This is a genomic window from Actinoplanes sp. TFC3 (assembly GCF_001553785.1).
In the GTDB taxonomy this organism is placed as follows: Bacteria; Actinomycetota; Actinomycetes; order Mycobacteriales; family Micromonosporaceae; genus Actinoplanes.
Genome location: NZ_LOJP01000001.1, coordinates 629,038 through 686,026, shown reverse-complemented (window position 1 = coordinate 686,026; position 56,989 = coordinate 629,038). Strand labels below are relative to the sequence as shown.

General features: G+C 69.3%; 53 protein-coding genes and 1 pseudogene (2 of these 54 running past the window's edge). 18 read left to right on the top strand and 36 right to left on the bottom strand.

Annotated elements, in window-relative coordinates; all coding sequences use genetic code 11:
• The 6 genes from TFC3_RS02960 to TFC3_RS02935 form a co-directional block, all read left to right on the top strand.
• Positions 1–1,225, top strand: the end of a protein-coding gene (locus tag TFC3_RS02960; protein ID WP_067495241.1) for a GH92 family glycosyl hydrolase. It extends 1,640 nt beyond the left edge of the window; the window shows 1,225 of its 2,865 coding nt (coding positions 1,641–2,865); the start codon falls outside the window, past its left edge; its stop codon occupies positions 1,223–1,225.
• A 129-nt stretch (positions 1,226–1,354) separates the two neighbouring features.
• Positions 1,355–2,023, top strand: a complete 669-nt coding sequence (locus TFC3_RS02955; protein ID WP_067495238.1) for a DedA family protein — start codon at positions 1,355–1,357, stop codon at positions 2,021–2,023.
• 32 nt (positions 2,024–2,055) lie between these two features.
• On the top strand, positions 2,056–2,793 hold the full coding sequence (locus tag TFC3_RS02950; protein WP_067495235.1) for a hypothetical protein: 738 nt from the start codon (positions 2,056–2,058) through the stop codon (positions 2,791–2,793).
• Positions 2,794–2,885: 92 nt separating this feature from the next.
• Complete coding sequence (locus tag TFC3_RS02945; RefSeq protein ID WP_067495232.1) at positions 2,886–3,716, top strand: SDR family oxidoreductase; 831 nt, start codon at positions 2,886–2,888, stop codon at positions 3,714–3,716.
• Positions 3,717–3,786: 70 nt separating this feature from the next.
• Positions 3,787–4,746, top strand: a complete 960-nt coding sequence (locus TFC3_RS02940) for an ATP-binding cassette domain-containing protein (RefSeq protein ID WP_067495229.1) — start codon at positions 3,787–3,789, stop codon at positions 4,744–4,746.
• Entirely contained in the window at positions 4,746–5,552 is an 807-nt protein-coding gene (locus tag TFC3_RS02935) for an ABC transporter permease (RefSeq protein ID WP_067495226.1), read from the top strand. The genes TFC3_RS02940 and TFC3_RS02935 overlap by 1 nt, the downstream gene beginning before the upstream one ends.
• Here the strand turns inward: TFC3_RS02935 and TFC3_RS02930 are convergent.
• Positions 5,549–8,593: a BTAD domain-containing putative transcriptional regulator gene (locus TFC3_RS02930; RefSeq protein ID WP_067495223.1), complete on the bottom strand. Its 3,045-nt coding sequence runs from the start codon at positions 8,591–8,593 to the stop codon at positions 5,549–5,551. The genes TFC3_RS02935 and TFC3_RS02930 overlap by 4 nt on opposite strands.
• A gap of 9 nt (positions 8,594–8,602) precedes the next feature.
• A complete protein-coding gene (locus TFC3_RS02925; RefSeq protein WP_067495220.1) occupies positions 8,603–9,376 on the bottom strand; it encodes a TetR/AcrR family transcriptional regulator in 774 nt (257 codons plus the stop codon).
• Between the two features lie 22 nt (positions 9,377–9,398).
• Between TFC3_RS02925 and TFC3_RS02920 the strand changes: the two genes are divergently transcribed.
• Positions 9,399–9,797, top strand: a complete 399-nt coding sequence (locus tag TFC3_RS02920; RefSeq protein WP_067495217.1) for a VOC family protein — start codon at positions 9,399–9,401, stop codon at positions 9,795–9,797.
• On the opposite strand, the gene TFC3_RS02915 is transcribed toward TFC3_RS02920, so the two are convergent.
• Both TFC3_RS02915 and TFC3_RS02910 read right to left on the bottom strand, forming a co-directional pair.
• Positions 9,779–10,900 carry a hypothetical protein gene (locus TFC3_RS02915; protein ID WP_067495213.1) on the bottom strand — a complete coding sequence of 374 codons (1,122 nt, stop codon included), beginning with the start codon at positions 10,898–10,900 and terminating at the stop codon, positions 9,779–9,781. The two genes, TFC3_RS02920 and TFC3_RS02915, sit on opposite strands and share 19 nt — an antisense overlap.
• Before the next feature lie 7 nt (positions 10,901–10,907).
• Entirely contained in the window at positions 10,908–13,010 is a 2,103-nt protein-coding gene (locus tag TFC3_RS02910; RefSeq protein ID WP_067495210.1) for an alkaline phosphatase family protein, read from the bottom strand.
• Positions 13,011–13,220: 210 nt separating this feature from the next.
• Here TFC3_RS02910 and TFC3_RS02905 point away from each other — a divergent pair.
• Positions 13,221–14,369, top strand: a pseudogene (locus TFC3_RS02905) (glycoside hydrolase family 18 protein); the annotation flags it as partial.
• On the opposite strand, the gene TFC3_RS02900 reads toward TFC3_RS02905, so the two are convergent.
• From TFC3_RS02900 to TFC3_RS02890, 3 genes are all read right to left on the bottom strand, one after another.
• Positions 14,356–15,192 (bottom strand): LamG-like jellyroll fold domain-containing protein, encoded by an 837-nt coding sequence (locus TFC3_RS02900; protein WP_082771829.1) that lies wholly within the window; start codon positions 15,190–15,192, stop codon positions 14,356–14,358. The pseudogene TFC3_RS02905 and the gene TFC3_RS02900 sit on opposite strands and share 14 nt — an antisense overlap.
• 72 nt (positions 15,193–15,264) lie before the next feature.
• Entirely contained in the window at positions 15,265–16,764 is a 1,500-nt protein-coding gene (locus tag TFC3_RS02895) for an MFS transporter (RefSeq protein WP_067495205.1), read from the bottom strand.
• A 100-nt stretch (positions 16,765–16,864) separates the two neighbouring features.
• Positions 16,865–18,163 (bottom strand): NAD(P)/FAD-dependent oxidoreductase, encoded by a 1,299-nt coding sequence (locus TFC3_RS02890; protein ID WP_067495202.1) that lies wholly within the window; start codon positions 18,161–18,163, stop codon positions 16,865–16,867.
• Between TFC3_RS02890 and TFC3_RS02885 the strand changes: the two genes are divergently transcribed.
• Positions 18,060–20,015 (top strand): glycoside hydrolase family 15 protein, encoded by a 1,956-nt coding sequence (locus TFC3_RS02885; RefSeq protein WP_369819560.1) that lies wholly within the window; start codon positions 18,060–18,062, stop codon positions 20,013–20,015. The two genes, TFC3_RS02890 and TFC3_RS02885, sit on opposite strands and share 104 nt — an antisense overlap.
• A 70-nt stretch (positions 20,016–20,085) precedes the next feature.
• Here the strand turns inward: TFC3_RS02885 and TFC3_RS02880 are convergent, their stop codons facing one another.
• The 3 genes from TFC3_RS02880 to TFC3_RS02870 are packed head-to-tail and all read right to left on the bottom strand — an operon-like array spanning position 20,086 to position 23,179.
• Entirely contained in the window at positions 20,086–21,135 is a 1,050-nt protein-coding gene (locus tag TFC3_RS02880) for a sporulation protein (protein WP_067495196.1), read from the bottom strand.
• A gap of 9 nt (positions 21,136–21,144) precedes the next feature.
• The gene (locus TFC3_RS02875; RefSeq protein ID WP_067495193.1) at positions 21,145–22,458 is read right to left on the bottom strand and encodes a hemolysin family protein; all 1,314 of its coding nucleotides are present in this window, start codon (positions 22,456–22,458) and stop codon (positions 21,145–21,147) included.
• 25 nt (positions 22,459–22,483) lie between these two features.
• A complete protein-coding gene (locus TFC3_RS02870) occupies positions 22,484–23,179 on the bottom strand; it encodes a TetR/AcrR family transcriptional regulator (RefSeq protein ID WP_067495190.1) in 696 nt (231 codons plus the stop codon).
• An 88-nt stretch (positions 23,180–23,267) separates the two neighbouring features.
• Between TFC3_RS02870 and TFC3_RS02865 the strand changes: the two genes are divergently transcribed.
• From TFC3_RS02865 to TFC3_RS02855, 3 genes are read left to right on the top strand one after another with little or no spacing between them, the layout of a single operon-like run.
• Positions 23,268–23,993, top strand: coding sequence for an SDR family oxidoreductase (locus tag TFC3_RS02865; RefSeq protein ID WP_067495187.1), 726 nt, complete (start codon positions 23,268–23,270; stop codon positions 23,991–23,993).
• Entirely contained in the window at positions 23,993–24,868 is an 876-nt protein-coding gene (locus tag TFC3_RS02860) for an SDR family oxidoreductase (protein ID WP_067495184.1), read from the top strand. The genes TFC3_RS02865 and TFC3_RS02860 overlap by 1 nt, the downstream gene beginning before the upstream one ends.
• Before the next feature lie 14 nt (positions 24,869–24,882).
• A complete protein-coding gene (locus TFC3_RS02855; protein WP_067495181.1) occupies positions 24,883–25,089 on the top strand; it encodes a tautomerase family protein in 207 nt (68 codons plus the stop codon).
• 190 nt (positions 25,090–25,279) lie between these two features.
• Here TFC3_RS02855 and ptsP read toward each other — a convergent pair whose 3' ends face one another.
• From ptsP to TFC3_RS02825, 6 genes are read right to left on the bottom strand one after another with little or no spacing between them, the layout of a single operon-like run.
• Positions 25,280–26,905: a phosphoenolpyruvate--protein phosphotransferase gene (gene ptsP, locus TFC3_RS02850; RefSeq protein ID WP_067495177.1), complete on the bottom strand. Its 1,626-nt coding sequence runs from the start codon at positions 26,903–26,905 to the stop codon at positions 25,280–25,282.
• Positions 26,898–27,170 (bottom strand): HPr family phosphocarrier protein, encoded by a 273-nt coding sequence (locus TFC3_RS02845; protein ID WP_067495174.1) that lies wholly within the window; start codon positions 27,168–27,170, stop codon positions 26,898–26,900. Before TFC3_RS02845 ends, ptsP begins: the two co-directional genes overlap by 8 nt.
• The gene (locus TFC3_RS02840; RefSeq protein ID WP_082771828.1) at positions 27,170–27,616 is read right to left on the bottom strand and encodes a PTS sugar transporter subunit IIA; all 447 of its coding nucleotides are present in this window, start codon (positions 27,614–27,616) and stop codon (positions 27,170–27,172) included. The genes TFC3_RS02845 and TFC3_RS02840 overlap by 1 nt, the downstream gene beginning before the upstream one ends.
• Complete coding sequence (locus TFC3_RS02835) at positions 27,613–28,326, bottom strand: hypothetical protein (RefSeq protein WP_236718352.1); 714 nt, start codon at positions 28,324–28,326, stop codon at positions 27,613–27,615. Before TFC3_RS02835 ends, TFC3_RS02840 begins: the two co-directional genes overlap by 4 nt.
• A gap of 37 nt (positions 28,327–28,363) precedes the next feature.
• The gene (locus TFC3_RS02830; RefSeq protein WP_067505836.1) at positions 28,364–28,627 is read right to left on the bottom strand and encodes a PTS lactose transporter subunit IIB; all 264 of its coding nucleotides are present in this window, start codon (positions 28,625–28,627) and stop codon (positions 28,364–28,366) included.
• A 56-nt stretch (positions 28,628–28,683) separates the two neighbouring features.
• Positions 28,684–29,757 (bottom strand): PTS mannitol transporter subunit IICB, encoded by a 1,074-nt coding sequence (locus tag TFC3_RS02825; RefSeq protein WP_067495168.1) that lies wholly within the window; start codon positions 29,755–29,757, stop codon positions 28,684–28,686.
• Positions 29,758–29,858: 101 nt separating this feature from the next.
• Between TFC3_RS02825 and TFC3_RS02820 the strand changes: the two genes are divergently transcribed.
• Entirely contained in the window at positions 29,859–30,887 is a 1,029-nt protein-coding gene (locus TFC3_RS02820) for a lysylphosphatidylglycerol synthase transmembrane domain-containing protein (protein ID WP_067495165.1), read from the top strand.
• Here the strand turns inward: TFC3_RS02820 and TFC3_RS02815 are convergent.
• The 5 genes from TFC3_RS02815 to TFC3_RS02795 form a co-directional block, all read right to left on the bottom strand.
• Positions 30,850–31,563 (bottom strand): tetratricopeptide repeat protein, encoded by a 714-nt coding sequence (locus tag TFC3_RS02815; protein ID WP_067495162.1) that lies wholly within the window; start codon positions 31,561–31,563, stop codon positions 30,850–30,852. The genes TFC3_RS02820 and TFC3_RS02815 overlap by 38 nt on opposite strands.
• Positions 31,564–31,655: 92 nt before the next feature.
• Positions 31,656–32,531 carry a cyclase family protein gene (locus tag TFC3_RS02810; protein ID WP_369819559.1) on the bottom strand — a complete coding sequence of 292 codons (876 nt, stop codon included), beginning with the start codon at positions 32,529–32,531 and terminating at the stop codon, positions 31,656–31,658.
• A 50-nt stretch (positions 32,532–32,581) separates the two neighbouring features.
• On the bottom strand, positions 32,582–33,172 hold the full coding sequence (locus tag TFC3_RS02805) for a TMEM165/GDT1 family protein (RefSeq protein WP_067495156.1): 591 nt from the start codon (positions 33,170–33,172) through the stop codon (positions 32,582–32,584).
• A 446-nt stretch (positions 33,173–33,618) separates the two neighbouring features.
• Positions 33,619–35,211 carry an alpha/beta hydrolase gene (locus TFC3_RS02800; RefSeq protein ID WP_067495153.1) on the bottom strand — a complete coding sequence of 531 codons (1,593 nt, stop codon included), beginning with the start codon at positions 35,209–35,211 and terminating at the stop codon, positions 33,619–33,621.
• Positions 35,212–35,310: 99 nt separating this feature from the next.
• Entirely contained in the window at positions 35,311–36,525 is a 1,215-nt protein-coding gene (locus TFC3_RS02795; RefSeq protein WP_067495150.1) for an MFS transporter, read from the bottom strand.
• Between the two features lie 85 nt (positions 36,526–36,610).
• Here TFC3_RS02795 and TFC3_RS02790 point away from each other — a divergent pair, with 85 nt between their 5' ends.
• The gene (locus tag TFC3_RS02790) at positions 36,611–37,189 is read left to right on the top strand and encodes a TetR/AcrR family transcriptional regulator (protein ID WP_067495147.1); all 579 of its coding nucleotides are present in this window, start codon (positions 36,611–36,613) and stop codon (positions 37,187–37,189) included.
• Between the two features lie 206 nt (positions 37,190–37,395).
• The gene (locus TFC3_RS02785) at positions 37,396–37,932 is read left to right on the top strand and encodes a hypothetical protein (RefSeq protein ID WP_067495143.1); all 537 of its coding nucleotides are present in this window, start codon (positions 37,396–37,398) and stop codon (positions 37,930–37,932) included.
• 94 nt (positions 37,933–38,026) lie between these two features.
• Here the strand turns inward: TFC3_RS02785 and TFC3_RS02780 are convergent, their stop codons facing one another.
• From TFC3_RS02780 to TFC3_RS02760, 5 genes are all read right to left on the bottom strand, one after another.
• Positions 38,027–39,046, bottom strand: a complete 1,020-nt coding sequence (locus TFC3_RS02780) for a zinc-dependent alcohol dehydrogenase family protein (protein WP_067495140.1) — start codon at positions 39,044–39,046, stop codon at positions 38,027–38,029.
• Positions 39,043–39,879: a carbohydrate ABC transporter permease gene (locus tag TFC3_RS02775; RefSeq protein ID WP_067495137.1), complete on the bottom strand. Its 837-nt coding sequence runs from the start codon at positions 39,877–39,879 to the stop codon at positions 39,043–39,045. Before TFC3_RS02775 ends, TFC3_RS02780 begins: the two co-directional genes overlap by 4 nt.
• Positions 39,876–40,808 carry a carbohydrate ABC transporter permease gene (locus tag TFC3_RS02770; protein WP_067495134.1) on the bottom strand — a complete coding sequence of 311 codons (933 nt, stop codon included), beginning with the start codon at positions 40,806–40,808 and terminating at the stop codon, positions 39,876–39,878. Before TFC3_RS02770 ends, TFC3_RS02775 begins: the two co-directional genes overlap by 4 nt.
• Before the next feature lie 57 nt (positions 40,809–40,865).
• Complete coding sequence (locus tag TFC3_RS02765; protein ID WP_067495131.1) at positions 40,866–42,206, bottom strand: sugar ABC transporter substrate-binding protein; 1,341 nt, start codon at positions 42,204–42,206, stop codon at positions 40,866–40,868.
• Between the two features lie 94 nt (positions 42,207–42,300).
• Entirely contained in the window at positions 42,301–43,062 is a 762-nt protein-coding gene (locus TFC3_RS02760) for a DeoR/GlpR family DNA-binding transcription regulator (RefSeq protein WP_067495129.1), read from the bottom strand.
• A gap of 308 nt (positions 43,063–43,370) precedes the next feature.
• Between TFC3_RS02760 and TFC3_RS02755 the strand changes: the two genes are divergently transcribed.
• Positions 43,371–45,599: a bifunctional diguanylate cyclase/phosphodiesterase gene (locus TFC3_RS02755; RefSeq protein WP_236717952.1), complete on the top strand. Its 2,229-nt coding sequence runs from the start codon at positions 43,371–43,373 to the stop codon at positions 45,597–45,599.
• Positions 45,600–45,853: 254 nt separating this feature from the next.
• Here TFC3_RS02755 and TFC3_RS02750 read toward each other — a convergent pair whose 3' ends face one another.
• From TFC3_RS02750 to TFC3_RS02705, 10 genes are all read right to left on the bottom strand, one after another.
• The gene (locus tag TFC3_RS02750; protein WP_067495126.1) at positions 45,854–47,017 is read right to left on the bottom strand and encodes a hypothetical protein; all 1,164 of its coding nucleotides are present in this window, start codon (positions 47,015–47,017) and stop codon (positions 45,854–45,856) included.
• A 216-nt stretch (positions 47,018–47,233) separates the two neighbouring features.
• A complete protein-coding gene (locus tag TFC3_RS02745) occupies positions 47,234–47,539 on the bottom strand; it encodes a hypothetical protein (RefSeq protein ID WP_082771825.1) in 306 nt (101 codons plus the stop codon).
• Positions 47,540–47,585: 46 nt separating this feature from the next.
• Positions 47,586–47,939, bottom strand: a complete 354-nt coding sequence (gene crcB, locus TFC3_RS02740) for a fluoride efflux transporter CrcB (protein ID WP_067495123.1) — start codon at positions 47,937–47,939, stop codon at positions 47,586–47,588.
• On the bottom strand, positions 47,936–48,292 hold the full coding sequence (locus tag TFC3_RS02735; protein WP_236717951.1) for a CrcB family protein: 357 nt from the start codon (positions 48,290–48,292) through the stop codon (positions 47,936–47,938). Before TFC3_RS02735 ends, crcB begins: the two co-directional genes overlap by 4 nt.
• A 9-nt stretch (positions 48,293–48,301) precedes the next feature.
• Positions 48,302–49,306, bottom strand: coding sequence for a hypothetical protein (locus TFC3_RS02730; RefSeq protein WP_067505831.1), 1,005 nt, complete (start codon positions 49,304–49,306; stop codon positions 48,302–48,304).
• Positions 49,303–50,262 carry a hypothetical protein gene (locus TFC3_RS02725; RefSeq protein ID WP_067495117.1) on the bottom strand — a complete coding sequence of 320 codons (960 nt, stop codon included), beginning with the start codon at positions 50,260–50,262 and terminating at the stop codon, positions 49,303–49,305. Before TFC3_RS02725 ends, TFC3_RS02730 begins: the two co-directional genes overlap by 4 nt.
• Positions 50,259–51,839, bottom strand: a complete 1,581-nt coding sequence (locus tag TFC3_RS02720; RefSeq protein WP_067495114.1) for a hypothetical protein — start codon at positions 51,837–51,839, stop codon at positions 50,259–50,261. The genes TFC3_RS02725 and TFC3_RS02720 overlap by 4 nt, the downstream gene beginning before the upstream one ends.
• A gap of 15 nt (positions 51,840–51,854) precedes the next feature.
• The gene (gene pseI / locus TFC3_RS02715) at positions 51,855–52,895 is read right to left on the bottom strand and encodes a pseudaminic acid synthase (RefSeq protein ID WP_067495112.1); all 1,041 of its coding nucleotides are present in this window, start codon (positions 52,893–52,895) and stop codon (positions 51,855–51,857) included.
• Positions 52,885–53,373 (bottom strand): GNAT family N-acetyltransferase, encoded by a 489-nt coding sequence (locus TFC3_RS02710; protein ID WP_067505828.1) that lies wholly within the window; start codon positions 53,371–53,373, stop codon positions 52,885–52,887. The genes pseI and TFC3_RS02710 overlap by 11 nt, the downstream gene beginning before the upstream one ends.
• Positions 53,374–53,411: 38 nt before the next feature.
• Positions 53,412–54,455 (bottom strand): glycosyltransferase, encoded by a 1,044-nt coding sequence (locus TFC3_RS02705; protein ID WP_067495110.1) that lies wholly within the window; start codon positions 54,453–54,455, stop codon positions 53,412–53,414.
• Positions 54,456–54,598: 143 nt separating this feature from the next.
• Between TFC3_RS02705 and TFC3_RS02700 the strand changes: the two genes are divergently transcribed.
• Together TFC3_RS02700 and TFC3_RS02695 are read left to right on the top strand one after the other, a co-directional pair.
• On the top strand, positions 54,599–56,884 hold the full coding sequence (locus TFC3_RS02700; RefSeq protein WP_236717950.1) for a bifunctional diguanylate cyclase/phosphodiesterase: 2,286 nt from the start codon (positions 54,599–54,601) through the stop codon (positions 56,882–56,884).
• A gap of 92 nt (positions 56,885–56,976) precedes the next feature.
• Positions 56,977–56,989, top strand: the beginning of a protein-coding gene (locus TFC3_RS02695) for a CsbD family protein (RefSeq protein WP_067495106.1). Its footprint extends 161 nt past the window's final position; only the first 13 of its 174 coding nucleotides appear in the window; the start codon lies at positions 56,977–56,979; the stop codon falls past the right edge of the window.

Genomic DNA, 56,989 nt, shown 5'->3' with positions numbered 1-56,989 from the left:
AACCTTCCTCGACCGGTCGCACAACTGGCGCAACGTGTTCGACCCCGAGGCGCAGATCGACACCGGCCTGGAGCACAACATCCGGGAGAAGATCACCGAGATCCAGGCCAGTGCGGAGAATGCACCGTACGAGGGCAAAGCGCAGGCGTTCGACGGTGACAAGGGCACCAAGTGGCTGACCTTCGCCACCACCGGCTGGCTCCAGGCCAAGGTGGCGCAGCCGCTGACCGTGAACAAGTACGCCCTCACCTCCGGCAACGACGTGCCCGAGCGTGACCCGCAGGACTGGACGCTGCAGGGCTCCACCGACGGCACCATGTGGACCACGATCGACTCCCGCACCGGGGAGACCTTCGAGCAGCGCGGGCAGACCAAGGAGTACACGATCGCCGCGCCGCAGGCGTTCACCTACTACCGCCTCAACGTCACCAAGAACGGCGGCGCGGACATCGTGCAGCTCGGTGAGCTCGAACTCGCCGACCCGGCGGTGGCCACCCCGGTGCCCGACGGCGACCTGCACAAGGGCTGGATGCGCGACCGCTACAGCGACGGCACCTGGGCCGGCGGGTTCAGCCCGTCCACCGGCACCGGCTTCGTCGAGGGCAGCAGCGCCCAGTACACCTGGATGGTCTACTCCGACGTCACCACGCTGGCCCAGAAGATGGGCGGCAACAAGGTAGCGATCGAGCGGCTGGACGCGTTCTTCCGCAAGCCCGACGGCTCGTTCGATCTGAGCGCCACCAGCGGGACGAAGTTCGACGCGACCAACGAGCCGGACATCCAGACGCCGTACCTGTACAACTACCTCGGCTCCGCGTACAAGACGCAGGAGACGGTGCGGGCGATCATCAACCAGAAGTGGAACGCGACCACCGGGGGCATCCCCGGCAACGACGACGCCGGCACGATGAGCGCCTGGTACGTGTTCAGCGCGCTCGGCTTGTACCCGACCGTGCCGACCCGGGCCGAGCTGGCGCTGACCAGCCCGCTGTTCCCACGGGCGGTGGTGCACCTGGCCAACGGCAAGGACCTCACGATCGAGGCACCGCGCAGCGCCGACAACGCGATCTACGTACAAAAATTGACCGTGGACGGCAAATCCACCACGAAGGGGTGGCTAACCGCCGACAAGATCACCAAGGGTGGCAAGCTTGTCTACACGCTGGCCGCCACCCCCAGTTTGACCTGGGGCAGCGGCCCCGGCGACGTGCCGCCGCAGAACTAGCACCTGTTTCGTAAGGTGTGCCCCGGCGAGGGATCGCCGGGGCACACTTTGGTTTGTGCCTCGTGACGGTGGATACCGTTCAGGGTTGGGGGCACCGGTCCCCACACACGACAGGAGCTCTTCAAGCCCATGCCGCCCACCGACGACCTGCCGGGCTTCTTGCACGGCGTCGCCCCGATCCTCGACCGCTGGGGCTACCTTGCCGTGGCCGCTGTCATCGGAGTGGAAAGCTTCGGCGTCCCCGCCCCCGGCCAGACGATCATGGTCGCCGCGGCCATCTATGCGAGCTGGGGCCGGCTCGACATCTGGGTTGTCGGCTTGATCGCGTTCGTCGCGGCCGTGGTGGGCGACAACATCGGCTACTGGATCGGCGTACGCGGCGGCCGCAAGGCCGTCCACCGCTTCGGCAAGTACATCTTCATCACCCCGGCCCGCCTGGAGAAGGCGGAGCAGTTCTTCGCCCGGCGCGGCAACCGCATCGTCGTGGTGGCCCGCTTCATCGACGGCCTGCGCCAGCTCAACGGCGTGATCGCGGGCATCACCGCGATGCCATGGAAGACGTTCCTGCTCTACAACGCGATCGGCGCAGCCCTGTGGGTGGGCTGGTGGACAACCATCTCGTACCTGCTGGGCCCCAAGCTCGGCGACCTCATCGAGCAAGCTCACCACTACACCTGGTACGCGGTCGGCGCGGCGGTCCTGGCCATCGGCGCCTATGTCTTCCTGCACATGCGGCACATCCGCAAACGCAAGGCACGCACAGCCGCCACCACGATTGAGCGGAATCCTTCCGGGTAGGCCAAAAGGTAAGACCGGAGGGAGTGATAGCAGTGACCGCAACCGCCCAACCCATCGACCGCCGCCGCGAGCGGGCCGGAACCGCGGGCGCCGCCGCCGAGAAGGCCCAGGCGGCCGTCACCGACATCGACAACCAACTCAAGACCATCGCCGGACTGACCGAGCAGCAACAGCAGGCGCTGAACCACGCCGTCGAGGAGGCGGCCCGGCTGAAGCGTTCGCTGAAGGCGGCGGACAAGCGCAGGAACGAGCTGCTCAAGCAGCGCCGCAAGGCAGCGGCCAAGGCCGAGGCGGCGAAGACCAAGGCCCAGGCTGCCGAGGCGAAGTACGACAAGGAAATTCTGGCCGACCTGGTACGCCGGGAGAAGCAACGCGACCGGTCCTCGTCGGATGCGTCGTCTTCGGGTACGTCTTCCTCGGGTGCGCCCTCTTCGGGTGCGGCTTCTTCAAGCGGGACTGGCGGCTCGGCTGGGGCGGCGGCTTCAGCGCCGGGCAGCACGGCCGGGGAAGCTGGTTCGGAGGAGCGTGGTTCGGCCGGACAGCCCGCGAGCCGGCGTCCGCTGGGCAGGCGAGGCTCCTCGCCACCGCGGGAGCAGTCGCAGACCGCCTCGTCCACCGCACGCAAGGTGGCGGCCAAGGTAACCGCGGCCAAGGCAGCACCGGCTACCCGCCGCGGCCGCCGGACCGTAGCCGACCCGGCGCCGGAGCCGGAAAACCCCGCCACCGCGACAGCCCGCCGGACCGCCGCACGCCGGACCGCAAACTCCTGACCCGACAGAACACGCCGCGGCGGCCCACCCGCCGCCGCGGCAAACGGCCTTCGTTTCAGCCACCATCGAGGTGCAGGCACCATAATCACCCCATGCAACGATTCGCTTTTGCGGGGCGTACGTGTGTCATCACCGGTGCGGCCAGTGGGATCGGGGCCGCGTTGGCTCTCGATCTGGCCCGCCGCCGAGCTGTGCTTGTCCTCGTTGACCGGGATGCTGAGGGGCTGGCCAAGGTGGCCGGCCAGGCTCGGGAAGCCGGTGCACGCGACGTCAGCACCGAGGTAGTGGATCTGGGTGACGGCGGCGACCGGCTGGATCTCGCCGCGCTGGTGCAGGAACGCCACGGCGGCGCCGACCTGCTCGTCAACAACGCCGGGGTGGCCTTGAGCGGCACGTTCGAGCAGGTCAGCCTGGCCGACTTCGACTGGCTCATGGAGATCAACCTCAACGCCGTGGTACGTACGACAAAGGCGTTCCTCCCCCAGTTGCTCGCCCGGCCCGGCTCGCACGTCGTCAACCTGTCCAGCCTGTTCGGCCTGGTGGCGCCGCCGGCTCAGGTGGCCTACGCGACCAGCAAGTTCGGTGTTCGCGGCTTCTCCGAGGCGCTGCGGCACGAGCTCACCGGCCGGGTCGGCGTGACCGTGGTGCACCCCGGCGGTGTACGGACGAACATTGCCTTGCACGCCCGGCTCAGCGGCCCCGACCTCGACGGCAAGCAGGCGGCTCAGGCGCGCTCGTTCAGCGAGAAAGCGCTCACCATGCCGCCGGAGGAGGCCGCACGCCAGATCGTGGCCGCCATCCAGGCTCGCAAGCCGCGGCTGGTGATCAGCACCGCGGCCAAGGCAGCCGACCTGCTGGCGCGGGTTACCCCTGCTCACTACTGGGATGTGATCGCCCGGTTGATTGCCACGAAGGGCCTGTAGGTCTCCGCTGTCATCGCCATGTCGGTGATATATCGGCGGCATGTCAGCGTGCGGGCGCAGGCTGATGGGCATGACAGCAGATCTGATCATCGAGGCCGAGGGTCTCGAAAAGAGTTTCGGGTCTACCCGGGCGCTGCGGGGCGTCGACCTGACGGTCCCGCGCGGCACTGTGCTCGGCGTGCTCGGGCCCAACGGCGCCGGGAAGACCACCGCCGTACGCATTCTGTCCACGCTGATCAAGCCGGACGCCGGGCACGCCCGCATCGCCGGCTACGACGTCGTCAAGGACGCCGAGCGGGTCCGCCAGTCGATCGGCCTGACCGGTCAGTACGCCTCGGTTGACGAGGATCTGACCGGGCGGCAGAACCTGGAACTGTTCGGCACCCTGCTCGACCTGGGCCGCGATGGTGCCCGCAAGCGCGCCGCCGAGCTGCTCGAATGGTTCGACCTGACCGCCGCGGCCAACCGGATGGCCAAGACCTATTCCGGCGGCATGCGGCGCCGGCTGGACCTCGCCGCGAGCCTGGTCGGCTTCCCCGACGTGATCTTCCTCGACGAGCCGACCACCGGGCTGGACCCGGCCAAGCGCGAGGACATGTGGGACGTGGTGCGCTCGCTGGTCACCAACGGCGCGACGGTGTTGCTGACCACGCAGTATCTCGAAGAGGCCGACGCGCTGGCCGACGAGATCACCGTGATCGACCACGGCAAGGTCATCGCCCACGACACCCCGGACGGGCTCAAGCGCATCGTCGGCGGCCAGACCCTGGAGGTGCGCCCGGCCGAGTTCAGCGACCTGCAGCAAGCCGCAGCCATCCTGAGCGAGGTCTCGTCGGGTGCGGCGGCCGACGAGATCCGCAAGGGCGTGCTCGCGGTGCCCGTGGAGGGCGACAAGGCGATGACCGAGGCGGTGGCCCGGCTGGCCGGCGCCGGCATCGCGGTCACCGAGCTTTCCCTGCACCTGCCCAGCCTGGACGAGGTCTTCTTCACCCTGACCGGCCAGCCCAAGAAGGAAGAGGTGGCGGTCTGATGACTACCCTCAACGTCGCGCCCGCCCGGGTCACTGCCAACCCGCGGCCGTTCCGGCTGGTGCGCCATTCGCTCGCGCTGGCGAAACGAAGTTTGATCAAGACATACCGTACGCCCGAAGCGCTCATCGACGTCACGATCCAGCCCGCGCTGTTCCTGATCATCTTCGTCTACATCTTCGGTGGCGCGGTCAGCGGCTCCACCCATGACTACCTGCAGTTCCTGCTGCCCGGCATCCTGGCCCAGACCATCGCCACCGGCTGCATCGCGATCGGCGTGAACCTGAACACCGACCTGGCGAAGGGCATCTTCGACCGGTTCCGCTCGCTGCCGGTGCCGCGCTCGGCGCCGCTGGTCGGCGCGGTGCTCGGGGACATCGTGCGGTACATGATCGTCACCGGGGTGACGGTGGGGTTCGGCTACATCCTGGGCTTCCGGATCACCACGGATCCGCTGCGGGCGCTGGCCGGCTGTGCGCTGGCGGTGTTGTTCGCGCTGTGCCTGAGCTGGTTGCCGGTGTTCGTGGCGATGAAGGTGCGCACCCCCGGCGCGGTGCAGGGGCTGATGTTCGCGCTGATCATGCCGCTGAGCTTCGCATCCAATGTGTTCGTCTCGCCGGACACGCTGCCCGGCTGGATGCAGGGGTTCGTGGACGTGAACCCGCTGACCCACCTGGTCGGGGCGGTACGCGGGTTGTTCCTGGGCAGCCCGCTCGGCTCGCATATCTGGTGGACGCTCGCCTGGTGCGCCGGATTCGTCATCATCTTCATGCCGCTGGCGCTGCGGGCGTACCGGAAAAAGGTCTAAAGGATGTGGGTCATCAGTTCGCGGATGCGGGCGGTGGCGGCGGACACGGAGGTCAGGCGGTGGTCCTCGTTGGCGAGGGGCGCCGCCATCCGGGCGAACTCGGCAGGGGTGAACATGGTGGTCAACGACCCGCCGGTGCGGATGCCGAGCGCCCACAGCTCCCGGGCGGCCACGTCCTCGCCGCGATGATGCGCCAGCAACGCACCGCCGATCGCCCACGCCCCCACCATGGGAAGGTCGATCGCGGTCCCGCTGTCCTCGCGGGCCCGCGCGAGCAACGTGGCGGCGGTGAGATCCGCGCGCGGCACGGGATGATCCGCCGCGACGGCCAGGTACAGGATCGCCGCGGAGATCCGGAACAGCACCCGTTGCTGCGGCTGCGGGTCGGTCAGATCCTGCGCCGCCAGCGCGATCCGGGCGGCACAGGCCAGCATCTCGTCCCAGTCCTGGCGCTGCCAGGCCAGGTTGGCCAGGCCCAGGTATGCCTGCGCGTGATCCCACTCCTGACCCGGTTCGGCCTCCACAGTGGCCCGCAGCCGGCCCTCGGCCTCGGCGTCCCCGGTCAGCGCCAACTGGATGTCGAGCAGCACCTGCATCGACCGGGCGTCCTGCGCCGCACCGATCAGCTCCATGTTGTGCACGCTGCGCGTCAGCCAGTCGACAGCCGTGCCGTCGGCCCGCGCGGCCAGGGAGTTGCCGACCGCCTGCGCGGTCATGCCCATGCCCCAGTGGTCACCCGCGGCCTCGAAGCACGCGTAGGCCTGCTCGGCGTCGAAGGCCATGGTCGTGCCGTCGGTCAGCTCGCTGATCGCTGCGCGGGCGAACATGCCGAAGCCGCGCACGAACGGGTCCTCGTCCATGACAAGCGCGTCGGCCTCGGCCCGAGCTCTGTCCGACTGCAGATCCATCAGCACCGGCAGCAACCGGGACAACTGCGTGTTGCGCGGTGACACCTCGGCACCCCGCTCGGCCAGCACGGCTCGCAGCACGCGCAGCGCGAGCACCGACAGCCGCAACGGCCCCGTGATGCCCGCGTTGACGACGATGAGCATGCAGACCCAGACCAGCCGGTCGGCGTTGATGCGCGGGTCGGTGTGCAGGGTGGACCGGCGCCGTGCCGGGATGTCGTCGACGTGCAGCATCGGCCCGGCCCACTCGGTCACCTCGAGATGCAGGCCGCGGATCATGAACAGGTAGAACAGCGGCGCGGCCACGTCCACGGCGGCCGGCTCGTCGCCGGTGGTCACCGCCCAGCGCAGCGCGGCGAGCAGGTTCTCCTGTTCCCGGGCGCCGGTGGCGAGCGTCTCCAACTGCCGCGCCCCGACCAGGCCGCCGGTCAGTTCGACCGCTGTGGCCCGGGCCCACGACACCAGCCCGGTCATGGCCGGGGTGCGGTTGGCGAGGCGGGCTTCGCCGTACTCGCGGACGGTTTCGAGCATGCGGTAACGGTTTTCTTCCAGGCGCAGCAGGGACTGCTCGACCAGCACGGCCAGTCCGCGGTGCACGTTGGGACGCCCGGCGACGGCGGCGGCGGTCGCGGCGGTGAAGGGCGCGGGGACCACGGCCAGGCGTTGCAGCAGCTCGCGTTCGTCGGGGGCGAGCAGTTCGCGGCTCCAGTCGACCATGGCCCACAGGCTGGCGTGGCGTTCGGGCAGGCCGCGCAGGGCGTCGTCGAGCAGGGCGAAGCGGTTGGTCAGCCCGGCCAGCACGTCGTCGATGGGCATGTGGCGCAGCCGGGCGGCGGCCAGTTCCAGGGCCAGGGGCAGGTTGTCGAGGCGGTGACACAGTCGCAGGGCCTTGTCCTCGTCAATGGACATGGCACCACCGGCGCGGGCGCGGGCTTGCAGCAGGGCCAGGGCCTCGGGGTCGGGCAGCATCTCCAGGCGGTGCACGATCTCGCCGGCCAGTCCGAGGGGCGCGCGGCTGGTGGCCAGCACCGCGAGGTCGGGGGCGGCGGCCAGCAGGTCGGCGACCACGGTGGCGGTGGCGTCGAGCAGGTGCTCGCAGTTGTCGAGCACGAGCAGCCCGTCGAGTTCGGCGGCGATGGCCTGCAGCCGTTGCTGCGGGGTCAGCATGCGCCGGTCCAGGGACACCCCGCCCAGCACGGCCACCACGGCGGGCAGCACCTCGGCAGGTTCGCGCAGCCCGGCCAGCTCGATCACCTGGACCACCCCGGTGGCCCGGCGCGCCACCTCGGCGGCCAGCCTGGTCTTGCCGGCGCCACCGGTGGCCACGATCGTGACCAGCGGCGCTTCGGTGAGACCGGCCAGCACGGTGGCCACGTCCTGTTCACGGCCGACCAGCGCTGTCCCGGGTCGCCGCCAGGACGCGGGCATCGCCGAGCGCGGCATGCGCCGGGGCGACGGGGCAACCGTCAGCTCACCGCGCAGCAGGGCCACGTGCGCCTCGGCGAGCACCGGCGACGGGTCGGTGCCGTAGCGGTCGGCCAGCTCGGCGCGCAGGCGTTCCACCAGGTCCAGCGCCTCGGCGTCGCGGCCCTGCGCGGCAAGCACCCGGACCAGCAGCGCGGCCGCGGGCTCATCCGGTGGGGTGCGGGCGACCAGGCTCCGCAGGTCCTCCTCCTCGTACGAACCGGCCCCGGCCAGCGCGCACTCGGCTCGCAGCATGGCGACCTCGCCGAACAGCCGGGCCGCCTCGGCACCGGCCTCGGGGAACAGGGCGCGGGCCTCGTCGGCGGCTTTGCGGGCGGCAATCGGGTCGCCGGCGCGCAGGGCGGCGTGCGCCCGATCGGCCAGCACCCGGGCCACGGCGATGTCCGTTTCGACCTGATCTGCCGGGGTGCGGTAACCGCCGGGAACGGCGACGACGGGGACGCCAAGCCTTCGTACCCGCGACACCAAAGCCTGCACCGCGCCGGCGGCGTCCTCGGGTGGGTCGCCCTGCCACACAGCGTCGGTCAGGGTCGCGGTCGGCACCGCCCGGCCCCGCGCCTCGATCAGCTCACGGATCACGGCGGCCAGGCGCTCGCCGCGCACCGGCTTCCCGTCCACGGCCAGCGGGCCGAGCGTAGTGATCCGCACCTGTGCAGGCTACGGCGTGCGGTCCAAGAGCGGCGCAAGGCCGTCCAGCAAGCGGGCCAGCCCGAACTCGTACATGTGGTCCGGGTCGTACGCGCCCTGGTGGGCCTGGCCGGCTGCCTCGCCGACCCGGGTGGCGAGCGGGTAGTCGGCGGGGTTGAGCACCCGGGCCAGCAGCGGTCCGGCCGAGGCCCACCACTGCTCGTCGGTGAGCGCGGTCGCCTGACGTACGGCCTGCGCCTCAATCGCGGTGCGGGCGCTGGCGTGCACGAACGTGAGCAGATAGGTGAGGCAGTCGTCCAGTTGCACGTCGGTGAGGCCATGGCCGTCGAGGGCGGCCAGTTCGTGCTCGTACTTGGCGATCGCGCCCGGACCGAGCACCGGACGCTGGGTCGACACGGTGGTCAGCCACGGGTGGTCCTGGAACAGGGCCCGGTTGTCCTGGGCCACCGCGGTCAGCCGGGCCCGCCACGGCTGGCCGGTCGTGGCGGTGCGGGACAGGTGGGCGTACACGGCGTCGACCATGAGGTCCAGCAGCTCGGCCTTGCCCGGCACATGTGTGTAGATGGTCATCGGCGAGGTGTTCAGGGCCTGGGCCACCCGCCGGATGGTCAGCGCGTCCAGCCCGTCGGCGTCGGCAACCTCGATGGCCGCGCCGATCACCTGGTCCAGTGTCAGGGCGCGGCGCGGGCCCTTGCGCGGGATCGCCGACTCGTCCCGCCAGAGCAGGGCGATGGTCCGGGCCGGGTCCCCGGCGTTCGTCATTTCGCGTGGCACTCTGTACATAGTACGGAGTACTGTTCCGGCCATGCAGATCACCGCCACCGCCGTGTCCCTGACCGTCGACGACGCCGAGGCCTCCAGCGCGTTCCTGCAACGGCACTTCGGCTTTCACGAGGTGATGGCCGCCGACGGGTTCGCCTCGCTGACCCGCGACGACGTCGGCCTCAGCGTCGTCTACCTGCGCCGCGGGCTGGCCACCCTGCCCGCTGACCAGCGCGACGAGCACACCGGCGGGCTGATCCTCGCCTTCGAGGTCGAGGACCTGGAAGGCGAGCTGGCCCGGCTGCAGCGCGAAGGGGTGGCCATCACCATGCCGCTGATCAGCGAGGAGTGGGGTGAGCGGGCGTTCCAGGTACGCGACCCCAACGGCGTGATCGTGCAGCTGGTCGACTGGAACGCGGCTGCTCAGTCGAACCAGGCGTAGCGCTTGCGGTTCTGACCGGCGACGGTGGTGAAGTCGCCACCGGCGCCGAGGACCTTGCGGGTGCCGTCAACGGCCAGGGTGCGTACCCCGATCACGCCGTTGGCCTGCGGCGCCCAGCCGGTCAGTTCCCCGGTCCGGGAGATCGCCGCGAGCTTGACCCGCGACACCGAACCATCGGTGCAGGTGCCGTGGGTGCCGTTGCTGGCCGTCGTGCAGGCCCGATCGAAGTGGCCGCCCACGAAGACGGTCCCGCCCAGCACGGCGATCGCGGCGGCATCGCCATCGAAGACCCGCTCCCAGCGCATCGACCCGGCGGTGGTGTACGCAACAGCCCGGCCGCCCTGCCCGCCGGTGGCCGCGTACACCCCGGCCGAGTCGGCGGCGATCGCGTTGACCTGGGCCGGGGCCCTGGGCAGGAACTTCTTGTCGACAGCGCCGGAGGCCGAGACCGCGGCCAGGCGCAGGGTGCCGTTGACGCTGCCGAGCTTATGGAACGCGCCGCCGACGTACACCGTGGTGCCGCTGACCGCGAGGGCGCGCACGGCGTCGTCGGCGGCGGGCTTGAACTTGGCGTCCAGCAGCCCGGTGGCCAGCGAGAACGCCGCCAGGTTGCGCCGGCTCGAGCCGTTCACCGCCGAGAAGCTGCCGCCGGCGTAGAGCCGGCCGTTGCCGCTGGCCAGGGCGTACGGGGTGCCGGTGACCTTGGGTGCGAACGGGCCGACCGCCCCGGTGATCGGGTCGAGGCTGACCAGGTTGTCACGCGACGAGCCGGAGATCTTGGTGAAGTCGCCGCCCGCGAACACCGCGGTGTCGCTGACGGTCAGCGCCCGGACCACGCTGTTCGCGCTGGGAGCCCAGTCCAGCAGCTTGCCCGACGCCGAGTCGAAGGCGGCCAGCCGGTTGCGGGTGTAGCTGCGCCCGCCCCAGGAGACGCTGGTGAACGAGCCGCCGGCGTACACCGTGCCGCCGCGATAGGCCAGCGCGTACACCGAGCCGTTGAACAGCGGCGCCTTCTCGGGTTTGGCGCTGATGGCCAGCGCGGGACAGGCGACCGCGACGGTCAGGGCGACAACAACTAAACCAATAAAACGGATAAAACGCACAAATCAATCAACCATCGCGGGTACGGGAAAGTCGCGCCGCCGCGCCGTCCCGCTCGCGCCGCACCGGCTCCAGGACCGGCGGCTCCCCGGCCGTGATCTCGTCGGAGCGCGGGGTCTGGGTGCGCAGCCCCAACTGGGCCAGCCAGTCGACGAGCTGGCGGTGCACGGCGTCCGGGCCGATCAGGTCGGCCTGGGTGACCTGCCACTCGGCCGGGTGCACCAGCATCGCCTCGGTCTGCCAGCCGCCCAGCCCGCCGTGCGAGCCGACCAGCTCCTCGAAGGCGGCCACCTCACTGGTCACCGGGTCGACGCTGCTGATCAGCACCAGGTCACCGACATGCTCGGCCTGCTGGTGGCGCAGCAGGTCGGCACGGGTGTGCGGGCCATACTGCTCCAGCGGGTCGACGCCGACGATCTCGCCGTCGGTGAGCCGGTGCCGCCCGGCCGGCCCGTACGCGACCGGCTCGCCGTCCTCGCGCACCACGACCAGGCCAACCCCCGGGTGCCCGGCCAGCCCGGAGACGAGCTGCGGGTAGACCTCGTCGATCTCGTTTTTGTCCAGCCGGTGCTCGAAGCGGGTCAGGTAGACCAGCGCCAGGTTGCCCGACGACACGACCAGCAGCGGCGCCGCCGGCGTCACCGGGAACTCCGGCTCCCTGGTGGCCTCCTGCTCGGCCGGAACGCTCGGGGCCTGGGCCGGGTCCGGCGCGGAGAACCGCTCGACGGCCTGGTCGAGGGTCTCGCCGTAGCGCTGCAGAAACGTCGCGCCCTGGCTCTGCCCGTGATCGGAGAGCACCACGATCCGATACGCCCGAGCCGCCTCGGCCCCCAGCCGTTCGAGCACGCCCAGCATCCGGTCCAGGTTCTCCAACTGCCGCATGGACTCGGGCCGGGCCGGGCCGGCGTGGTGCGCCACCTCGTCGTAGTCGACCAGGTCGCAGTAGACGGCCGGGGCACCCCGGGCCATCTGCTCGGCGATCAGCGACACGTTGACGTCGCGCAACAGCATCGCGGCCGGTCGCAGCGCGAGGAAGGCACCCGAGCGGCTGACCCGGGGCAGCAGGTTACGCCGCCGCTGCAGCCGCGCCTGATACAGCTCGGTGATCACCTCGCCCACGCCGAGCACGAGCGCGCGGGTGAAGCCGAACGGGCTGGCCATGAACGCCGCCCAGCCCCGCGCCGACCGGCCCGGCAGCGCCGCGTGGCTGACCGTGAGCAGGTTGATGACCGCGTCGCCGGAGAACGCATTGCCGATGCTCACCCCGCCGTCGCGCAGCAGCCCCCGCCCGTCGGACAGCCGCGGCTGGATCTGCGCCGCGTCGCGGGGCCGGTTGGACACCATCAGCTTGCCGGTGCTCTTCTCGTACCAGCGGAAACCCGGGATCTTGCGGGCCGAGCCGTGCAGGATGCCGGCCTGCGAGGCCGGGGTGGTCGACGGGATGCCGGTGTGCCAGCCGCGCATGGTGTGCGTGCCACTGCGCAGCCAGCGCCCGACCGTGGGCAGGTTGCCGGCCCGCACCGCCCAGCGCAGCACGGGCTCGCTGACCCCGTCGAGCTGGACCATCAGCAGGCCCGGCTCGGTGCCGGCGGCCGGGCGGCGGAAGGTGAGCAGCCGCCCACCGGCCTGGCGGGCCTGGCGGCGCCGGATCCCCCGCATGAGCCGGCGAGCCTCGCGGATGAACGTGTCGTCGGTGCCGCTGTCGACCATCCAGTCGAGGATCGCGGCGCCGACCACGGCCAGCAGCGCGGCGACCCCGACCGTGGGCCAGCCGCTGAGCCGCTTGGACGGGTCCAGCTCCAGCGCCACCGCCATCACGATGACCTGGGCGACTACGCCGAGCAGCATCGCTCCCCAGCCACCCAGCGCGGTCACCCCGAACAACAGCAGCGGGCGCAGCACCGCGCCGACCGCGGCGACCAGCACGACCAGGCCGATGGTGTCGAAGACGTCGGTGCTGCGCACGCCCGGCATGAGCCAGAGCGTGAAGGTCAGCACCAGGAAGGTGATGATGCCGTTGCGCAGCACCGCCTTGACCCGGTCGAGCACCCGCGGCCAGGCGAACAGCGCCCGCAACTCGCCGGCGCCGCTTCCCCCAGGTTGTACGGCCACCGGAAAACGATCGCACAGCCCGCACCGGCCGCGCGCGCGGCGGTAGCCAAGGACACGTCAGGTTCCGGACATCACTCGATCGGGGCTGTGTCCGAAATGCCCGGCAGGGCGACGGTAGCTTCGGCGCCAGCGAAACGGGGAAGGGAGACCCACGTGCGGGTCAAACCCGTCTTGGCCGCGCTGGCTCTGCTGCTGGCCGGCTGCTCGGCAACACCACCACCCGCACCGGCGCCGGCTCCGGCTACCGACCCGGCCAAGGTCGTCGGCTACTTCACCGACTGGGGGGTATACGGGCGCAATTTTCAGGTGCGCAACCTGGAGACCAGCGGGGCGGCGGGCGAACTCACCCACCTGATGTACGCGTTCGGCAAGGTGAGCGATGGCGCGTGCCAGGCCGGGGACACGTGGGCCGACTACGAGAAGCCGGTCAGCGCAGCGGAGAGTGTCGATGGAGCTGCGGACGTACCGGATGAGGGTTTGCGGGGTAATTTCGGGCAGTTACGCAAGCTCAAGGCCCGGCATCCGCAGCTACGGGTGGTGTGGTCGTTCGGGGGTTGGAGCGGGTCGGCGGGTTTCGGAGCGGCGGCCGGGGATCCGGCGAAGTTTGCCGCGTCGTGCGCCAAGCTGCTGCGGGATCGGCGCTGGGCCGGGCTGTTCGACGGCATCGACATCGACTGGGAGTATCCGAACGCCTGCGGGCTGACCTGCGACAAGAGCGGTCCGGATGCGCTGGGTGGGCTGCTCACGGAGCTGCGCAAGGAGCTCGGGCCGGACGCCGTGGTCACCGCCGCCGTGCCCGCCGATGCCGGCAAGCTGACCACCAGCGACTATGCCGACGTGGCGGCGCCCGCGAGCTGGCTCAACGCCATGACCTACGACTTCTTCGGCACCGGGGACTCGCCCGGACCGACCGCACCGCATTCGCCGCTGACGTCGTACCCCGGAATTCCGCAGGCCACAGCGACGACCGACGCAGCGATTCAGGGCCTGCTGGGTCTGGGGATTCCGGCCGGCAAGATCCTGCTTGGCGTGGGCTTCTACGGCCGCGGCTGGACCGGGGTGGCAAGCGCGACGCCGGGCGCACAAGCAACCGGCGCCGCACCGGGCAGCTACGAGAAGGGCCTCGAGGACTACGGCGTGCTCAGTCGCAGGTGCCCGCCAACCGGTCTGGTCGGGGGCACCGCTTACGCCTTTTGCGCGGGCCAATGGTGGAGTTACGACACCCCGCAAACCATCGGGACCAAGATGGCGTACGCCCAAAACCATCACCTGGCCGGCGCGTTCGCCTGGGAACTGGGCGGGGACACCGCCGACGCCCAGTTGCTGCACGCCATGGCCGACGGGCTCAGCCGACCCTGACCCACACGTCGTCGAGAATGCCCTGGAACTGGTCGTTGTCGGAATAGGCACCCTTGCCGCCGACGCTGAGCGGGCGCTGATTGGCGATCGACAGCTTCGCCGAGACCGTGCGGGTTCCGCGCACCACGCCGTCGACCAGCACGCTGAACGTCGTGCCCTGGCGACGGCACTCGATGGTGTGCCAGTGCCCGTCGGCCACCGAGACGTCGCTGCGGACGATCTTGATGCCCGGGTTGGCGCCGACCAGCACGCAGCTCGGCTTGCCGGCCTTGCCGTCAACCTGCATCTTCCACTGGCTGCTGGCGGTGGAGTAGCCCTTCTGCACGATGTTCTGACCCTTGGTGGTCTGGCTGGGGGCCAGCAGCACCGACGCGCCGAAGGCCAGCGAGCGGGTGCCCGGGTTCAGCAGTGCGGTGCTGGGGCTGCGCAGTGCGGCGTGCGGGCACGTGGCCTTCGCGTTTGTGCACTTGGCCGGGAACTTGACGGCCTGGCCGTTGCGGTGCGCGACGGAGCGCACGGTGCCGCCGGCCGCGCTGACCAGACTGAGGGTGTGGCCATGGCCGGACTCGTCGATGACCGAGCCGGCCCGGCCGCCGTCAAAGCTGTACTGCGCGACCAGCGACCCGGCGACCTTGGCGGTCGCGGCCGGCGCGGCGGCGGCGTGACCGGCGGTGGTCTGAGCGGCGGCCTTCGCGGCGGAGGCCGTGCGGGCAGCGATGCTGGCTGCGCTCCATCCGGATGGTGCCGCGTGCGCGGCGGGAGAACCGAGGCCGAGCACCAGCCCGGCGAGGGCTACGGGAAGAACGGCACGACGATAGGTCATGTCCGAATTATTACTTGTGAACCAATTATTCGGGCGGAGGAGGGTGGAGGATCCCTCCCCCGCCGTCGGGTTTCAGCCCATGTGGGCGACACCGGGCTGGCCGGTGACGTCTTCCTTGCGGACCTTGACGAAGACCGTGACCACCACGGCGGCCAGCAGGATCAGCGCGGCGGCCCAGGTGAACGCGTGCGAATACCCGTCGGCCTGGGCCAGCAGACCGACCCGCTGCCCCTCCTGCTGGCTGGTCGGCGGGTGGGCCGCCACGTACGCCGTGATCGCACTGGTCGCGATGGTGTTCAGCAGCGCCGTGCCGAGCGAGCCACCGACCTGCTGGGTGGCGTTGAGCGCCGCGCTCGCCGCGCCCGCGTCATGCCCGGGTACGCCGACCAGCGCGAGGCTCGACAGCGGCACGAACGTGAAGCCCAGACCCAGCCCGAGCAGGATCTGCGCCGGGAACAGTTGCGCCCAGAACGAGGTGTCGAGGTCGATGAAGCGCAGTATCAGCATGCCCGCCGCGGCCAGGATCGGCCCCACCACCATCATCGGCTTGGGACCGATGCGCGGCAGCAGGTTCGACGCCGCGGTCGCCGCGATCAGCACACCCACCGTGACCGGCAACGAGGCGAAGCCGGTCTTCAACGGCGTGTACCCGAGCACGCCCTGCAGGTAGAGGGCGAGGAACAGGAAGGCGCCGAACAGGCCCGCGCCGACCAGCACCGAGGTCAGGTACGCCCCGCCGCGGTTGCGGTCCAGCACGATGCGCAGCGGCAACAGCGGGTTCTTGGAGCGCTTCTCGATCAGCACGAACACGATCAGCAGCACGATGCCGGCGCCGATGAAGCCCCACGTGGTGCCCGAGCCCCAGCCCTGCCCGGGTTTGGCCGCCTCGGTGAAGCCGTAGACCAGCGAGGCGAGGCCCAGCGTGACGATGACCGCGCCGGGGATGTCGTACGAAGTGTCGCCATCAGCCCGGCTCTCCGGCACGACCGGGACCGCCAGTGCCAGAGCGATCAGCGCGATCGGGATGTTGACCAGCAGACACCAGCGCCAGCTCGCGTACTCGGTGAGCACACCGCCGAGCAGCAGCCCGACAGCCGAGCCACCACCGGCGATGGCACCGTAGACCGCGAACGCCTTGGCCCGCTCCTTGGCGTTGGTGAACAGCACCGTGAGCAGGGCCAGCGAGGCCGGGGCCAGCAGCGCACCGAAGGCCCCCTGCAGCGCCCGGGCGCCGAACAGCAGCGGGCCGGTCGTGGCCAGGCCGCCGATCGCCGACGCCACGGCGAAGCCGACCGCGCCGACCAGGAAGGTGCGCTTGCGGCCCCAGTAGTCGGCGATGCGCCCGCCGAGCAGCAGCAGGCCACCGAAGGCCAGCGTGTACGCGGTCACCACCCACTGCTGGTCGGCTTCGGTGATGCCGAGGTCGTCGCGGGCGCTGGGCAGCGCGATGTTCACGATCGTGGCGTCGAGCACCACCATGAGCTGCGAGATGGCGATGACGCCGAGAGCGGCCCAGCGGCGCGGGTAGAGCTGCGGCTCCGTCCCCTCCTGCGTCTGGGGAACTGCGGACATGGTGGAGCCTTCCGACGACCGATGAGATCGCCAGAGTACTGAGCCGCCTCCCTTCATCTGGGCGTTGAGCAGGGAAAGTGAGACCGGAATCCCAGTTTGCTCAGCCGGGTTCGGGAGCCTGGGGAAGGGCACTGTCGAGCGGCACCTGCTGGGCCGAGACGAGCCCGAGCTGCACCCCCTGGCGGGGCAGCACCGCGTCAAGCAGCCAGTCGGCGGCCACCCGGACCCGGTTGCCCGGCATCGAAAGCAAGTGGTAGCCGCGCGTCACCGCCTTGGCCGGTAAACCGCGCAGCGCAAGCCCGAGCGGGTTGGCGGCCGCGTCGAAGCCGCCGAGATCCACGACAAAGCCAAGATCGTGATGCTTGTACGCCCGCCGCCGCCCCTTGCCGTACGACGCGGCGATGTTGTGGGCGGCCGTCTTGCCCTGCCGGCTGGCGTGCTGAGCGGTCATGCCGGTGAGCTCGCCCGGCCGGGTCAAGTCCGGTACGGCCGCAGCATCCCCCACCGCGTACACGTCGGGGAGGCCGGGCACGTTGAGGAACTCGTCCACCACCACCCGGCCCTGCTTCACCTCAAGCCCGATGCCGGCCACCAGCGGATCCGGGCGGACCCCGACGCACCAGATCAGTGAGCGGGTCGGCACGAAGTCCCCGTTGCTCAGCTCGACACCCTCGGCGCTCGCCTGCTTCACCGAGGTCTTGAGCAGCACCTCGATGCCGCGGGCGCGCAACACCTCGTCGGAGGCTCGGGCGAGCCGGTCGTCCAGCGACGGCAGCACCCGGTCGGCGGTGTCGATGAGCAGCCAGCGCGGGCGGCCCTTGAGCGCGGGGCGGTGCCGGGTCAAAGCCTCGGTGAACAGCACACCTTGGGCAGCTACCTCCGTACCGGTGTAGCCCGCGCCGACCACGACGAAGGTGGACCGCGCCGCACGCTCGCGCTCATCCGCGGCCGCGTCGGCCATCTCGATCTGCCGGGTGATGTGGTCGCGCAGGAACAACGCCTCGGGGATGCCGCGGAAGCCGTGCGCATATTCAGTGACTCCCGGCACGGGCAGCAGCTTGTTGACGCTGCCGGCCGCGATGATCAGGCGGTGGTAGCCCACGCTGCCCTTGCCGCCGTCGGGGTCGACATAGGAGACAGTGCGCGCGTCGAAGTCGAAGCCGTCCACCGCGCCCAGGATCAGCTTCACGCACGGCAGCTCGCCAGAGATCGACACGGAGATCCGGCGCGGCTCGAGAATCCCGGCTGCGACCTCGGGCAGCAACGGCAGGTACAGGAAGTAGTCGGTCGGGTTGATGATCACGATGTCGGCAGCACCGCGGGACAGCTTGCAGAGCGTGCGGGCGGCGTCGAAACCGGCGAACCCGGCGCCGACAATGACGATCCTCGGACGGGCCATGCTGATCCTCCCGGGTAAGCAGACGTTTTCTTGGGTACATAGACAGCTTATGGCGCTGCCTATCGAGGACTATGCGATCATCGCTGACACGCAAACGGCTGCCCTGGTCGGGCGCAACGGCTGCATCGACTGGCTCTGCGTGCCCCGCTTCGACTCCGGGGCGATCTTCGCGGCGCTGCTGGGCAACGAAGAGAACGGGCATTGGACGCTGAGCCCGGCCGGAGAAATCCACGCGGTACGACGCCAGTACCGCCAGGACACCCTCGTGCTGGAAACCGAGTTCGAAACCGCCGACGGTGTCGTCAAGCTCATCGATTTCATGCCCCCGCGGGGCGAGGCGCCCGACGTGGTGCGCATCGTGGAGGGGGTGCGGGGGTCCGTACCGATGCGCATGGAACTGCGGCTGCGCTTCGACTACGGGCATGTGGTCCCGTGGGTCTACCAGGAGAAAGGCGACCTGGTCGCGGTGGCCGGCCCCGATGCCGCCTGGCTGCGCACACCAATACCCACGCACGGCGAGAACATGGCCACGCACGCCGAGTTCACGGTGGGTCCGGGCGACAAGGTGCCGTTCGTACTGACCTGGCGAGCCTCGCACCTGCCGCCGCCGGCTCCCATCGACCCGATCGAGGAGCTGGGCGCCACCGAGGGCTACTGGCGGGGCTGGGTTTCGGCTTGCACGTACGAAGGCGAGTGGCGTGAAGCCGTGGTGCGCTCGCTGCTCACGTTGAAGGCGCTGACCTACGCCCCGACCGGTGGCATCGTCGCCGCGGCCACCACCTCGCTGCCCGAGAAGCTGGGCGGCGTACGCAACTGGGATTACCGCTTCTGCTGGCTGCGCGACGCCACGATCACGCTGCAGTCGATGCTCTACTCGGGTTTTCAGAGCGAGGCCGCGGCCTGGCGCAAGTGGCTGTTGCGGGCCATCGCGGGCGACCCGGCCGAGCTGCAGATCATGTACGGCGTGGCCGGCGAGCGCCGCCTGGATGAGTACGTGGCCGACTGGCTGACCGGCTACGACGGCAACCCGGTGCGCATCGGGAACGCCGCCGCCGAGCAGTTCCAGCTCGACGTGTATGGCGAGGTCATGGATGCGCTGCACCAGGGCCGGCGCGCGGGGCTCAAGGCCGACGACCCGGCGTGGGGGCTGCAGGTCAAGCTGATGGATTTCGTCGAGAAGCACTGGCACGACCCCGATGAGGGGATCTGGGAGGTGCGCGGCGGCCCCAAGCAGTTCGTGCACTCCAAGCTGATGGCCTGGGTGGCGGCCGACCGTGCGGTCAAGGCGGTCGAGGAGTTCGACCTCGAAGGACCGACCGAGCGGTGGGTCAAGCTGCGCGACGAGATCCGAGCCGAGATCCTGGAGAAGGGGTACGACCACGAGCGCCGTACGTTCACCCAGTTCTACGGCTCCGAGGAACTGGACGCGGCCCTGCTCATGGTGCCGCTCGTGGGCTTCCTGCCGGCCGACGACGAACGCGTGACCGGCACGGTTGCCGCCATCGAGCGCGAGCTGCTGCAGGACGGTTTCGTTCAGCGCTACACCCAGCACCACGAGACCGACGTGGACGGACTGCCGCCGGGCGAAGGCGCGTTCCTGGCTTGCACATTCTGGCTGGCCGACAACTATGCGCTGATGGGCCGGCACGATGAGGCCCGCGAGGTGTTCGATCGCCTGCTTGCGTTGCGCAACGACGTCGGCCTGCTCTCCGAGGAGTACGACACCGACGCGCGGCGGCTGGTCGGCAACTTCCCGCAGGCCTTCAGCCACGTACCGCTGATCGACACCGCCCGGACCCTCTCGGACGCCAGGGCCGCAACCCAGTCCCGCGTTCAAGAGGGCCTCAAATAGGCGTCTTCCCGTCTTACTTGCCCTCCGCGCGCGGCCTGCGTCTTACTCCTCGCCGCGCGCGGCGTGCGACTTACTCGTCGCCGCCCTCGTCGTCGCCGTCGAAGACCTCGTCCATGACCTCACCGGCGAGGTAGCCGGCCGCCATACCGCCGGCCACGCCCGCGATCACGCCGCCCATCCCCGGACCGCCGTGCCCACCATGCCCGCCGCCGTGCCGGTAGTGCCCGTGATACCCGCCGCCGTGTCCCCCATAAGCCGGCTGTCCATAACCAGCCGGGGCACCATAAGCCGGCTGCCCATAGCCGCCCTGAGCGCCGCCGAAGCTGCCGAAGCCCGGCCGGCTCTGGTAGTGGCTGAGCGCCTGGCTCACCCACCCGTCCACGACCTGCGCCCAGTCCGCGGTGTCCGCGTCGCTGTGCGGCACCGTGTAGCGCCCGTATGTGTCGTGGCCGCCGCTGAACATGCCGCCACGCTTGTCGAACTCCAGCACCACCTCGACGGTCTGCGGGTTCGTCACGAACGTCAGCTCGACCTCGTTGATGCCGTGCGCATACTGGGCCGGCGGGTAGTACTCGATCTCCTGGTAGAACGGCAGCGTCTGGTGCACGCCCAGGATCTGGCCGTATTCCAGATCCGCGGTCTTGAACTGGAAGCCCAGCCGGGCGAACGCCTCGAGGATGCGTTCCTGGATCGGCAGCGGGTGCACCGCGACCGGGTCCAGGTCACCCTTGTCGACCGCCTTGGCGATGGCGACTTCGGTCCGTAGGCCCATGGTCATGCCGTGCAGGTGCTGGCCATACACCGCGGTGATCGGCGTTTCCCACGGCATCGGGATCTGGAACGGCAGCGAAAGCTGCTGCCCCTCGGCCAGCCGCATCGGCCCGCTGACCGTGCCGCGGTGGAACTCTCCCCGGGCCGCGGACTCCCCGCTGCCGCCTTCGACCTCGACCCGGGTGACCAGGCCCAGCGTGATGTGCTCGATCTCGACGTCGTGGCTGCCGCCCACCAGGTTGACGTGTCCCATGAGCGGCGCGCCGGGCCGCGTGTTCATGTCGGTCAGCACGGTATCGACGCTCGGCCCGCCCACACCAAAGGCACCCAGCATCTTCTTGAAGCCCACGAAGTCTCCCTACACAGGACTGTCAGGTCGGGCAGAAGCTAACAAGTCCGGCTGAGTGGTTGCTGAAAGCGGACGAAGCCGTACGCCGGTGATCGCTCTTCCCGTGACCTCGGTGATCTCGGCGCTGAAGCCGTCCAGGGTGACCTTTTCGCCGGCCCTTTCGGGAATGTGCCCGAGCAGCGACAGCACGAGTCCGGCCACAGTGGTGTATCCGTTGCCGGGCCCCTCGGCGTCCACCCCGATGTCGGGCAGGTCGTGGATCGGGAACGTGCCAGGCAGCAGCATCGCGCCGTCCTTCTCCCGGATGACTCCGCGCACGTCGCGATCGGATTCGTCGTAGATCTCGCCGACCACCTCCTCGACGAGGTCCTCCATGGTGACGATGCCGCCGGCCGTACCGTGTTCGTCGACCACGAGGGCGAACTGGTGGCGTTGCAGGCGCATCTGCTTCATGGCGTCAACGATCTTGACAGTGCCGGGCAGGAAGAGCGGCTGATACACGTACGAGATGACGGGACCCTGCGCCCCGACCAGAGCGCGCAGATGCACCACGCCCAGCACATCGTCCAGGCCCAGCGGCCCGCATACCGGCGCCCGCGAGTGCCCGGCCTCGACCAGCTTGCGCAGCGCCTCGTCCGCGGGCAGTACCGCCGCCACCGTGAACACATCGCGGCGCGGCACGAAGATCTCCCGCAGGGTCCGGTCGGCGATCTCGAACGCGCCGCTGATGATCGTGCGCTGCTCGGCCGAGAAATCCTCCTGCCCGGCCACGATCTCGCGGATCTCCTCGGTGCTGACCTCCTCGCGCCCGGCCTCGGGGTCGCCGCCGGCCATCCGGACCACCAGGTCACCGGCCTTGCCGAGCAGCCACACAGCGGGCCGGGTCAGCGCGGCAAGCACGTCCAGCGGGCGGGCCACGGCCAGCGCCCAGCCCTCCGTACGCTGCATCGCAATGCGCTTGGGAGCGAGCTCGCCGACCACCAGGGTGAAGAAGGTCAGCACCGTGGTAACCAGCACAATGGCGACGGCGTTGGCGGCGCTGCCGAGGAAGCTGAGCGGCTCGACAAGCGGCTGGGCCAGCGAGACCGCCGCGGCCGCCGAGGCGAGGAAGCCAGCCAGCGTGATGCCGATCTGAATGGTTGCCAGGAAGCGGTTGGGATCGCGGGCCAGGCGGGCCAGCGTCGCGCCCGACCGGGTTTCCCGCTCGAGGCGCTGCAGTTGACTCTCGCGCAGGGAGACCAGCGCCATCTCGCTACCGGCAAAGACCGCGTTGACCAGAACCAGCACCACCACGAGCGCTACCTGGCCGCCATAACCACCCACCCACTGCTACTACCCAAAACGGACCCTAGGCAAGCCGTTCCAGCCATCGATCAAGAAGTGCCAGCTCCGCGGGTTCCAACGCCTCGGATCCGGAGACCGCCAGCTGGGATCGCAACTGCAGGGCCGCCGCGGCGACCGGGTGAGCCGCCTCGTTCGTGCCTACCGGTGAGATCAAGATCGAGGAGAAAATCGCGTCCCGGGTACGGTCGGACAGCGCCGGATCATCGAACAACTCGGGCTGGGCGATGCAGCTGAGCACCAGCCCGACGTTCGCCGGCAGCACCAGTTGCGCGGCCGCCGCCGGGCTGACCCGCAGCGCCCCCACCGCCGCGCAGCGCAGCAGGGACGCCTCCAGCAAGTCCATGATCTTGCGCCGGGCCTGGGCGTGGGAGCGGGGCCGGGGCGCGAACATCAGCTGGTAGAGCGCCGGGTTGCGGCGGCCGAACTCGGTGTGGTCGTCCCACCCGGCCACCAGGTCGGCCACCGGGTCATCGGTCTTGCGCTGTGCCGCCTTGTGCTCGGCATAGCGGCGCAGCCCGTCGTCGGCCAGCGCGTCGAGGAGCCCGTTCTTGTCCCCGAACAGCCGGTAGAGCACGGGCTGGGTGACGCCGACGGCCTCGCAGACCGCCCGGGTGGCGATGTCGCCGTCTGGGGAGGACACCAGCTGCTGCTCGGCGGCGGCAATCATCGCGGCTCGCACGTCGGGCGTGATCGTCGTCATGAAATCAATGCTACGCCCTCGCCAAATCAGTGCTACGGTTTTCGTATCAGTGCTACGAGCTAACAATATCAACGTTAGGGAGCTTCTCATGCGGGTAGCAGTCGTCACCGGCGGATCCCGGGGCATCGGGCGAGCGGTCGCCACCAAGCTCGCCGCGCAGGGCACAGCGGTAGTGGTCGGCTATGCCGGCAACACGGACGCCGCCGAGGAGGTGGTCAAGGAGATCACCGGCGCCGGCGGTCAGGCGGTCGCGGCGCGCGCCGATGTCGCCGACGAGAACGATGTGGCCGCGATGTTCGACCTGGCCGAGCAGACCTACGGCGGCGTCGACGTGGTGGTCAACTCGGCCGGCATCATGACCCTGTCGCCGGTGGCCGAGCTCAACCTCGACGACCTCGACCGGATGCACCGCACCAACATCCGCGGCTCCTTCGTCATCGCCCGCGAGGCCGCCCGCCGGGTCCGCAACGGCGGCGCGATCATCGCCGTCTCCACCTCGGTCGTGGGCCTGCAGCTCCCCACCTATGCGGCCTACGCAGCCAGCAAGGGCGCGGTCGAGGCGATGACCCTGATCCTCGCCCGCGAGCTGCGCGGGCGCGACATCACGGTGAACACGGTCGCTCCCGGCCCCACCGCCACCAGCTTCTTCCTCGACGGCAAGGACCAGGAAACCATCGACCGGATGGCCAAGCAGCCGCCGCTCGAACGCCTCGGCACCCCCGAGGACGCCGCCGAGCTGATCGCCTTCCTGACCAGCCCGGCCGGACACTGGGTCAACGGCCAGACCGTGCGCTCCAACGGCGGGATCATCTGATGACCACCGCACCGGTCATCCTGGTCACCGGCGCGTCCAGCGGGTTCGGCCGGCTTACCGCCGAGTCCCTCACCCACGCCGGCTACCGCGTGGCTGCCGGCATGCGCGACCTGAAAGGCCGCAACGCCTCCGCCGCCGCCGAGCTGCCCGGCCTGGCCGTGGAGCTGGACGTGCTGTCCCAGGAGTCCGCCGACGCCGCCATCGCCACGGTCCTCGACCGGCACGGCCGCCTCGACGTGGTCGTGCACAACGCCGGGCACATGGTCCTCGGACCGGCCGAGGCGTTCATCCCCGACGACTACGCCGCGCTCTACGACGTCAACGTGCTCGGCACCCAGCGCGTGAACCGGGCTGCGCTGCCGCACTTGCGCGCCCAGGGCTCCGGGCTGCTCGTGTGGGTTGGCAGCTCCTCGACGCGCGGCGGCCACCCGCCGTTTCTCGCGCCCTACTTCGCCGCCAAGGCCGCGATGGATGCGCTGGCGGAGAGCTACGCCGGGGAGCTGATCCGCTTCGGCATCGACACCACGATCGTCGTGCCCGGCGCGTTCACCTCCGGCACCAACCACTTCGCCCACGCCGGAAAACCCTCCGACCCCGAGCGCGAGCGGGCGTACGACAAAGCCTACGGCGACCTCCAGGAGGCTCTCCCCGATCGGCTCGCCGCCCTGATCCCGCCCGGCAGTGACGCCCAGGCCGTGGCCGACGAGATCGTCCGCGTCGTCGGCCTGCCCGCGGGCACCCGCCCGTTCCGCACCCACATCGACCCCAGCCGCGACGGAAGCGAAGTGGTCTCCGTCGTCGCCGACCGCATCCGCCACGAGTTCTACCACCGCGCCGGAATCGCCGACCTCCTGTCCGCGAACGACGCGCTCTGACGAAAGGAAATGCCATGCCCTTCGCCAACCTCAAGGTCCCCGCGGACACCCTGACCACCGAGTCCAAGAAGAAGCTGATCGACGCCGTCACCGACGCCTACGCCACCGTGTACGGCGAACGCGCCCGAGCCACCACGCTCGTCCTGGTCGAGGAGGTGGACGAGGGCGGCTGGGGCCTCGGCGGCACAGTCCTTACCGCCGAACTGCTCGGGCGCAGCTGACCACGGCGATCGCGGTCTCAGAAGTGCACTTCTGAGAAGACTGCTCAAACCCAAGGGCTATGACACGGAGAACACGGTGCCGGCGCTTTCTGGGGGGCGCCGGTCTTACCGAGGAACTGCAGGCTGCCACCCGCGGTGGACGACCGCATCCTCCTTGTCAGCCCGGACCGGTTGTATTCCTGACCCGCTCTCAGATGCGGGTGACTGCGGCTCTCGCCGCTGCCGGGTCGGTGGCGGCGAGGGCCTGCTGGGCTGCGGCCCGGCACTCTTCGAGGTTGTACGAAGCCAGCGCCGCCCGTACCCCCGGAACCGCCGCCGGAGCCATCGACAGACTGGTGACACCCAGGCCCACCAGCACCACCGCGAACGCCGGGTCGGCCGCCGCCTCGCCGCACACTCCCACCGGGCGACCGACCGCCGCCCCGGCCGCCGCGCAGAGGGCCACCAGCGACAGCAAAGCCGGCTGCCACGGGTCGAGCAGGTCAGCTAGTTCGCCGCTGCGCCGGTCGGCGGCGAACGCGTACTGGCTCAAGTCGTTGGTGCCGACGCTGAGGAAGTCGACGACTTCGAGGATCTGGGCCGAGCGCATCGCCGCGGCGGGCACCTCGATCATCACGCCGACCGTGGGCAGGCCCGCGTCGCGGCAGAGCGCGGCGAACTGGGCAGCCTCCGACACCGTGGTAACCATCGGGGCCATCACTTCGACGCGGGCGGTGCAGCTACGGGCCGCGGTTGCGATGGCCTCGATCTGGGTGCGCAGGATCTCCGGGCCGCGGCGGGCCACCCGCAGGCCGCGCAGCCCCAGCGCCGGGTTCGGCTCGTCGCCGGCGGGCAGGAACGGCAAGGGCTTGTCGGAACCCGCATCCAGAGTGCGCACGATCACGCGGCGTCCTGGCATGGCTTCGAAGACTTCCCGGTACGCCGCCACCTGCTCCTGCGCGCCGGGCGGGTCGACGTGGTGCTGGAACAGCAACTCGGTGCGGAACAGGCCGACGCCCTCGACCGGGGCACCGGCAAGCTCGGCGGCGCAGCCGATGTTGGCGAGCAGGGCGATGTGGTGGCCGTCGGCCGTACGTCCGCGCAGGTCGACCGGCTCGTCGTTCAGCCGGGGACGCGTTGTCTGCGCCTCGGCCGGGGTGTCACCGACCGTCACCCGGCCGGCCGCACCGTCCACGGTGACCACGGTGCCGTCGGCGATGTCGAGCGCCCCGCCGCAGGCCACCACCGTCGGTAAGCCACGGGCCCGGGCCAGGATCGCGGTGTGGCTGACAAAACTGCCGGCCGAGGTCACCACGGCCAGCACCTGCGCCGGGTCCAGCAACGCCGCGTCGGCCGGTGCCAGATCCATGGCGATCAGCACGTACGGATGACCGGGGGCGGGCAGCGACGGCATCGGCAGCCCCAGGCAGCGGGCCACCACCCGGTCACGCAGGTCGTCCAGGTCGGCGGCGCGGGTGGCGAGCAGCCCCCCGGCCGCGAGCAGGGCAGCTCGGTGCTCGGCCAGCACCGCTGCGACCGCGTGCGGAGCCTCATGACCGGCTCGCACCGCCATGGCCACGCCGTCGCGCAGCGTCCGGTCAGCGGCGAGGCTGGCCTGCACGCGCAGGATCTCCGCGGTGGTCGGGTCGGCAGCGGCGTCGGCGCGCTGGGCGATGTCATCACGGACCGCGTCCATCGCCGCGTACGCCCGGTCCACCTCGCCGTCGGGATCGGTGACCGGGCGCGGCCGGGGCAGGCGCGGGGGATCCCCGAGCCGGTAGGCGGGTCCTGTCGCGGTGCCGGCGCTCGCCCCCAACCCCCGCAGCAGCTCAGACACGGGGGACGTCCCCGTCCGTCGCGAACAAGTCAGCCAGGTTCGCCAGTGACTCGGCCGCGCCATCGCCGTCCGCCTCAAGGATCAACTCCGTGCCGCACAGGGCACCCAGCGAGACCAGCGCAAGCACGCTGTCCGCGGGCACCGGTGGACGTTGCATGGTTCTGACGGTGACCGGGGCGGGCAGGGTTGCAGCGGCACCGGCAATTCGCGCGGCCGCCCGCAGATGCAGCCCGGCTCGCCCGGCGAGAAGGACGGTTCTGATCATTACGTCTCGTCCATCTCCAGCATCGCCACGATCGCCGCGGGATCGCCGGCCGCGCGCAGGGCCTCGGCCCGGGCCGGGTCGAGCAGGATGCGGCCCAGCGCGGACAGCAACGCCACATGCCCGTCCCCGCGCGCGGCGATCGCCACGCAGACGGTGACCCGGCCGCCCTCCCACTCCACTCCGCCGGGGAAGCGCAGCACCGCCAGCGAATCACGGCGCACCAGGTCGCGGGACATGTCCAGGCCGTGCGGGATGGCCACGCCCTCGCCCACATACGTGGACATCGCCCATTCCCGGTCCAGCATGGCTTCGCGGTACGACGGGTGCACCGCGCCGATCTCCTCCAGCACGTCGGCACACCGATGGATCGCGGATTCCCGGTCGGCGGCGACCTCGTGCAGCCGGACGGCCCGCACGTCCAGCACCGCGGACATGTTCGTCGTCATCCGGCCAGCCTCACCAGCGCTCGTCCCAGCACGCCGACATTGTCGCCGCTTCCCCAGGACACCACCAGGCCTCCTGGATCTTGGTTCGGCATCATCCGTTCGCCATCCGCGTAAGCGTTTGTCACGATCAGCAGCCCGTGCACCCGCCGCCCGGCGAACACCCGGTAGGCGTCGGCCACCGCTACCTCGGGCAACGGCCCGGCATCCACGTAGCGCAGGGCCACCCCGAACAAGCGGTGGAAGGCCCCGGCGAGCAGGTTGCTGCCGTGGTCGTCGAAGACCCATTCGAGACTCGCAGCCGTCTGCCGCAGGGCTTCGATGACCGATTTCTCGTACGCCACCCGGCGCAGCCCGGCCTCGCGCAGCGGATCGAGCGCCGCGATGAGACGGGCCCGCTGGGCCTTCGGGACCGCTTCGAGAAGCAGGGCCAGTTGTTCGGGCGTACCCCGCTCCAGTTGGGGACGGGCCCGGTCCAGGGGCAACACGGCCAGCACCGCGGCGGCCTCGACGGTGGGCAGCAGGGCCAGCTCGGCGGCGAGCCGGGAGTCGTCGAGGTGGCGCAGCAGCGCGACGCGGCGCCCGGGGTCGGTGGCCACGATCATCCGCGCGATCAAGCGGCCGTCCATCACCGCCAGCAGGTGCTCGATGCGGTCCTTGGGCATGGCGAGCAGCGCCCCGGCCGCGCGTTGCGGCGGGGAGGCGCGGAGCATGGTCACGACATGTTCCGTCGGCATCGAGCCGAGCACGTCAGCTACCCGGCGTACCGAAGACCACGCCGCCCTGCTTGACGGCGGCCACGACCCGGGCCACCGCCGGGTCGCCGAGGAACAAACGGAACCCGACCACCACCGAGCCGGGCGCACCCGCGCGGGCCCGGCCGGCCAAGCCGAGCTGGCACAGCACGACGTCGGCGTCGGCCGGGATGGCCGCCACCGAGCTGTGCTCCACGGTGACCGGGAGCCGGCGCAGCTCGTGGCGCAGCTGCCCGGCGAGCATGACGCTGCTGCCCATGCCCGCGTCGCAGGCCACCACGACCTTGCGGATGCTGTCGCCGTGGATGCTGGTCGTCACAGCTCATCCTCCTCGCCGCCGCGGGTCAACCGGCCAAACCCGAGCAGCAGCGAGCCGACGACGAAGGACACCGCGGCCGCCACTGCCACCCCGGCGAGCACCCCGAAGTAGCCGCCGCGCGGGGTTTCGGCCAGGTACGCGAAGATGCTGCCCGGCGAGGGCGTGGCCACCAGCCCGGCCCCGGTGAGCATGAAGGTCAGGATGCCCGCGGCGCCACCGCTGATCGCGGCGAGCACCATGCTGGGTTTCATCAGGACGTACGGGAAATAGATCTCGTGAATGCCGCCCAGGAACTGGATCGCCATCGCGGCCGGCACGCTCGGGCGTAGCGACTTGGGCCCGAACAGCAGGTACGCCAGCAGGATGCCGAACCCGGGGCCGGGGTTGGTCTCGAGCATGAACAGGATCGACTTGCCGGTCTCGGACGACTCCGCGATGCCCAGCGGCCCGAGCACGCCGTGGTTGACCGCGTTGTTGAGGAACAGCACCTTGGCCGGTTCGATCAGGATCGCCGCGGCGGGCAGCAGATGATGCTCGACCAGGAAGCGCACGCCCTGCCCGGCCCCCGCGGTGAAGATCCGCACGACCGGCCCGACGATCAGCGCCCCGCCCAGCGCCGCGATGGCCCCCACGATGCCGGCGCTGAAGTTGTCCACCAGCATCTCGAAGCCGGAGCGGATCCGGTTGGCGGTCAGCCCGTCGACCAGCTTCAGCAGCCACGCGGTCAGCGGACCCATGATCATCGCGCCGAAGAACATCGGCGAGGGCGCGCCCACGATCAGCCCTGTCGTGCCGAGCGCACCCACCACGGCCCCGCGCTGGCCGTGCACCATCCGCCCGCCGGTGTAACCGATCAGCACCGGCAGCAGCACATGCGACATCGGGTCGATCAGCGCGGCGAACCGCTCGTTGGGCAGCCAGCCGTTCTTGAAGAACAGCGCGGTGATCAAGCCCCAGGCAATGAACGCGGCGATGTTGGGCATCACCATGCCGGAGAGATAGCCACCGAAGCGCTGGACCTGCGCCTTGACCCCACGGTCCTGCGTTGGGGGCGCGTACAGCTCCGCCACGTACGGCTCCTCACCTCTTTCGGTGGAAATGTTGTACCGACGAGATCACGTAGTGTCAATCTCCGCAGCGTGCGACGCCGATATTTGGGAACATTGCCCCAGTGGCTGAAACCGTCTCGCCGTGGTGGCGCCGCGGACCAGTAGTGGCCGCGGCGATTGTGGCCGTGCTGGCCGTCGAACTGGTCTACGGCTGGCGCCCCCTGCTCGGCGCGTTCCACCAGTTGCGCACCCCGCACTGGAACTGGGTGGCCGGCGCTCTGGTTGCCGAGATCGCGTCGATGGGCAGTTACGCCCGCATGCAGTGGGCCCTGCTGCGCGGCGCCGGTACGAAGATCCGGATGCGCCGGCACGTCGCGCTGACCTACGCCGCGCACTCACTGAGCGTCACCCTGCCGGGCGGCCCGCTGTTCTCGACCACGTTCAACTTCCAGCAGATGCGCCGGTTCGGGGCCTCCTCGGCGGTCGCGTCGTGGTGCATCGCGCTGAGCGGGGTCATGTCGGCCGGCGCGCTGGTGGTCATCGGCGCGGTATTCGGCATCCTGAGCCGCAGTACGGGCAGTTGGCGGACGTTGCTGCTGTACTCGGCGGGGGCGCTCGCGGTGGCGCTGGGCGTACGCGTAGTGGCCCGGCGACCGCAGTTGCTGATCACTCCGGCGCAGCTGCTGCTCAGCATGGTGAACCGGTTGAGGCACCGGCCGGGCGACACCGGGCACACCCGGCTCACCAGCTTCCTCGACCAGTTACGGTCCGTACGCGTCAAGCCGGCCGACCTGAGCATCGCGGTCGTGCTGGCCGTGGCCAACTGGTTGCTCGATGCGCTGTGTCTGTGGATGTGCTGCATCGCGCTCGATGCCGACGGGATCCACCCGGTGCAACTGGTGATCGCCTACTGCGCGGGAATGGCGGCGGCGAGCGTACCGATCGTGCCGGGTGGTCTCGGGGTGGTCGATGGCGCGCTGATCCTGGGCCTGGTCGCCGGCGGGTTGACCGGCAGCACCGCGGTGGCCGCCGTGGTGCTGTACCGGCTGATCAGCTTTGGCTTCGTGATCGGCACCGGCTGGCTGGTCTGGCTGGTGATGCGCGGGCGTACCGCTAGGGCAGGAACTCCTCCGGGCGCGCTGGCCCGTTAGCCTCCGCGCCGCGCCGGCCGAACACCTTCCAGCCGCGCTTCTTCTTCTCCGGCCCCTTGGCCGCCTCGCCGTTGAGCACGGCCAGGCGGTGCTGGGCGACCGGGTTCTCAGGTTCCAGGCGCAGCGAGATCATGAACGCCTGCCGGGCCTGGTCGGCGTGGCCCAGCGCGTCCAGCGTGACGCCGTGGGTGAAGTAGTAGTGCGCCTCGTCGGGTTCCAGCCCCACCGCCGTACGAGCGGCCTGCTCGGCGTCGGCGTACTGGCGATCCGCGGCGAGCAGCGCCCACGCGACCCGGTCGTGCCACAGCGCGTTCTTCGGCTCCACGATGACCGCCCGGTAGGCCATGGTGACCGCCTCCTCGTGCCGGCCGAGCAGCGTCAACGCGCGGCTCGCGATCGCCAGCGAGCGGGGGTCGGCCGGTTCCAGCGCAATCGCCCGGTTCGCCGCGTCGAGCGCCTTGTCGACCTCGTCGAGCACGAGCCGGATGCGCGCCATCAGGATCCAGCCGGCGGCGACCTCCGGGTCGGCGGCGAGCACCGGCTCGAGGTGCTGCGCCGCGGCGGCCGGGTCCACCCGCTCGAACAGCGCGGCGGCCCGCGCCACCCCGATCTCGGTGGGGGTGGTCAGGCCGCCCACGCGCTGCGCGACGGAGTCCTTCAGTTCGACATCGGTCATGCCCGCGCCCCGGCCTGTCGGAAGTTAAAGCTGACTAGGGCATTTTCGGCAAGTGCGCAGGTTTTTTGAGCCGGTTCGCGGAAAACTCCTTCTTACGCGGGCACCGTGGCGTAGGCGCGGACCGGGAACGTGCCGAACGCCGAGATCCGGGGTGGCACGGCGCTGAACAGGGCGCCGGTGGGCGGCAGCTCGGCCAGGCCGGTCAGGTGCTCGACAACCGGGATGCCCGCGTCGAGCAGCACGCTGTGGGCCGGGCGGGCCCCGGCGCTCTCCGGCGCGACGTCGTCGATGTTGACCGCGTCGATGCCCACCAGCGCAGCACCGTGCCCGGCCAGCCAGCGCGCCCCGGCCTCGCTCAGGTACGGCGCATCCTGGGCGTACCCCGGCTGGCCCCAGCGCCGGTCACCACCGGTGTGCAGCAGCACCGCCCGGCCCGCCACGTCGAAGTCCTGCAGCGCGTCGACCTCCACCCCCCGTACCCCGCTGCCGGCCGTGCGCACCACCACCGCGGGCAGGTCCGCGAGACGTTCCAGGGCCAGCCCGGCCAGATCGGTGCCGTCGGCATAGCGGTGGAACGGGCTGTCCAGGTACGTGCCGGTGTTGCCGAGCATCGAGATCCGATCGATGGTGAACTCGGTGCCCTCGGCGTAGATGTTGCGCGACGCCTCCCGGGTCAGGTGCGGGGTGATCTCCGGCTCGGGCAGCCCCGGATAGGTCACCATGCCGTCGGCGATCACGTGGTTGAGCTCCACCCAGCGCAGCCGGGGCCGGCCCTCCGACGGGCCGGCGGGCGTGCCGAGGTGCGGCTCGGCGAACACCCGGACGTTGCTGAGCTCGACGTGCTCGACCATCAGCAACCGGCACGCCGCCACGAACAGCCGGGCGATCTCCGCCTCGGTCGTGCCGGCGTGCGGCACATCCACCCGGAAGCCCTGCGTCTGCAGCCCGCCCCCGTTCGAAAACGTCACGACGGCATCAAACTGGGCGCGGTGCTGCAGCGGCATGAGGCTCTCCCGGGTTACTTGTTCAGCTCGATGATGGCTTCGATCAAAAGCCAGACGCCGAAGATAACGAAGAGTGCGGCGGCGCCGTACTTGATGGCCTTCTCGGGCAGGTGCCGGCCCAGCAGCCGGCCGACCAGGATGGCCAGCGCGTCCGCGGCCACCATGCCGACGGTGGAACCCAGCCAGGTGCCGAACCAGCCGTACTGGGTGGCCAGCGTGATGGTCGCCAGCATGGTCTTGTCGCCCAGCTCGGCCAGGAAGAACGCACCGCCCACCGCGAGGATCGCCGAGCCGGTGCTGCGCTCGGCCTTCGTCTTCTCGTCATCGGTGAGCTTGTCGCCGCGCAGCGTCCACGCGCCGAAGGCCAGGAACGCGATTGCCGCGACCAGCGAGATCCAGCCGGTCGGCAGCGTGGCGCCCAGGCCATAGCCGACGCCGACGGACACCAGGTGCACGACCGCGGTGGCGACCGTGATGCCGATCAGCACCGGCAGCGGCTTGAACCGGGTGGCGAAGGTGAGGGCCATGAGCTGCGACTTGTCGCCAAGCTCGGCCACGAAAATGACGGCGAAGCTGACCGCCGTCGCGACGAGGAAACCGTCCATGAAAAACAAAACTCCCGGTGCGCAGGTCGGACCGGGCTTCGGGGCACAAGGCGACCTCGACCCGGCCATGAGAAGGCCAAGTCGAAGGTCTCGCTCGCCCCGGCAGAGCCGAGGCCGTGGGGCCGGATCGCGGGACGGTATCCCATGATCAGTATGTCGACCACAACGTTGGGAGCTACTCCCCTTCGCGCAAGCGAGCGTACCGGACGGCCCGGAGATCATGGCCAGGGTGGCCCTGTGACCCTGCAAACAGCTGTCCGCTCGGGCTCGGTCGTGCGTCTCAGCAAGCCGGCGGCGTCCGCACGGCTACCTGCCGCGAGAACGCCGCCGAAGTGGTCCGGTTGTCAGCCGGCACCCATCAGAGCCGCAGTCAGATCAAGGTGAGCCTGCTCGACGTGCCGCTGCGCCGGGATCACCTGCTGGAACTGATCCCAGCTCCGCGAGCGTCAGTGACCGGTGATGTGACGCTGCAGCTCGAGGCGGGTCAGCTCTGTGGACGTACCGGAAACCTCTGCCTTTGCCGCAGTGGGGTTGGGCTGAGGTAGCGGCTTGCACTTGCGGTCGGAGATGTCGCCCTTGACCCGCGCCGGCAGCGTGCCGTTGGCCAGGTAATCGGCGATGGTGAGGTCCACGCACGCGTTGCCGAACAGCGAACCGGCGTGGGTCGTGCCGCCGACACCCTCGACCAGCACCGAGTTCGGGAAGCGGCGGCGTACCTCGAGGCTGCCACTGAACGGCGTTGCCGCGTCGAGGGTCTCGCTGATCAGCAGCACCGGCGGGACCTTCTTGCCGTCGACCGACACCGGCTTGCCCGCCTTGCCCGCCCAGTCCCGGCAGGGCGCGTTGTACCAGGCGTTGCCCCACGTCTCGAACGGCGCAACCTTGTTGATGGCGGTGTTGTCGGCGCGCCACTTGGACCACGACGCCGGCCATTTCACGTCGGTGCACTGGACCGCGAGGTAGACCGCGTACCCGTTGTCGGAGCCCTTGCTGGTCGGGTTGGCCGAGTCGAACAGGTCCTTGAGCGCGCTGATGTCGTGGTCGTTGACCCACGCCGAGTACGCCGACGCGACCGCTTCCCAGCCGAAGACGTAGTACCCGGCCTGCAGGAACACGTCGGTCAGCTCGTTGCCGCCAAACTTGTGCACCGGCTTCTTGGTCAGCTTGGCCCGCTGCTGGTAATAGCCCTGCTCGACCGCGTTTCCGGTCTTGCCCAGGTGGTAGACGGCGTTGTACTTGGCCAGCCAGGCGAAGTAGACCTTCATGGTGCGTTCGAAGGCGACGTCCTGGTCGAGGTTGGCGTCGTACCAGACCCGGCTCGGGTCGACGTTGCCGTCCAGGACCATCTTGTTGACCCGCTGCGGGTAGAGCGTGGAGTAGACCTGGCCGAGATAGGTGCCGTACGAGAAGCCATAGAAGTTGATCTTCTGCTCGCCGAGCGCGATCCGCAGGCTCTCCATGTCGCGCACGGTGTCGATGGTGCTCAGGTGGTTCAGCAACTCGCCGCCGGCCTTGGCACAGTCCTTGGCGTAGCCCTTGGCGCGCTTGAGGTTGGCCTTCTCGATCGCCGCAGTCACCGGCACATAGGCGGGCCGGCCATAGCTCGCGTAGTCCGCGTCGCAGCTCAGCGCGGGAACGCTGGAACCCACACCACGCGGGTCGAAGCCGATCCAGTCGTAGTAGTCACCCGCACCGGCAGGCACGTAGCCGCCCAGCATCGACAGCGACAGCCCGGAACCACCGGGGCCGCCCGGGTTCACCAGCATCGCACCCTGGTAGCCCCGGTCCGAGGTCCGGTGCTTGATCCGCGACACGGCCAGCTTGATCTTCTTGCCGTTCGGCTTGGCGTAGTCCAGCGGCACGCTGAGGTAGCCGCACTCCGCCTTGGCCGATGCCAGCCCCGGGTCCTTGCAGGCGCCCCAGCCGATCGCGGAGTACCCCGCGGATCCCCGGGACGGCGTGTCCGATGCGGCGTGGGCCGCGACAGCGCCGGTGAGCACCAGCCCCAGCGTCGCGGCGGCCGCCAGAATTCGTGGCATGAGCAGCCCTTCGTGGTGGTTTCGACCCATATGGTGGAACGCGGGCGACGGCCGAAGCCGCCACCCACGCCGAAGCCCCACGAAAGAGCGAGCAGGTGATCAGGGTCTTCTGGTGCGCTGCGCAAGCAGAGCGAGGCCACCGAGGCTCACCACGACCAGGCCGTAGATCAGGGCCGTCGAACGCAACCCGTACGTCGTAGCGGCAAGCCCGGCGATCACGGCCGGCACGCTGAAGGCCACGTACGAGATGGTCAGCGCAACCGCGAACAGCTCGCCCCGCTCGGTCGGCGCAGCCAGCAGGGCCAGCGTGCCGAACGACGCCAGCGACGAGGCGCCGAACCCGATCCCGGCGAGCACGGTCCCGACAGCGGCGGTGAGCACCGAGCCGGCCTCCATGCCGATCAGCGTGACCGCGGTGCCGATGCTCAGCAGCGCCCCAGCGATCACCAGCACCCGCGGCGTCGGGTACGACCGCAGCGCGAACGCCGTCAGCGCACCGGTGCCGCAGAGCAGCGACACCACCAGGCCGCCGATCAAGTGGCTGCCCAGCCCGAACACGCCCACCGCGACCGACGGGCCGAGCGACATGTAGAGCCCGCCCAGCGCCCAGCTCGCCACCAGGATCGGGACGAGCGCGAACAAGTCGGCCCGCAGCCGCGCCGGCACCCCGAGCTTGGGCAGCAGCGAGGCCACCACACCCGGGCGCTTCGCCGAGGTCTCTGGCAGCAGCAGCACGAGCACACCGGCCAGCACCATGCCGGCGAGCAGAATCGCCCAGACCAGGTGGGTCGGGCCGGGGGCGTACTGGACCAGCGCGCCGGCGCCGAGCGAGCCGAGCGCCAGACCCGAGGGCGGCACGATGCTGTTGAGCAGCCCGGCCCGGCCGGGGGCGTGCGGCGGGTTGAGGTCGACCAGGGTCGCGCCGAGCGTGGTCATCGCCGCCCCGGTGGCCACACCCTGCAGGAAGCGGGCGGTCAGCAGGACCTCGACGTTGCCGGCGCTGACGAACAGGATCAGCGCCACGACTTCCAGCGCGATGGCGGCGGCGAGCACCGGGCGGCGCCCGATGTGGTCGGACAGGGCGCCGAGCACGAGCAGCGCACCGACCAGGCCGACGACGTAGACCGCGAAGACAACCGTCAGCGTGACCGCGGAGAAGCCCCAGAGCTGCTGATAGACCACGTACAGCGGGGAGGGCGCGCTGGAGGCCGCGGTGAACGCGATGAAGATGGCGGCAATGGCGGCGAACGCAACGGGACGGGAAAGACGCTTTCGCCGTACGTTCTGCTCGCTCGAGATCATGGTGGTGGACATGGGCACTCCCGTTCCTTGCCTCATGACAGACAGGTCTGTCTAGCGCCTCGCACATTAGACAGACCTGTCTGGTATCGTCAAGCCCATGTCCGCTGCATCACCCCGGGTCTCCGCGAGGGATCGCCTGCTCGCCGCCGCCGACGAGCTCTTCTACGCCGAGGGCGTGCACACCGTCGGCATCGACCGCATCATCGAGCACGCCGGCGTGGCCAAGGCGTCGCTCTACAACAGCTTCGGCAGCAAGGACGAGCTGATCCGGGCGTACCTCGAAGGCCGCCATGCCCGCCGCCGCAACCGCATCCTGACCGGCTTGGAACGCTGGAGCACGCCGAAGGACAAGCTGCTGGGCGTCTTCGACCTGCTGGCCGAGCAGACCGCCCTGCCCACCTACCGCGGCTGCGCGTTCTACAACGCCAGCGCCGAATCCGAGCCGGGCAGCGTGGCCGAGGAAGTCTCTGCCACCATCCGCGCCTGGACCCGCGATCTGTTCGCACGCCTGGCCCGCGATGCCGGCGCCCGCGACCCCGAGAGCCTGGCCGCCCAGCTGATGATCCTGTACGACGGCGGCCTGGTCGGTGCTCGCATGGACGGCGACTCCTCCCCGGCCCTGGTTGCCCGGTCCGCTGCCGCCGCCCTGCTGCAAGCGGCTACCACGGCTCCCTGACCGGCTTGGCCGGCGCGAGGGCCTGCACCTCGGCAACTCCGCCGCCAACTGGGTCTCGCGCGTCACGAGGAGTCGATGGGGGCGAGCGCGTCCGGAGCGTGGTGTTCGACAACGCAACTCACTCGAAACCCGCGCACCCCCTTGACACCCCGACGTGCCGCCCCGATGTCCCGGCCCCCAGGTGCCCGAAATGTCACCATGAGGCGATGGACGTCCGCCGCCGTCAACCCTGCTGGCTGCACCCCCACATGGGAACAACCACGCTCGACGACCGCGCCCCGGAGGCGTACATGGTCGCGCTGCAGCATGTGGCCATGACCCTGGACGCCGACCCGGCGTGGGGCAGGTGGTGGCAAGCTTCGGGCGTACCGGAATGCGAGCTGGGCATAGTCGCCGAGAACCACCTCGACCACCTGCACCCCAGCGCCGACATCCGCAAACTCTTCGGCAAGATCCGCGCCAATTTCACCTGCGCCGCACCCCCGGCTCCGGCCCACCGCCCGGCCGACCTGGTGCCGCTCGCGATCCAAGAGGTGACGGGAATGTTCGAGGTGATCCGGGAGGCGATGGGGCTGAGCGCGCTGCCGCCGGTGCCGCCACTGCCGGAGTTGCCGGACCATGTGGCTACGCCGGAGGTGGTGCATCGGGCGCTGCCGCCGGAGCCGGGAGAGCTGGACCAGCAAGGCTATTTGACCCTCACCCAGATCCAGGAATTCTTCGGCGACGAACCACCGGTGAGGTAAGGCTTGTCCGGAGCGGCGACACCTACTTCCGCCTGTGAGTTCTTGGCGGTTGACGCCCACCCGGGTCCGGTTGGCAACTATTCGTGATCAATGCCTACCCATTGGTGAGAAGATTGGCACGCCCCTGGGGCTCGATCAGGGTCTTGCGGCCGACGCCGGCGCGGAACTGGGTCAGCGCCTCGGCGTAGCTGTCGAGTGGGAACCGGTGGCTGATGAAGATCTCCGGGTCGAGTACGCCAGCGGTCAGCATCTCGCCCGCCCGGTCGAAGCTGTGCAACACCGCCATCGAACCGGTGATGGTGATTTCACGGCGGTAGATCTCGTACGGCTCAATCTCGACTCTTGCGTCGTAGGCCGATACCCCGAATTGCAGGAAAGTGCCGCCGCGACCGACCCGCTTCAAGCCGTCGCGAATGGCAGCGGGCGCGCCGGTGCAGTCGATGACCACGTCCCAGCCGCGGGGTGCGTCGAGCTCGCCGGCGTTGGTGACTGCGGACGTACACCCCAATCGTTGTGCCGTTTGCAAGCGCTCGGGGTTGAGATCAACGATCGAAACGGTGGCCGCCCCGGCACGCTTGGCCAATTCGAGCATCATCAGGCCCATGGTGCCGGAACCGTAGATGAGAAACGTGTCGGCCAGGCGGCGCGGAAGCACATCGAAACCGCGGATCGCACAGGACAGCGGTTCGATCAGAGCCGCATCGCGGGCCGCCAAGCCGCCGGAAAGGCGATACAGGTTGGCGCGCGGCGCGGCAACGAACTCGGCCGCCGCGCCACTCCTGGTGACCCCGATGGCATTCCAGTTCTCACACTGGTTGCCCCGCGCGCGTTTGCATTGGTAGCAATAGCCGCAGTACAGCGAGGGATCCACGGCGACCTGGTCGCCGACCGCGTAATCGGTGACCTGCGCGCCGACCTCGACGATCTCCCCGGCGAATTCGTGGCCCGGGACGATCGGAAAGGCCGGCGCAAACTCCCCGTCCATGATGTGCAGATCGGTGCCGCAAATGCCAACCGCAGCCGGCTTGACCACCACGTCCGTGGGACCGGGCACGGGATCGGGCAACTGCTGGATCTCGAGCGTGCCCGGGGTGACCACCACTGCGGCTTTCACTTGACCGCGCCCATGGACAGACCGCGGACCAGCTTGTTCTGCGCGACCCAGCCAGCGATCAGCACCGGCAGCGACACCAGGGTGGCCGCCGCGCAGAGCCGGGCCAGGAACAGGCCCTCGGAGGAGATGAAACCGACCAGGAAGATCGGCGCGGTGCCGGCGTTGGTAGCGGTCAGGTTGACCGCGAGGAAGAATTCGTTCCAGGCGAAGATGAAGCAGATCAGCGCCGTCGCGGCCAGGCCGGGCGACACGATCGGCAGGATGATCCGGCGGATCGCGGTGATCGTGCTGGCGCCGTCGACCTCGCCGGCCTCCAGCACCTCGCGGGGCACCTCGAGCAGGAACGAGCGCATCATCCACACCGCCAGCGGCAGGTTCATCGAGCTGTAGAGGATGACCATCGTCCAGATGTTGTCGAGCATGCCGAGGTTCTTCACCAGCAGGTAGAGCGGCAGCAGCGCGGCGACAGCAGGCATCATCTTGGTGGAGATGAAGAAGAACAGCGCGTCGGTCCACTTGGCCACCGGGCGCAGCGACAGGGCGTACGCGGCCGGCGTGGCCAGCACGACAACCAGCAGCGTGGAGAACACGCTGGCCATCAGCGAGTTGAGCAGGAACGGCATGATGTTGCGGTCGAACACCGTGACGTACTGGTCGAGGGTCGGGGTGAAAACCCACGAGGGCGGGTTGCTGGCGGCGTCCTGCTCCTGCTTGAAGCTGGTGAGCACCATCCAGATGACCGGGAACACGAAGATGATCCCGGCGATCCAGGCGATGACGCCCCAGAGGGAGTTGAGCAACCGCCGCTTCGGCGCGGCACTGAGCGTCGTCATCGGCTTTCCTCCATGCGGAACAGGCTCGAGATGACGCGCAGCGCGAACGTCGCCACGATGATCGTCAGGATCACCACGATGACGCCGGCGGCCGACGCCTCGCCGTACTCGAACTTGCGGAACGTGGTCAAGTAGATCTCGTACGGCAGGTTGGTGGTCGCCTGGCCCGGGCCACCCTGGGTGATGCTGAAGATCGCGTCGAACGTGTTCACCAGGTAGATCGAGCCGAGCAGCGCACCGAGCTCCAGGTACTGCCGCAGGTGCGGGATCGTCATCTTGGTGAAGATCTTCCACGCGTTGGCGCCGTCGACGCGGGCCGCCTCGAGCACCTCCTCGCTCTGCGACTGCAGACCGGCCAGCAGAATCAGCATCATGAACGGCGTCCACTGCCAGACCAGCGTCGCGATGACCGCGGCCTTCGGGTACGACGACACCCAGTCGGTCGAGCCGCCGAACAGACCGTTGATCAGGCCGTACGCGGGGTTGTAGATGGCGTGCTTCCACAGCAGCGCCGCTGCGATGGGCATCACCAGGAACGGCGTGATGAGCAGCGTGCGTACCACCGAGCGGCCCAGGAACTTGCGGTCGAGCAGGATCGCCAGCCCCAGCCCGAGGATCATCGAGAAGATGACCGCCCCGGCGGTGAGCAGCACGGTGTTGAGCAGCGCGGCCCGCAGCCGGCCGTCGCTGAGCACGGTGACGTAGTTGTCGATGCCGATGAACGAGCGGTCACCCGGGCGCAGCGCGTTCCAGTCCAGGGTGGACAGCACCAGCGTGAACAGGAACGGCACCTGCGTGATGATGAGCGCGAAGATCAGGCCGGGGAGCAGTGGTGCCCGGCGGATCCAGCGGTCCTTGGCGCCGCCCTTGGGGGGCACCACGGGGACCTGCTCCGGCTTGGGATCCGTCCGGGTGATGACGTCGGTCATGGTCGGCCTTCCGGTCGGTCACGGCGGCGCTGCCCCTCGGCAGCGCCGCCGGGAGCGCTACTTGTAGTTCTTCGCCACGTCTTCGGCGAGTTTCTGACCGTCGTCCAGGGCCTTGTCGACCGTCGAGCTACCGGCAATCGCGGCGCTCACTTCCTGCGACACCTTGGTGCCGAGGTCGGAGAATTCCGGGATGCCGACGAACTGCACGCCCAGCGCGGGGCGCGGCTGCACGCCGGGGTTCTGCGGGTTGGCGTGCTCGATGGAACCCAGCGTCACATCGGCGAACGCCTTCGCGGACTCCTTATACTCCGGGATCGAGTAGGTGGAGGTGCGCTTGCCGGACGGGATCCGCGACCAGCCGAGGTTCTTGCCGACGACCTGCTCGTAGTCCTTGCTGGTGGCCCAGGAGATGAACTTCCAGGCGGCGTCGGCCTTCTTGGTGGTCTTGGGCATGGCCCAGGCCCAGGTCCACAGCCAGCCGGAGTACTCGGTCTTGTTCACCGGCGCGTAGACGTAGCCGACCTTGCCGGCAACCTTCGACGCCTTCGGGTCTTCCAGGGTGCCCGCGGCGGAGGTGGCGTCGTACCACATGGCGGCCTTGCCCTGGCCGAAGGTGTTGGCGCATTCGGTGAACCCGGCCTGCGGGGCGCCCGACTCGCCGTACTGCTTGACGAGGTTGACGTAGAAGTTCGTGGCTTCCTTGAACTCCGGCGAGTTCACCTTGGGCGTCCAGTCCTTTTCGAACCAGGTGCCGCCGTACGTGTTGACCACCGTGGTCAGCGGCGCGAACAGCTCGCCCCAGCCGGGCAGGCCCCGCAGGCAGATGCCCGCAACGCCGGCCTTCTTGTCGTCCAGCTTCTGCGCGAACTCGGCGACCTGGGCCCAGGTCGGCTTCTCCGGCATGGTCAGGCCCGCCTTCGCGAACATGTCCTTGTTGTACATCAGAAACGACGACTCACCGTAGAACGGCGCCGCGTACAGCTTGCCGTCCTCGCCGGTCAGCGACTGCACCATCGGCTTGAGCAGGTCGCCCTGGTCGTACGCGGTGTCCGCAGCGGCCTGGGTGGACAGCTCGTGCAGCCAGCCGTTCTTGGCCCAGATCCCGGTTTCGTACGCGCCAACGGTCGCCACGTCGTACTGGCCACCCTGGTTGGCGACGTCCTGGGTCACCTTGTCGCGCAGTTCGTTCTCCGGGAGGATCGTGAACTTGACGGTGATGCCGGTCGCCTTCGTGAAGTTGTCGGCGGTCAGCTTCTGGATGTCCTCCATCTGCGGGTTGCCGACCATCAGCGCGGTGATGGTGTTGTCCGAGGAGTCACCCCCAGCGGTCGAGCCCGCACCGGAACAGGCGGACAGCGCGAGCGCGCCGGCGGCCGCTCCCGCAATCAGCAACGACATTCTTCTGTGCACAGCGATCCTCCAACTTAAGGACATGCGGAAACGCGCCGGCTTTGCATCGCGCAAGCCGGTTTCTCTTCGGTGTTCTCTCGGGTTACACCCGGATGACTTGCGGACCCAGCCGGGAATAGCGGTGCGCCTCGGAGGCCGGCAGGCCGGTATCCGTGACCAGTGACTCGAAATCGGAGATCTCGGCGAACCGGCAGAAGGTGCGGACGCCGAACTTGGTGTGCATGCCGGCGAAGATGCGCCGCCGGGCCGCGCGTACGGCCTGCGCCTTCACATCGGCCACCGCCGGGTCGGGGGTGGTCAGCCCGACTTCCCGCGAGATGCCGTTGGCCCCGACGAACGCCAGGTCGAGCACGAACCCGGCCAGCATGCCGCTGGCCCAGTGGTCGACCGTGGCCAGCGTGCGGCCACGGACGCGACCGCCGAGTAGCAGCACGGTGGCCGGGGTGTTGGTGGACAGCCAGGCCGCGGTGTTCAGCGACGCGGTCACGATCGTCAGCGGGCGATCGGTGGGCAGCGCCTCCGCGATCAGCTGCGGGGTGAATCCCTCGTCGATGAAAATGGTCTCGGCATCGCCGATCAACGCGACGGCCGCGGCGGCGATCCGCCTTTTCTCCGGGACCCCGCGGGTGGTGCGCATGGCGAGGTCGGTTTCGAATTTCGCGGTCTCTACCGGGTACGCACCCCCGTGCGTACGCCGCAGAAGACCGTGCTTCTCCAGCAGTCGCAGGTCGCGCCGGATGGTTTCCGCCGACACGGAGAGCTCCGCGGCCAGCTTGGCCACGTCCACCTCACCTTGACGCCGAGCCAAGGTGACTATCTGGTGTTGCCGCTCTTCCGCGTTCACATCTCACCGCCCGTCCGCTGCCCGCCCTGCCGTACGCCATTTGTAACACCGAGGAAACCTGTGGTCCCCGTCACAACCTACGGTGATTCGGACTGTCTCTGACCGTTTGCCGATCGCTTACCACACCCTGATATCACCCCAATAGTCGATCAACTGGGAGCAAAGCCGTGACCGATTGCCCGAAAGTACCGCCCGCGTTGTGCCCGAGGTTGTGAGAGCGGTCCGCGTGAGCTGTGGTTTCGGGCGCCCACAGGCCGTTATCGGCCCGTGATCTCGGGCTCGTCCGGGGCACGATGACCGAAACGGTCATGGCCGTAATCCTCAATTTCGGCGCAAGCCAGCCGACCTTCGGGGTCATGGGCATGCTCGCAACCCGCCAGCTGACGGAGTTCCTCTCCGCCGTGGCTGACCGGCCGGACGGACCCGCGGCGCAGTACGCAGCCGTGGAGTGCGCCGCGCGCGCTCTCGAGGCCGACATCGCCGTGCTGATGGTCGACGGCGGCATTGTCGCCTCGGTCGGGCTGCCCGCCGAGCAGGTGCCTCTCGCGCTGTCGGGTACGGCGTACTCGCTGGCCCACGCCGACATCGACGGGCCCGCCCCCGGTCAGCTCGTCCTCGGTCGTACCGGGGAGCCGTTCACCGACGAGGAGATCTGCCTGTTCCGCGGCATGGCCCGGGTGCTGGAGCTGAGCCTGCAGGCGTTGCACATCACCGCGTCGCAGCGCAAGCTCACCGACTCGCTGCAGGAACACAAGCGCCTGTTCGACCACCTCACCCGGGTGCAACGGCTGATCGCCCGCCGCGCCCCGTTGCAGCAGATCCTCGACTCCATCACCGCCGGCGCCGCCGAGTTGCTCAGCGTCGAGGTGTCCTCGCTCAACCTGCTGGAACGCGACGACCGCTCGGTCGGCAGCATGGTGTCCAGCGTTGGCTTCTCCCCCGACCTGGCGCCCCGGATGCAGCGCGTGCCATTGCCGTCGGCGGGCGTGGCCGGGCTCGCGGTGCTGGGCGACGAGCTGGTCATGGTCGACAACTACGCCGCCTCGCCGATCGCGATCCCCGAGGTCGTCGACGGCGGGCTCAAAGCGGTGATGGCGGTGCCCGTACACGAGAACGGCCAGGTGGTCGGCTGCCTCACGGTCGGCACGTACGCCGCCCCGCGCGAGTGGGACAAGGCTGCCCAGGATGTGCTGCGGGCCTTCGCCGAGCACGTCAGCCTGGCGCTGACCGACGCGCAGACCCTGGAGGCGATGAACCAGGCGTTCCACGACTCGCTGACCGGGCTGGCCAGCCGGGCGCTGTTCATGACCCGGATGGAACGCGCGTTCGCGGCCGGCGGCGGCGTGGCCATGCTCTTCGTCGACCTGGACCGCTTCAAGGTGGTCAACGACTCGCTCGGGCACGGCGCCGGCGACCTGCTGCTGCAGGCGGTGGCCGAACGGATCCAGAGCTGCCTGCGCGCCGGCGACACCGCGGCGCGCCTTGGCGGCGACGAGTTCGCCGTGCTGCTGGCCAACGGCGCCGGGGCCGGGGAAGCCGTGCCGGTGGCCAAGCGCATCCTCGAAGCCATGCGCCAGCCGTTCGATCTGGGCGGGCCCGCCGAGGCGTTCATCAGCTGCAGCATCGGCGTGGCCTACAGCATCACCTCCGGTCCGGAAGAGCTCATGGTGCGCGCCGATCTGGCCATGTACCACGCGAAGAAGCAGGGCAAGGACCGCTACGAGATCTTCGAACCGGCGTTGCAGGATTCCTTCCAGGCCGGTTTGCGGCTCGAGGCGGATCTGCGGCGCGCTGTGCTGCGACACGAATTCGAGCTGCGGTACCAACCGATCGTGCACCTTCGTACCGGTGAGATCACCGGCCTTGAGGCCCTCGTGCGCTGGCAGCATCCCGAACGCGGCGCCATTCCCCCACTCGACTTCATTCCGCTGGCCGAGGAAACCGGGATGATCATCCCGATCGGCGAATGGGTGCTGCGCGAAGCCTGCCGGCAAACGGCCACCTGGAATGCGCGGCGCACCGGTCAGCGCCCGCTGACCGTGAGCGTCAACCTGTCGTCCGTGCAGTTGGATCAGCCCAATCTGCCCGCCGTGGTCACCTCGGCGCTCAACAACAGCGGGTTGCCGGCAAGTGCGCTGGTGCTGGAACTGACCGAATCGCTGGTGGTCGACCACCGCGAATCCACGCTGCGCCAGCTCGAACAAATCAAGGCGCTGGGGGTGCGTCTGGCGATTGATGATTTCGGTACGGGCTATTCGTCGCTGGCCTATCTGCGCCGCTTCCCGGTCGACATCATCAAAATCGACAAGAGTTTCGTGGACGATGTCGGCGACGAACCCACCGCTGCCGCCCTGACGCTGGGCATCATTCAGCTCGGCCAGGCGCTCAGCCTTTCCACGGTCGCCGAGGGCATCGAGGATCTGGGGCAGCTCAACGAACTCGCCGACGGCAACTGCGAACTCGGGCAGGGCTACTACTTCGCCGAGCCGCTGACCGAATGCGCCACCACGGAACTGCTGTTCCCGACCGATCAATGACCCCAGGCGCCGCTCGACCACGACGCCTTGACCGGGGTCCAGCACCAGGTTGCCGTCGTTCTGCAGCCACAGCCGGAAACGGCCATCCGCCGACCGCAACGCTGACTGCCGGTGCAAAGAACGGCCCGGCGCGAGGATGCGCTGCCACGAGTCGGTCACGGCCTTCTGCACATCATCCAAAAGCAGCTGCTTCGGTACGCCCCAGGGCTGTTGGTTGAGGCTGGAGTATGTGTTCGTCGCTCAACTCACGGCTGTCAGCGGATCAACCCTGGAACCAGCTCGAAAGCCGACACACGATGGAGGTTGGAGGGGCTGCCCCGCCTGGTCAGGTCACCCCTGACGGCAACCGCCTCGCCTGAGTTGTGCGCGCTGATGGCCAAGGCGTAGTCCTGCTCGGTCAGCTCGGCCCATACTCGCCACAGACGCTCCGAGTCGTCGCCCTCCATGATGCCCGCGATACTTACCTGGCCAACGCCGTAGTTGCTCTCGCGGTGCAGCCGAACGACGCTACCAATGATCCGGACGTCTTCCTCGGGGGCACGCGCCCGCATTTCCTTCGCCGCCTGCGACAGCACCTGGATGATTTGCTTCTCTACGCGAATGACTGACGTCGGCTCCACAGGACGCGAGACCGCCCACTGGAAGCTCAACTCGTAGGGCGACTCCGACTCGCCAGCCAGCCCGGCGAGCGCCTCACAGAGATTTGCGCTCACCCCACCGTCCGCTTGAGACGTGAAAGCCTCCAACCCCTCGTCCTGCTGGACAACGAGTTGAGCCGCATTGCATGCTTTCGCGCTGGACGAGTAGAGCAGCTGGGACACCTGACGCTCGAAGGGCATTGATTCAGCCGCGTTTCTTTCACCCTCGAAGTCGATCGTGTCCTGACCGATTCGTGGGGGAAGGGGCACCTCGACAGACCAGATGTAGCTCCCCTCGTAGCTGGGGCCGAGGCGAACCGAGCGCATGAACTCCACCGCGGCAGCCGGCTTCTTGGCAGGCTGAACCAGCCTTCGTAAGGGGCTCGCGACCCCTACGGCCGCAGCAAGCACCCACTGACGAATATGATCCAGCGCTTCGGAGGCATCATTCAACGGAATGGTTCCGGATGGGGATTCCGGTATGATTTTGACATATTGAATATCCGACGCCGCAGAGGAGATGTCGCGGAAGATGTCGATATGCTGCCGTTGCTCCACCTTGGCCACCAGGTCCAGAAGCTGCATGACGAAGCCGGCATAGCCCTTCATGCGGGAGCTGGCGGGGACGAGAGCCTCCACTTCGCCTTCCGCCACATTCTTCCGCCACAGCGTGCCGCCCGCCTCCGGCGTCGCCCACCAGCCCTTACTGCGAAGGTAGAGGGCGATCTGGGACGGCTCACGAGCCGTCAGCGCCTGCGCATCAACGATATGAACATCCATGACAACACCTCCGCTCACCGGTGGCCGCGACTGAGCAACCCGACAAGAGTATCTGTATTCAAGATATTCTTTTGGGTACGGTTGTTGTTTTCGAAACAGCCACCGACAACTCGACACGTGGCGTTTCATTCATGAGTGAAACCCAGTATGCAGCATGATGCAGGCGCAAGCAATCTTCTGAAGCAGCGGCGTACTTGGCTTTCTCCGGTGGAACAATCACCAAGAACAGATACCGCGGGAGTGGGAAATCCTTTCCGACCTGACCGACCAGCCGTCATAGTTGGCGATGGTAAGCGGGTAGCGGAAGCTTTCGTCATCGCCGCCAGGCGCGGACCAGGATTTCACGTGGGCCTCGATGGCGGGGTATCGAACCGAGCCCAGCGATCCCGGGAAGCCCAGTTGGACATCCACCCCATCAACATCCAGGTCCTTCTTGGACGTGACGAGCCCAGCAGCGCACGCCAGGCTCCGTACAAAAGCTTCACCGTAGTGCCCCTGCCAAACCCTGTCTTCGAGCGCCATATCGATCCATCCGGGGGATCGGTCATCTAGTCGAGCGACAAGGGCATCAGGCTGCTGCGATCAGGAATCCCACGCTTGCCGCGCCCAGCCCAGCCAGCACGCTGCTCAGCGCATAAGCCACAGCCACGAACCGCTGCCCCTCACGAGCCAGCCCCAGAATCTCGAAGCTGAATGTCGAATACGTCGTGAGCGCCCCGCAGAACCCCGTCCCCAGCAACGCTGCCAGCCAAGGCGCCACCGGCATCCCCAGCAGGAACCCGAGCAGCATCGACCCGGCCACGTTGACGGTGAACGTCCCCCACGGGAACCCGGAGAGATGCCGCCCCTGGACGTACCGGTCGGTCAGGTAGCGCAGCGGCGCCCCCACTGCGGCCCCGAGAGCCACCAGCAACGCCGTCACGCCCGGACCACCGATTCGGCAATCAGCGTGCCCAGCCAGACCGCCAGCACAGCGCCGACCAGCGTGGCCGCGCAGTACGTCAGGCCGGCGAGCGGGGCGGCGCGCAGGACGTCGACGGAGGCGGTGGAGAAGGTGGTGTAGCCGCCGAGCACGCCTACTCCCCAGAATGGGCGGATCAGGAGCTGCTGGGGCCAACGGCGGGTGATCAGGACCATCAGGATGCCGATCAGGAAGCAGCCGGTGACGTTGATGGCCCAGGTTGACCACAGCGAGTGATGGAACAGAATGCCGATGCTGTAGCGGGAGAGGGCTCCGGCTACGCCGCCGGCTGAGATTGTCAGGAGCACTCGCACGCTACGAATCTAGCGGAGGGGGCAGCAGCCCTCGGCCAGCTCGGTGGTGGCTACGACATTGTCGAATTCCACGCCGGCGGCTTGTTCGATGAGCAGGGGTGACCAGGATGGGCCGGTGCCCGCACCACGCAGGGTGATGTTGCGGAGGGCGGTGTCGCGGTATTGCAGCACGCTCACCTCGCCGTCGACCTCGCTCTTGCCCCAGCCGGCCGCGCGTACGGCATACAGCGGTCCGTGCCAGCGTACGCAGATGTCCTTGATCTCGATGTTCGTCCCCACCTGCTCGGAGGTGACGAACCGGTCCGTGTTGTCACCCGGTAACAGGCGGAAGCCCATGTCGACGTCCTGCAAGCAGGCGCCCTCGACCCGGACGTCGTGCACGGAGCTGAGGTAGAAGCCCTCCAAGGCATCGCTGACCCGCAGGTCAGTAACGGTCAACCGATGCGGGTGGAAGGTGGGGCCGATGATCGACGAGACATCCTTTCCCACCGCACCCCAGTGCACGGCCACGCCGGTGTAGCCACCACGGATCGTGATGTCGTGCAGGGTCAGGTCACTCACCGCACCCATCAGGGCGATGCAGTTGGCGTGCTTCTCGCCCAGGCGTTCGACGTGGATGCGGCGCAGGTCGACCCGGCCGATCCACGACGGGGTTTCGGCATACAGGTAGTCGCCGACGGTGATGGCGGTGCCGCGGTCGCCGCCGTGTTCGCCGGGGTCGGCCGGGGGTGGGCGCAGGCCGAGGTCGCTGACCTCCACGTCGGAGCCGAGGATGTGCAGCACCGGATGACCGGTCGTCCCGGCCGAGACCAGCCACGTTTCGGGCTGGCCGCCGTTTGCTCCGGCCACCGAGGCACCGCGGATGGTCCAGCCGCCTGGCACCCGCAGTCCGTCGGCGATCGTGTGGATGCCCGGCGGCAGCTCCAGCTTGCCGGCGGGCGTCGTGTCGAGCACTTCCTGCAGGACGCGACGATTGCGGCCGGCGTCCACGCCAAGCGCCGGGCGATGGATCATGCGCCAGCCACCGGAACGACCCGGCACGACAAGCCCCGGTCCGCTTGCTTCAATCCGACCAGGATCGGCCCGCCCGAGGGGGTGGTCCGGCGCAGCGTGATGCTGCCGGGGGCGCGCTTCACCACTTCCAATTCCACGGCTACTTCCGCAAGCAGATCAGTAGCCGTAACGCCGAACTGATCAGCCGGTCGCGACTTGTGCACCTCGGCAACAACCCGCGTACTCGCACGGCGGGCAATGCGCAGCGCCTTGAAACCAGCGCGGGCTGGCTTCTTGCGGGCCCACTTGTGCGTCGGCGACACCGGAAGCGGGGGCGCCGGCGTTACCGGGGACACTTCGAGACGAAAGACCTCCGGTACGTCCGCAGGGATGATGGCCAGGTCGCAGCCGGTCGGCACCGGGGCGGCAACGGTGGCCGGGCCGCCTTGTGGACGTACCGAAATCTTGTCCAGCCGCAGACCCAAAGCGGCACGCGCGGCAATCCGGCCCGTGGTCCACGCCGGCCGCGACGGTTCGGCCAGCTCGACCATCAGCAAGCCGTCCTCGTCGAGGTCCTCGGGTCCCAGGTCGAACTCGACGGTTGCCTTGGCCCCACCCGCGCTGCGCAAACCCTGCCGCCGGGCCAGCACCGCCGCCCCCCGCAGCGCACCCTGAGCGCGCACCAGCACCAGCCGGGGCAGCTCAGGCGCCAGCCGCGACGGGCGCACCCGGTCGGACCACCAGCGGGTCGCCACCTCGTCCAGATGCACCAGCACTGACACGCGGGTCGGCACGCCGGGGTTGTGCATCTTGACCCCTACCGCACCGTAATCCCCGGTCACCCGGCCAACGATGGACTGGCCCCGCACGACCTGGTCGACGATCGCCAGGTCACGGCCGCTGCCCACCTCAAGCGGGAGACCCCCGACGTAGTGCGGCGCCTCGTCGTAGTCGGTGGCGAACCAGGAGCCGATCATGCGCCGAAGTCCGTCCGGGTCATCATCGGCTCGCGGCGCGTCCACATCCGCTCGACCGAGGCGTACATCGGGTCGGCGTCGGCTTCGATGTGCCGGAACGTGGCGCGCAGGGTCTTGAGCATGGTGTCGGCCGGCCAGACCTCCCACTGCGGGACGAGCGGGGTGACCACGTCGGTGCCGCTGCGGTAGAGCCACAGCCAGAGCCGCGCGCGGCGGACCTGCTCCTCGGTGACCAGTTCCTCGCCCGCGCGGATGGCGGTGATGCTCTGCTCCAGGGTCTTCCAGTACGCCTCCTGGTCCTCGACGACCGTGGAGAGTCCGCAGGAGCTCCACTCGGACCAGCCGGCCTGGATCACCGGGATGCCGTAGGCGGGCAGCTCGTTGCTGACGCTGCCGCGCACGGTGACGCCGAGGTCGGTCAGGCTCCACAGCGCGTTCTTGCTGAGCGTGGCGCTGGGCCGGAACGCCATGTGCTTGACGCGCTTGTACTGCGCGGCCACGGAGTCGAAGAAGCCGGTGGAGTCATACAGTGCCTGGCTGGGGTGGTCGAGGAACAGCCACTGCGCCTCGGGGTGCTCGGCGGCCCACGCTGCGGTGCCGGCGAACCAGTCGGCCAGGCTCGGGAAGAGTTCCTTGTTGGTGCCGAGCGCGTCCGAGACGGCGTGGTTGTAGACCGTGACGATCGGGCGGTTCGGATCAAACCCCAGACGATCGACCACATGGGTACGAAGCCGGGCCCGCTCGGCCGGATTGTTGAGGTCCACCGACGCGGTCACCCCACCCCGCCACCAACTGGGCCGGCCCAGGTTGACCTTGGCCCGCCACGCCACCAACTCGGCGGTCGGGCGCAGCTCCTCGCGCCGGGTCCAGACCTTGCTCTCGAACACGTCGCCGATCTGACGGGTCAGCTCAGCCCGGAACGTACCGGTGCGGGTGTCGTTCTCCGGGAACAGCCCGTACGCCTTCATGCACCCGGTCTGCTGGGTGTGGATGATCGGCACCTGTGCCTGACGGGCGGCCTCGGCGGCGAGCCCCCACTGGTCGTAGTCGACGTGGCTGGTGACCAGGGCCACCACGTTGCGCTGGAACAGCTCCTGGTAGATGTCGTGCAGCCGGGTGGCGTACGCGTGCCGCAGTTGGTAGTCGGGCCGGGACTTGTACCCCTCCGGCAGCCGCGGCAGCTTCGCGAGGCGGCAGAACGTCGCGTCGGTGTACTCCACGATCGTGTCGTCGTGCCGGGCCGGGGTGGCCGAGGTGCGCACCTTCTCCCAGACGTCGATCACCTCGGAGCCGGCAAACGCGTCGCTGACCTTGCGTACGACCTCAAGGTCGAAGCCGCTCCACAGAGTCTTCATCCAGGCGTCCTCGACGCCGGTGAGCACCACCATGCGGGCCGGGTGCATCCGCCGCAAGGCGTTCGCGAACACCAGGTTGCGCAGATTCACCCGGATGTCCTGGTGGAACATCTCCACCACGATCACCGCGTCGTCGGCCGGCTTCGGGAGGTTTTTCTCCCAGTAGACGGTTGCCGACTCCAGGAACCACTGGAGTTCTTTGCTGTTAGCTTTCAGCCACACCGGCGTTCGTGCCTCTCAGATCAATTCCCAGGACAGCGGCGTGCCCTTTGCCGCGTCCTGCTGGAAGGTGCGCCCGAGCACCAAGGCGATGCTGTCGGGGGCGAGCCCGCCGGTCGGGCGGATGGACCGGACGTTCTCCTCGCTGACCACGTCGCCGGCCTTGACGTCGGCGACCACGTACAGCGACCGGCGGAAGCGCAGGCCTTCCTTCTCGGCTTCGTTCGGGCCGATGGTGGTGGTGCCCAGCCCCTGCCAGGCCCGCTCGGACTCCACGACCAGCGCGGCAAGCTCCTGCGGCTCCAGCGAGAACGCCGAGTCCACGCCGCCGTCGGCGCGGTCCAGGGTGATGTGCTTTTCGATCAGGCAGGCGCCGAGCGCGACGCTGGCGATCGGCACGCCGATGCCGAGTGTGTGGTCACTCAAGCCGATCGGCACGCGCAGCGCCTCGGCGAGCACCGGGATGCGGCGCAGGTTGGTGTATTCCGGCGGCGCCGGGTACGAAGCGGTGCACGACAGCACGACGATGTCGCTGGCCCCGGCGCCCCGGGCGGCATCCACGGCGGCGGTGATCTCCTGCAGCGTGGCCATGCCGGTAGAGATGATCAGCGGCTTGCCGGTGCTGGCGCAGAGCCGGACCAGCGGCAGGTCGGTGATCTCCGACGACGCGATCTTGTACATCGGGGCGTCGAGCTTTTCCAGCAGCTCGACGGCGGTGCGGTCGAACGGGCTGGAGAATGGGGTGAGGCCGTGCTGGCGGGCCCGGTCGAAGATCGCCTCGTGCCACTCCCATGGCGTGTGCGCGCGCTCGTACAGGTCATAGAGGTATTCGCCGCCCCATAGCTCGTGGCCCTTGGAGAGCTGGAAGCGCTCGTGTTTGACGTCCACCGTCATGGTGCCGGCCGTGTACGTCTGGATCTTGATGGCGTGCGCCCCGGCCTCGGCGGCGGTGTCGACCAGGGCGAGCGCGCGGTCCAGCGACCCGTTGTGGTTGCCCGACATCTCGGCCACGATGTACGGCCGCTGACCGGCGCCGATCTCCACATCGTCAACGATCACTGTGCCGTTCCTCCCTCTCCGTCCACACCACGGTCTGCGGTGTGCCGTCGATCAGCCGTTCGTAGCGCTTGGTCTCGCGGAAGCCGAAGCGCCGGTGCAGGGCGATCACCTGCTTGTTGCTGGCGAGCTGCTCGCCGCCCAGCCGGGTCAGCCCGAGCGGGCCGAACGCGTGGTCCACGGCGTCCTGCTCCAGGCGCAGCCAGGCCGGCAGCAGCTTGCCGCCCAGACCGGCCACGTCCAGGTAGAAGCTCCAGCTCGCCGGGTCCTCGCGCAGGTCGAAGATCACCACGCCGCACGCCTGCTGCGCCTGGGTGTAGATCAGCACGTGGCGCCGCGGGTCGGTGGTGGCGTTGTCCCACCACTTGGCGTGTTCGTCGGGCGTGATCACGTGGGTCGTCAAGCTGACCGCGCGCACATCCGGGTGGTTACGCCAGGAGAGCACGGTGTCGCGGTCAGCGTCCGTAGCGGCACGCAGCACTGGCGGGTACACCTCTCACGTTCATCTTTTCGAAGGCGTCACCGTATGGTCGCCGCCTGAGCCTGCTGTGGCGACGAGGCAAGGATCCGGCGAACCACAGGTGACGGCTCGGGGTTGCGCTTGGTCACCCGATACGCCTGCCGCAGTGCCGCGTACAGCGTGTAGCTGCGCGCTTCCACCAGCCGGTGCTTGAGTCCCGAAGGGCCTGCGTAGCCGGCCGGTGTGTAGCGGCGGTAGTGCGCGGCGAGGCGCTTGAAGAAGGCCCGGCGCTGGCGTGGGTGCACGCGCCCGTCGTTGCCCATGACGACCAGCAGGTGGTTCACCATCAAGGTGAACAACGCGTGACGCAGCCACGGCTCGGGATCGCGGGCGGCCACCCATTCCAGCATCCGGTCGTACTGGCCGAAGACCTCGAAGTGGCGCTCGCTGCGGGTGGCGGTGATGGCGCCGAGGCGTCCGAGGCGGTAGTGGTAGCAGACCCGGTCGAGCACGGAGACGCGCTGGGCGGCGATCAGCACAGGGTTGCTGAACGGGACATCCTCGTACCATCCGGGCAGGAAGCGCAGGTCGAGCTCCTCCAGCAGGCCGCGGCGCACGATCCGGTTCCAGGCGGTGTGCTGCAGCTTGATCAGGCTCTGCAGCCGGAAGTCCTTGAGCGCCCCGCTGCTGGCGTCGGGCTCCAGCCGGCCGTTCTCGTGCACCCGCAGATGATCGATGAGCATCACATCCGGACTTTCGGTACGCAGCCGGTCCAGCACCGCGCGCACCGAACCGGCGGGCAGCCAGTCGTCGCTGTCGACGAACCAGACGTACTTGCCGCGCGCCTCGGCGAGCCCGGCGTTGCGGGCCAGCCCCAGGCCGACATTGCTGCTCAGGTGCAGCACGCGCAGGTCGCCGTGGCGGGCCGCGTAGCCGTCGAGCATCTCCCCGCAACTGTCCGGCGAGGCGTCGTTCACGGCGATGACCTCGACCAGCGCCGACTCCTCGGCGGTCAGCCCGGCCCGGATCGACTCCAGGCACTGGTAGAGGTAGCCCTCCACCGCGTACACCGGAACGATCACCGACAGCAGCAGGGAATTCATGGTGCTCACGGTCAACCTCTCAGGTGACGGCAATCGAAACCCCGGTTAACCAGGCCGCAAACACTCACGACCGCTGCGCGGCGACCGATTGGTGCGGTATCGAGACGTTACGGAAGGGGAAGGCAGGCGTGGTGGACCGGTTGATGCGGGCATCCGCGGGCACCGCGCTGTTCGCGGTGCTGTGGTTCGTGCTCAACCTCGTGCACCCGGTGGGGCCCAAGTTCGTCCTGTGGCTGCCGTGCGCGGTGGCCGGCGTCCTCGCCTTCCTGATCCTGCTGCGCACCGCCCGCATACCGAGCCTGCCGCAGGCCACCCGGCGGTTCTGGCGGCACCTGACCATCGCGGTCGGCCTGGTTGCGATCGGCGTACCGGCCCAGGCGGTCGACGTGCTGACCTCAGCCGACCGGCACGGCGCCCACACCGGCCCGGTCATGCTTACGTTCTGCGGCGCCGGCGTGCTGGTCATCATGTACGGGCTGTTCCGGCTCCCGCTGGGGCGCCAATCGCCCGGCGAGGTGACCCGCATCGTGCTGGACGCCGCCACCGTGGCGCTGGCCGCTGCGGTGTTCATGTGGCACTTCTCCACCCGCACTGCGCTCAAGGGCGACGACAAGACCGCGGTGTACGTCTCGCTGCTGGTCACGCTCATCGCCCTGCTGGCCGTATTCGCTGTGGTCAAGTTCGTACTGTCCAGTCACCTGCACGTCGACAACGGCGCGCTGCGGCTGCTGGCCGTAGCGATCATGATGGGGGCCGTCGGACCGCTGTTCCGCCCGCCCATCGAGGCGATTGACCCGACGCTGTTCCCCGGCATGGCCACCGAACCGTTGGTCTACTTCTTTGGTTCCTGGGCCGCGGCTCGTCAGCGTTGCGCTTCCAACGGCGCGACCAAGCGCCGAGGCGTGGTAGAGGCCCGGCGACGGCCGTTCAGCATGCTGCCGTATGTGGCAGTGGCCGCCATCGACGGACTGCTGATCGCGGTGAGCTTGCAAAAGTCTGACGACTTGACGGTCGTGGTGGCCGCCGTTGTGCTGCTGACCGCACTGGTCGTGGTCCGCCAGGTGGTGGCGTTCCGGGAGAACAGCCGGCTGCTCGCGCGCCTCGACCACGGCGCCACCCACGACGCGCTCACCCAACTGCCCAACCGGGTGCTGTTCCACAGCCGGCTGCAGAAGGCACTGACCTCGCCCGGCGATCGGCCCGTGGCGGTTGCGCTGATCGACCTCGACGACTTCAAGGAGGTCAACGACACGCTCGGCCACGAGGTCGGCGACCAGTTGCTGATCGGGGTGGCAACCCGTCTCGAAGGCTGCGTACGGGCCGAGGACACAGTCGCGCGTCTGGGCGGAGACGAATTCGTGGTGGTACTCGACGACGCCGACCCGGCCACCGCCGACCTGGCCGCCGAGCGCATGCGCAACGCCCTGCACCAGCCGATCTACGCCGACGGCCACGAGCTGCCGATCCGGGCCAGCATCGGCATCGCCGACGGACGCTCCGGCGCCGAGGCGTCGGTGCTGCTGCGCCAGGCCGACATTGCCATGTACGCGGCGAAGAAGCTGGCCGGCACGGCGTACCTGCACTACGACCCCAGCATGGCAACCGCCGGCAGCGACCACACCCACCTGGGCGCCGAGCTGCGCGAAGCGATCAGTGGCGACCAGCTCTTCCTGCTGTACCAGCCCATCGTGGCCCTCGACGACGGTCGCATCCTGGGCGCCGAGGCGCTGGTCCGCTGGGCCCACCCGGTGCGCGGCGTGCTGGCCCCGGACGCTTTCATCCCGGTCGCCGAGCGCACCGGGCTCATCGTGCCGCTCGGGCGCTGGGTCATGCGCACGGCGTTCGCCCAGCTCGCATCCTGGATCGCCGAGCACGGCGACGCCGCGCCGGGCGTCCTCAACGTCAACGTATCGGCCCGCGACCTGCGCGAACCCGCCTTCGCCGACGCGGTGGCCACCCTGCTGGCCGAGTTCCGCCTGCCCGCCGACCGGATCGTCCTGGAGATCACCGAGACCATGGCGGTCGAGCAGGGGCAGTCGGTGCTCACCCTGCACCGGCTGCGCGGCCTGGGCGTGCGCATCTCGCTGGACGACTTCGGCACCGGCCACTCGACGCTGACGCTGCTGCACGACTGCCCGATCGACGAGATCAAGCTCGACCGCTCGTTCACCCAGTCACCGATCGACGACCGGGTGCCGGTGTCGGCGGCGGTCATTCACTTGGCGCAGGCGCTGGGCTTGCACGCGGTGGCTGAGGGCGTGGAGACGGCTGAGCAGGCTGAGCAGTTGCTGTCGCTCGGGTACTTGGCGGCTCAGGGGTATTTGTTCGCTCGCCCGATGCCTGCTGGGCGGCTCGGGAAGGTGCTGGAGGCCAGGGTGCCGTTGCTGGGGAGCGCTGCTGAGGACCCAGCGGCGGTTCCCGCGGCTTGAGGGGCTCTGAATTCCCGAGGGCGGAAACGGGTTACGGCGGTGGGTGCGGGGGTAGTTGAGAGGGCGTAGGTACCGCTTCCCTGGAGGTCGACATGGCTACCGATG

Bases quoted from the DNA above. Each gene is read 5' to 3' on its own strand.
- TFC3_RS02815 (WP_067495162.1), bottom strand. From the start codon at position 31,563: ATGACCGATGTCGAACTGAAGGACTCCGTCGCGCAGCGCGTGGGCGGC.
- TFC3_RS02770 (WP_067495134.1), bottom strand. From the start codon at position 40,808: ATGACCGACGTCATCACCCGGACGGATCCCAAGCCGGAGCAGGTCCCC.
- TFC3_RS02775 (WP_067495137.1), bottom strand. From the start codon at position 39,879: ATGACGACGCTCAGTGCCGCGCCGAAGCGGCGGTTGCTCAACTCCCTC.
- TFC3_RS02895 (WP_067495205.1), bottom strand. From the start codon at position 16,764: ATGTCCGCAGTTCCCCAGACGCAGGAGGGGACGGAGCCGCAGCTCTAC.
- TFC3_RS02840 (WP_082771828.1), bottom strand. From the start codon at position 27,616: ATGACGACGAACATGTCCGCGGTGCTGGACGTGCGGGCCGTCCGGCTG.
- TFC3_RS02835 (WP_236718352.1), bottom strand. From the start codon at position 28,326: ATGCTCCGCGCCTCCCCGCCGCAACGCGCGGCCGGGGCGCTGCTCGCC.
- TFC3_RS02800 (WP_067495153.1), bottom strand. From the start codon at position 35,211: ATGCCACGAATTCTGGCGGCCGCCGCGACGCTGGGGCTGGTGCTCACC.
- TFC3_RS02745 (WP_082771825.1), bottom strand. From the start codon at position 47,539: ATGGCGCTCGAAGACAGGGTTTGGCAGGGGCACTACGGTGAAGCTTTT.
- TFC3_RS02795 (WP_067495150.1), bottom strand. From the start codon at position 36,525: ATGTCCACCACCATGATCTCGAGCGAGCAGAACGTACGGCGAAAGCGT.
- TFC3_RS02900 (WP_082771829.1), bottom strand. From the start codon at position 15,192: ATGACCTATCGTCGTGCCGTTCTTCCCGTAGCCCTCGCCGGGCTGGTG.
- TFC3_RS02790 (WP_067495147.1), top strand. From the start codon at position 36,611: ATGTCCGCTGCATCACCCCGGGTCTCCGCGAGGGATCGCCTGCTCGCC.
- TFC3_RS02955 (WP_067495238.1), top strand. From the start codon at position 1,355: ATGCCGCCCACCGACGACCTGCCGGGCTTCTTGCACGGCGTCGCCCCG.
- TFC3_RS02785 (WP_067495143.1), top strand. From the start codon at position 37,396: ATGGACGTCCGCCGCCGTCAACCCTGCTGGCTGCACCCCCACATGGGA.
- TFC3_RS02940 (WP_067495229.1), top strand. From the start codon at position 3,787: ATGACAGCAGATCTGATCATCGAGGCCGAGGGTCTCGAAAAGAGTTTC.
- TFC3_RS02865 (WP_067495187.1), top strand. From the start codon at position 23,268: ATGCGGGTAGCAGTCGTCACCGGCGGATCCCGGGGCATCGGGCGAGCG.
- TFC3_RS02750 (WP_067495126.1), bottom strand. From the start codon at position 47,017: ATGGATGTTCATATCGTTGATGCGCAGGCGCTGACGGCTCGTGAGCCG.
- TFC3_RS02700 (WP_236717950.1), top strand. From the start codon at position 54,599: ATGCGGGCATCCGCGGGCACCGCGCTGTTCGCGGTGCTGTGGTTCGTG.
- TFC3_RS02725 (WP_067495117.1), bottom strand. From the start codon at position 50,262: ATGATCGGCTCCTGGTTCGCCACCGACTACGACGAGGCGCCGCACTAC.
- TFC3_RS02945 (WP_067495232.1), top strand. From the start codon at position 2,886: ATGCAACGATTCGCTTTTGCGGGGCGTACGTGTGTCATCACCGGTGCG.
- TFC3_RS02765 (WP_067495131.1), bottom strand. From the start codon at position 42,206: ATGTCGTTGCTGATTGCGGGAGCGGCCGCCGGCGCGCTCGCGCTGTCC.
- TFC3_RS02845 (WP_067495174.1), bottom strand. From the start codon at position 27,170: ATGATCAGAACCGTCCTTCTCGCCGGGCGAGCCGGGCTGCATCTGCGG.
- TFC3_RS02730 (WP_067505831.1), bottom strand. From the start codon at position 49,306: ATGATCCATCGCCCGGCGCTTGGCGTGGACGCCGGCCGCAATCGTCGC.
- TFC3_RS02830 (WP_067505836.1), bottom strand. From the start codon at position 28,627: ATGGGCAGCAGCGTCATGCTCGCCGGGCAGCTGCGCCACGAGCTGCGC.
- TFC3_RS02705 (WP_067495110.1), bottom strand. From the start codon at position 54,455: ATGAATTCCCTGCTGCTGTCGGTGATCGTTCCGGTGTACGCGGTGGAG.
- TFC3_RS02860 (WP_067495184.1), top strand. From the start codon at position 23,993: ATGACCACCGCACCGGTCATCCTGGTCACCGGCGCGTCCAGCGGGTTC.
- TFC3_RS02935 (WP_067495226.1), top strand. From the start codon at position 4,746: ATGACTACCCTCAACGTCGCGCCCGCCCGGGTCACTGCCAACCCGCGG.
- TFC3_RS02885 (WP_369819560.1), top strand. From the start codon at position 18,060: ATGATCACGATGTCGGCAGCACCGCGGGACAGCTTGCAGAGCGTGCGG.
- TFC3_RS02920 (WP_067495217.1), top strand. From the start codon at position 9,399: ATGCAGATCACCGCCACCGCCGTGTCCCTGACCGTCGACGACGCCGAG.
- TFC3_RS02855 (WP_067495181.1), top strand. From the start codon at position 24,883: ATGCCCTTCGCCAACCTCAAGGTCCCCGCGGACACCCTGACCACCGAG.
- TFC3_RS02870 (WP_067495190.1), bottom strand. From the start codon at position 23,179: ATGACGACGATCACGCCCGACGTGCGAGCCGCGATGATTGCCGCCGCC.
- TFC3_RS02925 (WP_067495220.1), bottom strand. From the start codon at position 9,376: ATGTACAGAGTGCCACGCGAAATGACGAACGCCGGGGACCCGGCCCGG.
- TFC3_RS02890 (WP_067495202.1), bottom strand. From the start codon at position 18,163: ATGGCCCGTCCGAGGATCGTCATTGTCGGCGCCGGGTTCGCCGGTTTC.
- TFC3_RS02755 (WP_236717952.1), top strand. From the start codon at position 43,371: ATGGCCGTAATCCTCAATTTCGGCGCAAGCCAGCCGACCTTCGGGGTC.
- TFC3_RS02805 (WP_067495156.1), bottom strand. From the start codon at position 33,172: ATGGACGGTTTCCTCGTCGCGACGGCGGTCAGCTTCGCCGTCATTTTC.